The 57,671-nt window shown below is 53.1% G+C and carries 52 protein-coding genes and 1 tRNA gene (2 of these 53 cut by a window edge); 36 read left to right on the top strand and 17 right to left on the bottom strand.

The window, feature by feature from the left end; translation table 11 throughout:
• The 3 genes in view from ureE to ureG are tightly spaced (at most 9 nt apart) and all read left to right on the top strand, a layout consistent with a single transcriptional unit that may run on beyond the window.
• Positions 1 to 38, top strand: partial view of an urease accessory protein UreE gene (gene ureE, locus OGY71_RS05280; RefSeq protein ID WP_020996339.1) — the end only. The gene continues 421 nt to the left of window position 1, outside the view; 38 of the gene's 459 nt are visible here — the last part of the coding sequence; its start codon lies beyond the left edge, outside the window; it ends in the stop codon at positions 36 to 38.
• Positions 38 to 709 (top strand): urease accessory protein UreF, encoded by a 672-nt coding sequence (locus OGY71_RS05275; protein ID WP_003828461.1) that lies wholly within the window; start codon positions 38 to 40, stop codon positions 707 to 709. Before ureE ends, OGY71_RS05275 begins: the two co-directional genes overlap by 1 nt.
• Before the next feature lie 9 nt (positions 710 to 718).
• Positions 719 to 1,336 carry an urease accessory protein UreG gene (gene ureG, locus OGY71_RS05270; RefSeq protein WP_003828463.1) on the top strand — a complete coding sequence of 206 codons (618 nt, stop codon included), beginning with the start codon at positions 719 to 721 and terminating at the stop codon, positions 1,334 to 1,336.
• Positions 1,337 to 1,423: 87 nt separating this feature from the next.
• Here ureG and tsaD read toward each other — a convergent pair whose 3' ends face one another.
• Entirely contained in the window at positions 1,424 to 2,437 is a 1,014-nt protein-coding gene (gene tsaD / locus OGY71_RS05265) for a tRNA (adenosine(37)-N6)-threonylcarbamoyltransferase complex transferase subunit TsaD (RefSeq protein WP_003024694.1), read from the bottom strand.
• Positions 2,438 to 2,673: 236 nt separating this feature from the next.
• Between tsaD and rpsU the strand changes: the two genes are divergently transcribed.
• The 3 genes from rpsU to rpoD all read left to right on the top strand — a co-directional run bounded on the left by rpsU (position 2,674) and on the right by rpoD (position 7,079).
• Positions 2,674 to 2,889, top strand: coding sequence for a 30S ribosomal protein S21 (gene rpsU, locus OGY71_RS05260; RefSeq protein ID WP_001144069.1), 216 nt, complete (start codon positions 2,674 to 2,676; stop codon positions 2,887 to 2,889).
• 237 nt (positions 2,890 to 3,126) lie between these two features.
• Positions 3,127 to 4,872 (top strand): DNA primase, encoded by a 1,746-nt coding sequence (gene dnaG, locus OGY71_RS05255; RefSeq protein ID WP_003828467.1) that lies wholly within the window; start codon positions 3,127 to 3,129, stop codon positions 4,870 to 4,872.
• A 359-nt stretch (positions 4,873 to 5,231) separates the two neighbouring features.
• On the top strand, positions 5,232 to 7,079 hold the full coding sequence (gene rpoD, locus OGY71_RS05250; protein ID WP_063941842.1) for an RNA polymerase sigma factor RpoD: 1,848 nt from the start codon (positions 5,232 to 5,234) through the stop codon (positions 7,077 to 7,079).
• A 45-nt stretch (positions 7,080 to 7,124) separates the two neighbouring features.
• Here rpoD and mug read toward each other — a convergent pair whose 3' ends face one another.
• Entirely contained in the window at positions 7,125 to 7,631 is a 507-nt protein-coding gene (mug, locus tag OGY71_RS05245) for a G/U mismatch-specific DNA glycosylase (RefSeq protein WP_286612937.1), read from the bottom strand.
• 125 nt (positions 7,632 to 7,756) lie between these two features.
• On the opposite strand from mug, the gene OGY71_RS05240 reads away from it, so the two are divergent.
• Positions 7,757 to 7,832, top strand: a tRNA-Ile gene (locus OGY71_RS05240).
• Between the two features lie 270 nt (positions 7,833 to 8,102).
• On the opposite strand, the gene OGY71_RS05235 is transcribed toward OGY71_RS05240, so the two are convergent.
• From OGY71_RS05235 to OGY71_RS05215, 5 genes are all read right to left on the bottom strand, one after another.
• Positions 8,103 to 8,426: a DUF1889 family protein gene (locus OGY71_RS05235; protein ID WP_001573898.1), complete on the bottom strand. Its 324-nt coding sequence runs from the start codon at positions 8,424 to 8,426 to the stop codon at positions 8,103 to 8,105.
• 109 nt (positions 8,427 to 8,535) lie between these two features.
• Positions 8,536 to 10,350, bottom strand: a complete 1,815-nt coding sequence (locus tag OGY71_RS05230) for a diol dehydratase reactivase subunit alpha (RefSeq protein ID WP_003828496.1) — start codon at positions 10,348 to 10,350, stop codon at positions 8,536 to 8,538.
• A gap of 10 nt (positions 10,351 to 10,360) precedes the next feature.
• Positions 10,361 to 10,789 (bottom strand): diol dehydratase small subunit, encoded by a 429-nt coding sequence (locus OGY71_RS05225; RefSeq protein WP_063941803.1) that lies wholly within the window; start codon positions 10,787 to 10,789, stop codon positions 10,361 to 10,363.
• Between the two features lie 2 nt (positions 10,790 to 10,791).
• Entirely contained in the window at positions 10,792 to 11,376 is a 585-nt protein-coding gene (locus OGY71_RS05220) for a propanediol/glycerol family dehydratase medium subunit (RefSeq protein ID WP_003828500.1), read from the bottom strand.
• 11 nt (positions 11,377 to 11,387) lie between these two features.
• Positions 11,388 to 13,055, bottom strand: coding sequence for a propanediol/glycerol family dehydratase large subunit (locus OGY71_RS05215; RefSeq protein WP_003828502.1), 1,668 nt, complete (start codon positions 13,053 to 13,055; stop codon positions 11,388 to 11,390).
• Between the two features lie 392 nt (positions 13,056 to 13,447).
• Between OGY71_RS05215 and OGY71_RS05210 the strand changes: the two genes are divergently transcribed.
• From OGY71_RS05210 to OGY71_RS05195, 4 genes are read left to right on the top strand one after another with little or no spacing between them, the layout of a single operon-like run.
• Positions 13,448 to 13,876 (top strand): GlcG/HbpS family heme-binding protein, encoded by a 429-nt coding sequence (locus OGY71_RS05210; RefSeq protein ID WP_003828504.1) that lies wholly within the window; start codon positions 13,448 to 13,450, stop codon positions 13,874 to 13,876.
• Between the two features lie 22 nt (positions 13,877 to 13,898).
• Positions 13,899 to 15,062 carry a 1,3-propanediol dehydrogenase gene (dhaT, locus tag OGY71_RS05205; RefSeq protein ID WP_003024734.1) on the top strand — a complete coding sequence of 388 codons (1,164 nt, stop codon included), beginning with the start codon at positions 13,899 to 13,901 and terminating at the stop codon, positions 15,060 to 15,062.
• A gap of 16 nt (positions 15,063 to 15,078) precedes the next feature.
• Entirely contained in the window at positions 15,079 to 15,432 is a 354-nt protein-coding gene (locus OGY71_RS05200; protein WP_003828507.1) for a glycerol dehydratase reactivase beta/small subunit family protein, read from the top strand.
• Complete coding sequence (locus OGY71_RS05195; protein ID WP_003828509.1) at positions 15,433 to 15,963, top strand: cob(I)yrinic acid a,c-diamide adenosyltransferase; 531 nt, start codon at positions 15,433 to 15,435, stop codon at positions 15,961 to 15,963.
• Here the strand turns inward: OGY71_RS05195 and dhaR are convergent.
• Together dhaR and OGY71_RS05185 are read right to left on the bottom strand one after the other, a co-directional pair.
• Positions 15,941 to 17,866, bottom strand: a complete 1,926-nt coding sequence (dhaR, locus tag OGY71_RS05190) for a dihydroxyacetone kinase operon transcriptional regulator DhaR (protein ID WP_003828512.1) — start codon at positions 17,864 to 17,866, stop codon at positions 15,941 to 15,943. The two genes, OGY71_RS05195 and dhaR, sit on opposite strands and share 23 nt — an antisense overlap.
• Positions 17,867 to 17,957: 91 nt before the next feature.
• On the bottom strand, positions 17,958 to 19,055 hold the full coding sequence (locus OGY71_RS05185; protein WP_003024745.1) for a glycerol dehydrogenase: 1,098 nt from the start codon (positions 19,053 to 19,055) through the stop codon (positions 17,958 to 17,960).
• Between the two features lie 561 nt (positions 19,056 to 19,616).
• On the opposite strand from OGY71_RS05185, the gene OGY71_RS05180 reads away from it, so the two are divergent.
• Positions 19,617 to 21,275 carry a glycerone kinase gene (locus OGY71_RS05180; RefSeq protein WP_286612935.1) on the top strand — a complete coding sequence of 553 codons (1,659 nt, stop codon included), beginning with the start codon at positions 19,617 to 19,619 and terminating at the stop codon, positions 21,273 to 21,275.
• Positions 21,276 to 21,472: 197 nt separating this feature from the next.
• On the opposite strand, the gene cfa is transcribed toward OGY71_RS05180, so the two are convergent.
• On the bottom strand, positions 21,473 to 22,627 hold the full coding sequence (gene cfa / locus OGY71_RS05175; RefSeq protein WP_032934180.1) for a cyclopropane fatty acyl phospholipid synthase: 1,155 nt from the start codon (positions 22,625 to 22,627) through the stop codon (positions 21,473 to 21,475).
• A gap of 67 nt (positions 22,628 to 22,694) precedes the next feature.
• On the opposite strand from cfa, the gene OGY71_RS05170 reads away from it, so the two are divergent.
• Complete coding sequence (locus tag OGY71_RS05170; RefSeq protein WP_003828520.1) at positions 22,695 to 23,543, top strand: helix-turn-helix domain-containing protein; 849 nt, start codon at positions 22,695 to 22,697, stop codon at positions 23,541 to 23,543.
• On the opposite strand, the gene OGY71_RS05165 is transcribed toward OGY71_RS05170, so the two are convergent.
• The gene (locus tag OGY71_RS05165; protein ID WP_003828523.1) at positions 23,544 to 24,317 is read right to left on the bottom strand and encodes a siderophore-interacting protein; all 774 of its coding nucleotides are present in this window, start codon (positions 24,315 to 24,317) and stop codon (positions 23,544 to 23,546) included. It lies immediately after the preceding gene.
• Between the two features lie 235 nt (positions 24,318 to 24,552).
• On the opposite strand from OGY71_RS05165, the gene OGY71_RS05160 reads away from it, so the two are divergent.
• Positions 24,553 to 25,224 (top strand): PadR family transcriptional regulator, encoded by a 672-nt coding sequence (locus OGY71_RS05160; RefSeq protein ID WP_164084789.1) that lies wholly within the window; start codon positions 24,553 to 24,555, stop codon positions 25,222 to 25,224.
• A 53-nt stretch (positions 25,225 to 25,277) separates the two neighbouring features.
• Here the strand turns inward: OGY71_RS05160 and OGY71_RS05155 are convergent, their stop codons facing one another.
• Positions 25,278 to 26,798, bottom strand: a complete 1,521-nt coding sequence (locus OGY71_RS05155; RefSeq protein WP_003828526.1) for a methyl-accepting chemotaxis protein — start codon at positions 26,796 to 26,798, stop codon at positions 25,278 to 25,280.
• A gap of 430 nt (positions 26,799 to 27,228) precedes the next feature.
• Here OGY71_RS05155 and ygjG point away from each other — a divergent pair, with 430 nt between their 5' ends.
• Entirely contained in the window at positions 27,229 to 28,608 is a 1,380-nt protein-coding gene (ygjG, locus tag OGY71_RS05150; RefSeq protein WP_057067552.1) for a putrescine aminotransferase, read from the top strand.
• Between the two features lie 77 nt (positions 28,609 to 28,685).
• Here the strand turns inward: ygjG and OGY71_RS05145 are convergent, their stop codons facing one another.
• Positions 28,686 to 29,018 carry a tRNA-binding protein gene (locus OGY71_RS05145; RefSeq protein ID WP_003828529.1) on the bottom strand — a complete coding sequence of 111 codons (333 nt, stop codon included), beginning with the start codon at positions 29,016 to 29,018 and terminating at the stop codon, positions 28,686 to 28,688.
• Positions 29,019 to 29,227: 209 nt separating this feature from the next.
• Here OGY71_RS05145 and ebgR point away from each other — a divergent pair, with 209 nt between their 5' ends.
• The 7 genes from ebgR (at position 29,228) to OGY71_RS05110 (ending at position 41,216) form a co-directional block, all read left to right on the top strand.
• The gene (gene ebgR, locus OGY71_RS05140; protein WP_032945068.1) at positions 29,228 to 30,211 is read left to right on the top strand and encodes a transcriptional regulator EbgR; all 984 of its coding nucleotides are present in this window, start codon (positions 29,228 to 29,230) and stop codon (positions 30,209 to 30,211) included.
• 207 nt (positions 30,212 to 30,418) lie between these two features.
• On the top strand, positions 30,419 to 33,511 hold the full coding sequence (ebgA, locus tag OGY71_RS05135) for a beta-galactosidase subunit alpha (protein ID WP_267440825.1): 3,093 nt from the start codon (positions 30,419 to 30,421) through the stop codon (positions 33,509 to 33,511).
• Entirely contained in the window at positions 33,508 to 33,957 is a 450-nt protein-coding gene (locus OGY71_RS05130; RefSeq protein ID WP_003828536.1) for a beta-galactosidase subunit beta, read from the top strand. Before ebgA ends, OGY71_RS05130 begins: the two co-directional genes overlap by 4 nt.
• 65 nt (positions 33,958 to 34,022) lie before the next feature.
• A complete protein-coding gene (locus tag OGY71_RS05125; protein ID WP_003828538.1) occupies positions 34,023 to 35,456 on the top strand; it encodes an amino acid permease in 1,434 nt (477 codons plus the stop codon).
• Positions 35,457 to 35,538: 82 nt separating this feature from the next.
• Positions 35,539 to 36,600 (top strand): protein YgjJ, encoded by a 1,062-nt coding sequence (ygjJ, locus tag OGY71_RS05120; RefSeq protein WP_003828540.1) that lies wholly within the window; start codon positions 35,539 to 35,541, stop codon positions 36,598 to 36,600.
• A gap of 16 nt (positions 36,601 to 36,616) precedes the next feature.
• Positions 36,617 to 38,968, top strand: coding sequence for an alpha-glucosidase (gene ygjK, locus OGY71_RS05115; RefSeq protein ID WP_267440826.1), 2,352 nt, complete (start codon positions 36,617 to 36,619; stop codon positions 38,966 to 38,968).
• A gap of 229 nt (positions 38,969 to 39,197) precedes the next feature.
• Positions 39,198 to 41,216 carry an oxidoreductase gene (locus OGY71_RS05110; protein ID WP_286612931.1) on the top strand — a complete coding sequence of 673 codons (2,019 nt, stop codon included), beginning with the start codon at positions 39,198 to 39,200 and terminating at the stop codon, positions 41,214 to 41,216.
• Between the two features lie 152 nt (positions 41,217 to 41,368).
• Here OGY71_RS05110 and rlmG read toward each other — a convergent pair whose 3' ends face one another.
• Positions 41,369 to 42,505, bottom strand: coding sequence for a 23S rRNA (guanine(1835)-N(2))-methyltransferase RlmG (gene rlmG / locus OGY71_RS05105; protein ID WP_003828544.1), 1,137 nt, complete (start codon positions 42,503 to 42,505; stop codon positions 41,369 to 41,371).
• Between the two features lie 82 nt (positions 42,506 to 42,587).
• Between rlmG and OGY71_RS05100 the strand changes: the two genes are divergently transcribed.
• The 4 genes from OGY71_RS05100 (at position 42,588) to sstT (ending at position 46,886) form a co-directional block, all read left to right on the top strand.
• Entirely contained in the window at positions 42,588 to 43,088 is a 501-nt protein-coding gene (locus OGY71_RS05100) for a M48 metallopeptidase family protein (protein WP_003828546.1), read from the top strand.
• Between the two features lie 72 nt (positions 43,089 to 43,160).
• A complete protein-coding gene (locus OGY71_RS05095) occupies positions 43,161 to 44,159 on the top strand; it encodes a Gfo/Idh/MocA family protein (protein ID WP_126956998.1) in 999 nt (332 codons plus the stop codon).
• A gap of 271 nt (positions 44,160 to 44,430) precedes the next feature.
• A complete protein-coding gene (locus OGY71_RS05090) occupies positions 44,431 to 45,399 on the top strand; it encodes a TerC family protein (RefSeq protein WP_003828551.1) in 969 nt (322 codons plus the stop codon).
• A 242-nt stretch (positions 45,400 to 45,641) separates the two neighbouring features.
• On the top strand, positions 45,642 to 46,886 hold the full coding sequence (gene sstT / locus OGY71_RS05085) for a serine/threonine transporter SstT (RefSeq protein WP_003828553.1): 1,245 nt from the start codon (positions 45,642 to 45,644) through the stop codon (positions 46,884 to 46,886).
• Between the two features lie 16 nt (positions 46,887 to 46,902).
• On the opposite strand, the gene OGY71_RS05080 is transcribed toward sstT, so the two are convergent.
• The 3 genes from OGY71_RS05080 to uxaC form a co-directional block, all read right to left on the bottom strand.
• Positions 46,903 to 47,457 (bottom strand): YgjV family protein, encoded by a 555-nt coding sequence (locus OGY71_RS05080; protein WP_286612929.1) that lies wholly within the window; start codon positions 47,455 to 47,457, stop codon positions 46,903 to 46,905.
• A gap of 138 nt (positions 47,458 to 47,595) precedes the next feature.
• The gene (locus OGY71_RS05075; RefSeq protein WP_003828555.1) at positions 47,596 to 49,083 is read right to left on the bottom strand and encodes a UxaA family hydrolase; all 1,488 of its coding nucleotides are present in this window, start codon (positions 49,081 to 49,083) and stop codon (positions 47,596 to 47,598) included.
• Between the two features lie 15 nt (positions 49,084 to 49,098).
• A complete protein-coding gene (gene uxaC / locus OGY71_RS05070) occupies positions 49,099 to 50,511 on the bottom strand; it encodes a glucuronate isomerase (protein ID WP_003828556.1) in 1,413 nt (470 codons plus the stop codon).
• A gap of 471 nt (positions 50,512 to 50,982) precedes the next feature.
• Here uxaC and OGY71_RS05065 point away from each other — a divergent pair, with 471 nt between their 5' ends.
• From OGY71_RS05065 to yqjG, 10 genes are all read left to right on the top strand, one after another.
• On the top strand, positions 50,983 to 52,284 hold the full coding sequence (locus OGY71_RS05065) for an MFS transporter (protein ID WP_003828557.1): 1,302 nt from the start codon (positions 50,983 to 50,985) through the stop codon (positions 52,282 to 52,284).
• Between the two features lie 134 nt (positions 52,285 to 52,418).
• Complete coding sequence (gene exuR / locus OGY71_RS05060; protein WP_003828559.1) at positions 52,419 to 53,195, top strand: transcriptional regulator ExuR; 777 nt, start codon at positions 52,419 to 52,421, stop codon at positions 53,193 to 53,195.
• A gap of 348 nt (positions 53,196 to 53,543) precedes the next feature.
• Positions 53,544 to 54,206, top strand: coding sequence for a DedA family general envelope maintenance protein YqjA (gene yqjA / locus OGY71_RS05055; protein ID WP_003828561.1), 663 nt, complete (start codon positions 53,544 to 53,546; stop codon positions 54,204 to 54,206).
• Between the two features lie 18 nt (positions 54,207 to 54,224).
• Positions 54,225 to 54,593 carry an EnvZ/OmpR regulon moderator MzrA gene (gene mzrA, locus OGY71_RS05050; protein WP_162623447.1) on the top strand — a complete coding sequence of 123 codons (369 nt, stop codon included), beginning with the start codon at positions 54,225 to 54,227 and terminating at the stop codon, positions 54,591 to 54,593.
• A 148-nt stretch (positions 54,594 to 54,741) separates the two neighbouring features.
• Positions 54,742 to 55,110, top strand: a complete 369-nt coding sequence (locus tag OGY71_RS05045; RefSeq protein WP_032934183.1) for a DUF1090 domain-containing protein — start codon at positions 54,742 to 54,744, stop codon at positions 55,108 to 55,110.
• A 33-nt stretch (positions 55,111 to 55,143) separates the two neighbouring features.
• Entirely contained in the window at positions 55,144 to 55,449 is a 306-nt protein-coding gene (locus OGY71_RS05040) for an ElaB/YgaM/YqjD family protein (protein ID WP_003024832.1), read from the top strand.
• A 2-nt stretch (positions 55,450 to 55,451) separates the two neighbouring features.
• Entirely contained in the window at positions 55,452 to 55,847 is a 396-nt protein-coding gene (locus OGY71_RS05035; protein WP_003828567.1) for a phage holin family protein, read from the top strand.
• On the top strand, positions 55,847 to 56,146 hold the full coding sequence (locus OGY71_RS05030; RefSeq protein ID WP_003828569.1) for a YqjK-like family protein: 300 nt from the start codon (positions 55,847 to 55,849) through the stop codon (positions 56,144 to 56,146). The genes OGY71_RS05035 and OGY71_RS05030 overlap by 1 nt, the downstream gene beginning before the upstream one ends.
• Before the next feature lie 173 nt (positions 56,147 to 56,319).
• On the top strand, positions 56,320 to 56,712 hold the full coding sequence (locus tag OGY71_RS05025) for a DoxX family protein (protein WP_003024847.1): 393 nt from the start codon (positions 56,320 to 56,322) through the stop codon (positions 56,710 to 56,712).
• Positions 56,713 to 56,784: 72 nt separating this feature from the next.
• On the top strand, positions 56,785 to 57,671 hold the 5' portion of the coding sequence (gene yqjG / locus OGY71_RS05020) for a glutathionyl-hydroquinone reductase YqjG (protein ID WP_197385482.1). 100 nt of this gene lie beyond the right edge of the window; 887 of the gene's 987 nt are visible here — the first part of the coding sequence; the start codon lies at positions 56,785 to 56,787; its stop codon lies off the right edge, out of view.

Below are 57,671 nucleotides of genomic sequence, written 5' to 3'. Positions count from 1 at the left end.
GTGAATCACACGGGCATCACCACGGCCATGCGCACTGATGCATAACAGCCAACAGCTACGTCTGATGCAGCTCGCCAGCAGCGCGCTCCCGGTGGGGTCGTTTACCTGGTCCCAGGGTCTGGAGTGGGCGGTGGAAATCGGCTGGGTGAAAAGCGTCGATGACTTCTCTGCCTGGCAAATCCAGCAGATGGAGCAAAACTTTTTTACCGTTGACCTACCGCTGCTGGCGAGACTGTATCGCGCCTGCGAGCTGGACGATCTCGACGCAGCACGCCGCTGGAGCGCTTACCTGCTGGCCTGTCGAGAAACCCGCGAACTGCGGGATGAAGAACGCAGTCGGGGTGCGGCGTTTACGCGGCTGGTCACCGACTGGGAGTCGGATTGCTCGCGAGAATGGCGCACCCTCTTTGTCGACAGCCAACTCTGCGGCATGGCCTGGCTGGGCGTACGCTGGAAAATTCCGCTGACGGAGCTGGCGTTAAGCCTCGGCTACAGCTGGATTGAGAGCGCTGTCATGGCTGGCGTCAAGCTGGTTCCTTTTGGACAACAGGCGGCCCAGCGTTTGATTATTGCGCTCTGCGATCGCTATGCGCAGGGTTTGGCACAGGCGCTGACGTGTCCTGACACCAGCCTCGGCTCCGCAACGCCGTTGGCCGCTATCGCGTCTGCCCGGCATGAAACCCAATATTCCCGATTATTCCGCTCCTGAGGAGAAAAAATGAGTAACTACAAGCATCCCCTGCGCGTGGGCGTTGGCGGCCCGGTTGGCTCGGGCAAAACGGCGCTGCTGGAAGCGCTATGCAAAGCCATGCGCAGCAGCTATCAGTTGGCGGTGGTGACCAACGATATCTACACCAAAGAAGACCAGCGCATTCTCACCGAGGCGGGCGCACTGGAGCCAGAGAGGATCGTCGGCGTGGAAACCGGTGGCTGCCCGCATACCGCCATCCGCGAAGATGCGTCGATGAATCTGGCCGCCGTAGAAGCGCTGAGCGAGAAATTCGGTAATCTGGATCTGATTTTTGTGGAAAGCGGCGGCGATAACCTGAGCGCCACCTTCAGCCCGGAACTCGCGGATCTGACGATCTATGTGATCGATGTTGCTGAAGGCGAGAAGATCCCGCGTAAAGGTGGTCCGGGGATCACCAAATCCGATTTTCTGGTGATCAATAAAACCGATCTGGCCCCTTACGTCGGCGCATCGCTGGAGGTGATGGAGCGCGATACCTTGCGCATGCGCGGCGAGCGTCCATGGACGTTTAGTAATTTAAAATCTGGAGAAGGCCTGGAAAAAATTATCGCGTTTCTGGAAGAGAAAGGAATGTTGCGGATGTAGTGAGAGCTATCGCCGGGCGGCGGATTCGCCTGACCCGGCCTACGGTTTTGTAAGCCCGGTAAACGCAGCGCCACCGGGCAAAAAAACTTATGCTGCCGGTAATTCCGCCAGCGGCCAGCGTGGACGCACGGTCACGCCAAGATCCGCCGTTGCACCCGCTTTAAAGCGCACCATGCCCGCGTAGGCGATCATCGCCCCGTTATCGGTACAAAATTCCGGACGCGCGTAAAACACTTCGCCACGACGTTTTTGCATCATCTCGGCCAGTTTTGCGCGCAGCGTACGGTTCGCACTCACGCCCCCCGCCATCACCAGACGTTTAAAACCGGTTTGATCCAGCGCGCGTTTGCACTTGATCATCAGCGTATCAACTACCGCGTCTTCAAACGCACGGGCGATATCAGCGCGGGTCTGATCGTCATTTTCGTTATTACGAATGGTATTCGCAGCGAAGGTTTTCAGACCGGAGAAGCTGAAATCCAACCCCGGACGGTCAGTCATTGGACGCGGGAAAACAAAACGTTTTTCAACGCCTTGCGAAGCCAGCTTTGACAGCATTGGGCCGCCAGGATAATCCAGCCCCAACAGCTTGGCTGTTTTGTCGAACGCTTCGCCTGCGGCATCATCAATCGATTCGCCCAGCAATTCATACTGACCGATACCGGTGACGCTGATCAACTGAGTGTGACCGCCGGAAACCAGCAGCGCGACGAACGGGAACGCAGGGGGATTATCTTCCAGCATTGGCGCCAGCAGATGCCCTTCCATGTGGTGCACAGGAATTGCCGGTACGCCCCAGGCGAACGCCAGCGAACGTCCTACGGTAGCGCCAACCAGCAGCGCACCAACCAGACCAGGACCTGCGGTATACGCCACCGCATCGATCTCTTTTGCCGTCAGTCCCGCTTCTTTCAGCGCGGCCTGGATCAACGGTACGGTTTTACGTACGTGATCGCGCGAGGCCAGTTCTGGCACTACGCCGCCGTAGTCAGCATGTAATTTCACCTGACTATACAATTGGTTGGCTAAAAGACCTTTTTCATCGTCGTAAATGGCGATGCCGGTTTCATCGCAGGATGTTTCAATACCCAGTACACGCATGACTTGTTTTACCTCGCTTTATTACCGCGCAGTGTAGGACCAATGCGGGTTGATGTAAAACTTTGTTCGCCCCAGGAGTTTCGCTCGTGTATACTCCTTGTCCTTATAAAAGTCCCTTTCAAAATCGCGTCGGTGCTTTACAAAGCAGCAGCAATTGCAGTAAAATTCCGCACCATTTTGAAATAAGCTGGCGTTGATGCCAGCGGCAAACCGAATTTATTAAAGGTGAGAGTTACATGCCGGTAATTAAAGTACGTGAAAACGAGCCGTTCGACGTAGCACTGCGTCGCTTCAAGCGTTCATGCGAAAAAGCAGGTGTTCTGGCGGAAGTTCGTCGTCGTGAGTTCTATGAAAAACCGACTACCGAACGTAAGCGCGCTAAAGCTTCTGCTGTGAAACGTCACGCGAAGAAACTGGCTCGCGAAAACGCACGCCGTACTCGTCTGTACTAATCCATTGAGAGCCAAAGCTCTCAATTCAGACTGAGTTGTAGTTGTAAGGCCGTGCTTCCGGAAGGAATGCGCGGCTTATTTTCGTTTATACACGTCATCATTCAAGCTGCCTCAGTGTTGGCTGCAGTCGCTCACCCCAGTCACGTACTGCTGTACGCTCCTGAGGATTCGCTTCCTTGCCGCCTTGATGCATCCTGAATGATTTTGTGTATATGAGTCATCAAAAAACAGGGGCTTATGGCTGGACGAATTCCTCGCGTTTTTATCAATGACCTGCTGGCAAGAACCGACATCGTCGATCTCATCGACGCGCGGGTAAAGCTGAAAAAGCAGGGCAAAAATTATCACGCGTGCTGTCCGTTCCATAACGAAAAAACCCCCTCTTTCACCGTAAACGGTGAAAAACAGTTTTATCACTGCTTTGGGTGTGGCGCGCATGGCAACGCCGTCGACTTTCTGATGAACTACGACAAGCTCGAGTTTGTGGAAACCGTCGAAGAACTGGCCGCAATGCATAACCTTGAAGTGCCCTATGAAGCAGGCAGTGGCCCCAGTCAGATAGAGCGCCATCAACGGCAAAGCCTTTATCAATTGATGGACGGCCTGAACACTTTTTATCAACAGTCTTTGATGCAGCCCGCCGCTACCCCTGCGCGCCAGTACCTGGAAAAGCGAGGATTAAGTAGCGACGTTATCACCCGTTTTGCTATTGGTTTTGCGCCCCCCGGCTGGGACAACGTCCTGAAACGGTTTGGCGGCAATGCTGAGAATCGCAAATCGCTGGTCGATGCGGGGATGTTGGTCACCAACGATCAGGGACGCAGTTACGATCGCTTCCGCGAACGGGTGATGTTCCCCATCCGCGACAAACGTGGTCGGGTCATTGGTTTTGGTGGACGCGTGCTGGGCGATGCCCTGCCGAAATATCTGAACTCCCCGGAAACCGATATTTTCCATAAAGGTCGCCAGCTGTATGGCCTTTATGAAGCCCAGCAGGATAACGCCGATCCACAGCGCCTGTTAGTGGTAGAAGGCTATATGGATGTGGTGGCGCTGGCGCAATACGGCATTAACTACGCCGTGGCATCCCTTGGGACGTCAACTACCGCCGATCACATCCAACTGTTGTTCCGCGCGACGAACAACGTAATTTGCTGTTACGACGGCGACCGTGCCGGACGTGACGCAGCATGGCGCGCGCTGGAAACCGCACTGCCCTATATGACAGACGGACGCCAGCTACGCTTTATGTTTTTACCTGACGGCGAAGACCCCGATACGCTGGTGCGTAAAGAAGGGAAAGAGGCCTTTGAAGCCCGGATGGAGCAGGCGCTGCCGCTCTCCGCGTTTTTATTTAACAGCCTGCTGCCGCAGGTTGATTTGAGTACCCCGGACGGACGCGCACAGCTCAGTACGCTGGCATTACCGTTGATTACTCAGGTACCAGGCGAAACGTTGCGCATTTACCTGCGACAGGAGTTGGGGAACAAGCTCGGCATTCTGGATGACAGCCAGCTTGAACGTTTAATGCCTAAACTGGCAGAAAATGGGGCTTCCCGCCCTGTTCCACAGCTAAAACGTACGACCATGCGTATACTTATAGGGTTGCTGGTACAGAACCCGGGCCTCGCCCCGCTGGTTCCACCGTTAGGCGCACTGGATAGTAATAAGCTGCCTGGACTTGGCTTATTCAGAGAACTGGTCAACACTTGTCTGGCTCAGCCAGGTCTGACCACCGGGCAACTTTTAGAACACTACCGTGGCACAAATGATGCTGCGACCCTTGAAAAACTGTCGATGTGGGACGATATAGCAGATAAAGATATCGCGGAAAAAACCTTCACCGACTCACTCAACCATATGTTTGATTCGATGCTTGAACTGCGCCAGGAAGAGTTGATAGCTCGTGAGCGCACACACGGTTTAAGCAGCGAAGAACGCCGGGAACTCTGGACACTGAACCAGGAACTGGCCAAGAAATAAGAGAAAGACAAAACAAAGACAAAATCATTCGCGTTGTATCAAGGCAGCAAGTGAACGAACGCCTGGGAGTGTACATAAGTACATGACCAGGATGACAAATCCGCCGGGAGCGGATTTGAACGCTGCTTGCGGCGGCCCCGTAAGGGGCGAGGCTCAGGATGAGCCGAGTAACGAACGCAGCTAACGCAGAGACAACGTGAAAGATGAAGTATTTAACGGCTTAACTGCCGAATATCGATCGGGAAGCCCCCGACAGCCGCACGGAGAGGCAGCGGCAAAATATAAGTATGCCCTCGTTTTGCCGTTGGCGGTTTTACCGCCCAACACCAATCAAACGAATTAAGTGTGGATACCGTCTTATGGAGCAAAACCCGCAGTCACAGCTGAAGCTTCTTGTCCAACGTGGTAAGGAGCAAGGCTATCTGACCTATGCCGAGGTCAATGACCATCTGCCGGAAGATATCGTCGATTCAGATCAAATCGAAGACATCATCCAAATGATCAATGACATGGGTATTCAGGTGATGGAAGAAGCACCTGATGCCGATGATCTGCTGCTTGCTGAAACCTCCAACAGCACCGATGAAGACGCGGAAGAAGCGGCTGCCCAGGTTCTGTCCAGCGTTGAGTCCGAAATCGGTCGTACGACTGACCCGGTCCGCATGTACATGCGTGAAATGGGTACCGTTGAACTGTTAACCCGCGAAGGCGAAATCGACATCGCTAAACGCATCGAAGACGGGATTAACCAGGTTCAATGCTCCGTTGCCGAATACCCGGAAGCTATCACCTACCTGCTTGAGCAGTACGATCGCGTAGAAGCTGAAGAAGCACGTCTTTCCGATCTGATCACTGGCTTTGTCGATCCAAACGCGGAAGAAGACATGGCGCCAACGGCGACCCACGTCGGTTCTGAACTCTCTCAGGAAGAGATGGATGACGATGAAGACGAAGATGAAGAAGATGGCGACGACGACAGCAGCGATGATGACAACAGCATCGACCCTGAGTTAGCGCGTGAAAAATTCGGTGAACTGCGTACTCAGTACGAAATCACTCGCGACACCATCAAAGCGAAAGGCCGCAGCCATGTTGCCGCGCAGGAAGAAATTCAGAAGCTGTCCGAAGTGTTCAAACAGTTCCGCCTGGTGCCGAAGCAGTTCGACTACCTGGTAAACAGCATGCGCGTCATGATGGACCGCGTGCGTACTCAGGAACGTCTGATCATGAAGCTCTGCGTTGAGCAGTGCAAAATGCCGAAGAAAAACTTCATCACCCTGTTCACTGGCAACGAAACCAGCGAAACCTGGTTCAACGCGGCAATCGCGATGAACAAACCGTGGTCTGAAAAACTGCACGACGTTGCAGATGACGTTCACCGCGGCCTGCAGAAACTGCAGCAGATTGAAGAAGAAACCGGCCTGACCATCGAGCAGGTTAAAGATATCAACCGTCGCATGTCCATCGGTGAAGCGAAAGCCCGCCGTGCGAAAAAAGAGATGGTTGAAGCGAACTTACGTCTGGTTATCTCTATCGCTAAAAAATACACCAACCGTGGCTTGCAGTTCCTGGATCTGATTCAGGAAGGTAACATCGGTCTGATGAAAGCGGTTGATAAGTTTGAATACCGTCGTGGTTACAAGTTCTCCACCTATGCAACCTGGTGGATCCGTCAGGCGATCACCCGTTCGATCGCGGATCAGGCGCGTACCATCCGTATCCCGGTACATATGATTGAGACTATCAACAAGCTCAACCGTATCTCCCGTCAGATGCTGCAAGAGATGGGCCGCGAGCCGACGCCAGAAGAACTGGCTGAGCGCATGCTGATGCCGGAAGACAAGATCCGTAAAGTGCTGAAAATCGCTAAAGAACCTATCTCCATGGAAACGCCGATCGGCGACGATGAAGATTCGCATCTGGGTGATTTCATCGAGGATACCACCCTCGAGCTGCCGCTGGACTCTGCGACCACCGAGAGCCTGCGTGCCGCAACGCACGACGTTCTGGCTGGCTTGACCGCCCGTGAAGCGAAAGTTCTGCGTATGCGTTTCGGTATCGATATGAACACCGACCACACGCTGGAAGAAGTGGGTAAACAGTTCGACGTTACCCGCGAACGTATCCGTCAGATCGAAGCGAAGGCGCTGCGTAAACTGCGCCACCCGAGCCGCTCTGAAGTACTGCGTAGCTTCCTGGACGATTAATCTCGCCGCATAAGCATAAACGCCACCGCAAGGTGGCGTTTTTCTTTATAGTCCCCGCCTGACCAGGGCGTCATTCACTTCCCGATACGCCTCTACCAGTTTATCCAGCGTGATCCGGCTTAACCCGCTGGGATTCGGCAATACCCATATTTGCGTCGCGCCAATGGTCAGCGTCTGTTTTCCCCACTGCGCCCCACGCTGGCTAAGCCCCTGCTCAAATGCCTGCTTCCCAAGGATAGCGAGCGCGGCTGGCTGATACTCTTCTATTTTCTCAATGAGCAGACGACCACCGTTACGCATCTCCTGTAGCTTCACTTCATTGGCTTGCACCGTTGGTCTGTCGACAAACTTAGTCACGCCGCAGCGAAAGTCCAACAGATGCTGTGCCTCTTCAGGTTTAAGCTGGCGCTCGGTGAATCCCGCCTGATGGATGACCTTCCAGAAGCGATTGGCGGGATGTGCAAAGGGGAATCCTGTACCTGCGGAAGATAGCCCCGGATTGATGCCGCAAAATATCACCCGCAGCCCCGGTGCCAGTATGTCCTTAACCATAATTACTCCGAACAATACATCAAGGGAACAAGTATAACGGACTGAAAATACATTGTTTATAAAAACAGCATCCGTACGCTTATGTCTGGATTGCAACGCGGAGTTACTTTATAATCCACCGCCACGGCCCCTTAGCTCAGTGGTTAGAGCAGGCGACTCATAATCGCTTGGTCGCTGGTTCAAGTCCAGCAGGGGCCACCAAATATATCAAGGACTTGCGAGAAATCGCAGGTCCTTTTTTTATGGGTATTCCGTAGAAATTGGTATGTAGCAAAAAAGAGTTTGTTCTGGAAAAATCAATACTTGCTTGCATCAATATGTTGAATGAGTACACGGAAGAAAATGGCTGGCGGGGACTAAAGCTATTTACGCGATACACCTGTTCAGAAAACAGCATGTTAATGGCAACCCCATCTGGACGCCGCCATCCTTAGATGGAAACGTCCGTTAGAGTTTAATTCGATAGTCAGCTCACACTAGCTCTTTGAGCTGCTCCTGCATATAGGTTGAAAAATACTCTGGGTTCTTGATAAGGATGCGGTTACCGGAGGCGACTTTCTCTGCCCATCCGGCCACTTTTTTCGTGAACTCGGGATTCCATCCCTCTTGCTCACCCCGTGCCATCACAACTTCCGGACTCGCTGGCACACCTAAGTCATGCAAATACTTTAAGATTCCCTTAGCGGTACTTTCATCCATTGAATGTGGTACTGACGCCGAAGTGTTCATACCACCAATAAAATCCAATGCTTTCTCAATTGCTGTTGGCATGCTCTTATCCTTAAAATTAACCACGTGAGAGACACATTTATACTATGTACCCAACTCCGCCGGGATATCAAAGAGAACATCGCCTTTATTTGACTTACCCCGCAGCTAAACGCTTGCGCGGCTGTTTTCTGCGCTATTTTTTTGCTTCTCCGGCTAAAACCAGTCCTGTTGCCACCGCATTACGCGGCCCTTCGGTACCTCGAATATTGCCCTGCCCGGCGACAACGCCGTAATGCGCCAGCGCATCGGTGATCATCTGCGGGATTTCGAAATCCAGCGAAGAACCGCCTACCAACACCACAAACGTCATATCGCGAATAGAGCCTCCGGGTGACACCTGACGTAACGCGCGCAGGCAGTTGGTCACAAAAACCTTCTCTTTAGCCTGTCGGCGCACAAGACGGATTTTTTCCAGCGAAGTCTGGTTATCTACCGGGATCAGCTCGCCCTCTTTCAAGTACACCACTTTGGCGAATACTGACGGACTGAGCGGTTCGCGGAAAAACTCCACCGCACCGTTCTCATGGCGAATGCTGAACAGGCTCTCCACTTTTGCCAGCGGGTATTTTTTAATTTCCTCCGCCAGAAATGCATCGCTTAAGCCCAGCTCAGTTTGAATCAACAGGCTGACCATATTCCCCGCGCCGGCCAGATGTACCGCTTTCACTACGCCGTCGCTATTGATGACGGCGGCATCGGTAGATCCTGCGCCTAAGTCGAGGATCGCCAGCGGTGCAGCGCATCCGGGCGTAGTTAACGCCCCCGCCACGGCCATGTTGGCCTCCACGCCACCCACCTCAACCAGAGTGTTTAACCGGACGCTCAGCTCACTGGCGATGGCCTGCATCTGTAAACGATCGGCTTTCACCATCGCCGCAATGCCCACGGCGTTCTCCATTGAACACTCTCCGGCGATGCCGCCCTGCACCTTGCGCGGAATAAATGTATCGACCGCCAACAGATCCTGAATATGCACCGTGTTCATGTCATGACCGGTCAGCGAGGCCATCACCTTACGCACCCGCTCCAGCATGCCGCCTGCATGCGTGCCTGCTTCACCACGAATATCACACACGGGCGCGCAGGCGCTCATCGCCTGCATAATAGCCTGCGCGCCTTGCGCTACGTCGGCTTCACCGCCACGCTTTTCACCACGGATAAAGATCTTACCCGCCGGGATCACTCTTGATCGCACATCGCCCTGCGGGGTTTTCAGCACCACGGCGGAACGGTTGCCAATCAGCGCTCTGGCGATGGGGACGATAGTTTGCGTTTCCTCAGGGGTCAGGGCAAAGAAGGTCGCGATACCGTAAGGATTCGACAGTACCCGCACCACCTGTCCCGGGGCCGCCACTTCCACCGCCGCCAGCACGCCTTCCGGTACCTTCTCCAGCAGAGTGACTTCATCAACCACCGGCATTGGCCGACGCAGGCGATTATTCACCAGCACGCCATCATCCTTTTTCAGGATGGCCGCCACCACGTTGACACCGCGATCCAGCGCTTCATTGATAAACCAAACCGCCTCAAGGAAATCCATCTCCTCACCCACCAACGGTATCCAGCCCTGGGCAAATCGATCCTCGCTCAACGCTGCCAACTTCTCCACAGCGATGGTGGTTCCCATACCCACGCCAGCGCCGCCGGGCGTTTGCGGGTTATGGCCAATCATCGTTGATTCGGTAATGATGGTTTCAGTGATGGTTTCCATCGCCACATCGCCAATCACTGGTGCAGCCTCGTTGATGCAGATTTTTGCCACGTCCTGCAGCGACCACGGCGTTTTATCCAGCGCCTGCTGCAGGGACGCGACTACCCCGGCGATATTATCCCGCGTGCCTTTCATCCCGGTCGTGGCGACAATCCCGCTGGCGATAAACCGGCCATCCTGCGCCAACGCCACTTCGGTGGTGGCGTTGCCGATATCAATCCCCGCAATTAACGGCATGCTGCCTCCGTCACTGGCTGCCTTTACGCAGCTTATTTCTCTGCTGGTATACCTCTGCCGATTCGCGGACAAACCCGGCGTTCACCCTGGCATGCCAGGTGTGTTCCAGCTCATCGGCAATGGCCTGCAACTCGGCGAACGAAGAACGAAACGGTCGCAGCGCGTTGTAGATCTCCAGAATGCGGGCATCCGGGATCGCAATCAGCTCTGCCGCACGACGAAAATTGCGCGCCACGGCATGACGTTGCATCTGTTCGGCAATCTGCGCCTGGTACTCCAGCGTTTGCTGAGAAATACGCACATCCTGTGGTCCTACGCGGCCCGCCAGCACATTCTCAAGGGTAATGTCGGTTAGCGGCTTACCGGTAGGCGTCTGGATTTTCTCCGGGCAGCGGGTGGCTAATGGGTAATCCTGCGCGGTCATGTTGTTGTCGTTCATGGTCATTCCCTTACCAGTGCAATATGCAACGTGACAGGCGCAGCATCCTGCACCACGTGTTTGGTTTCTTTGATATGAAACAGCGCGGCCTTGGCCATAAATTTAGGGCGCACCATCTGGTCATTGACCACTGGCACCGGAGAAGGCGACTCTTTACGTGCATATCGCGCGGCGTTTTTACCAATCTGACGATAGGTTTCCAGCGTCAGCAGCGGAGCCTGAGAAAACAGTTCCAGGTTACTTAGCGGCAGCAGATCGCGCTGATGAATCACCGTGGTTCCTTTCGACTGGATACCAATCCCAATGCCTGAGCCGCTGAGATTTGCCGCATCCCATGCCATAAAAGAAACATCCGAGGTGCGCAGGATCCTCACTACCCGCGCATGTAACCCCTCTTCTTCGATGCCTGCAACCAGCTCTTTCAAAATCGCGTTGTGCGGCATATCAATCAAGGTTTTATGCTGATACTTAGCAAAGGCCGGGCCGACGCCAATCACCACCTCATCCACGCGTTCATCCGCGTTAGCCGCCTCGCCTTCGCTCACCTGTAAGGTGAAAACCGGCTTACGTTCAGTTGTGCATTCCACTGTGTACCGCCTTATTCGATCGAGCCGGGCTGAACCACGCCCGCAATATTTTTAATTTCCGCCCAGCGTTCGGCACTGATGCGATAGCCGGTACCAGGTCCCTGATAATCATTGATGTCGTTGACGGCGCTGACGACGTCGAACTGGCGATCCAGAATGGCCGACGTTTGCAGGTAATCACCGGTAACACGCTGTCTCAGCATGTTGAGGATATTGCTGGCGATGTCTTCGAAGCCGCTGCAACTCAACGCGCCGACGATATCCAGCCCGGTGATATTGCGCTTCATCATCTCTTCCACGGCAGCCAAATCCTCAACCACATTACGCGCAGGCATATCTTTGCTGCCGTGAGCATAAGTAGCGGCTTCGACTTCTTCATCGCTAATCAGCGGCAGGCCCAGTTCGCGGAACACCGCCTGAATGGCGCGTGCGGCCTTATTGCGAATGGCGATGGTTTCCTCTTCCGTGACCGGCCGCAGACCGCCGTCAACCATCAGATCGCGTTGCAGAATGTTGTAATCATCGAAATCTTCAGCGTCGAAGTTCGATCCGGCAAACATGTTGTCGTAGTTGGGTACCGCGCTGTAACCGGAGAAAATAAAGTCGGTACCCGGCAGCATCTGCATCAGGGTACGGGCAGTACGGCGAATATCGGAGTGGGAAAAGGTTTGGTCATTGGCGGAGGCCACTTCAAGGTCGAGCATTGAGGCAATCAGGTTTTCCGCCAGCACCGCGCGGATCCCTGACGGCACAGCGCCGGTCATGCCGATACAGCTGACCGCGCCGTTTTGCAGCCCCTGTACGCCCGCGCCTTTAGTGATAAAAATGCAGCGTGACTCCAGATAAAGCATCGATTTACTTTCGGAATAGCCCATCAGCGCCTCCGAGCCGGTGCCGGAGGTGTAGCGCATCTTCAGGCCACGCGACGCATAAGCCGAGGCGAGAAATGCTTTGGACCACGGCGTGTCATCACCGTCGGTAAACACCGATTCTGTGCCATATACCGACACCGTTTCGGCGTAGCTGGTAAGCCCACGCATGCCCAGCTCCAGCTCCGTGGCCTCTTCAACGGAACATTGCGTCAGCACACCGGGGCGACCGCACTGGGAACCCACCAGCAGCGCCAGGGCGTTAAACGGCGCGTAGCGGGCAATCCCGACCGTCGTTTCCTGCTCGGAAAAGCCGCGGATCCCCGCTTCAGCAGCATCGGCGGCAATCTGTACCGGGTTATCTTTCAGGTTAGTTACGTGGCACTGGTTGGAAGGCGTGCGTCTGGCGCGCATTTTTTGCAGCGCCATCATCATCTCCACCACGTTCATTTGCGCCATCACTTCCACCGCTTTCGCCGGGGTAATGGCGGTGGTAATAGCAATAATCTCTTCCCGACTGACGTGGATATCCACCAGCATTCTGGCGATCTCCAGCGCATCGAGCTGCATGGCGCGCTCCGCCTCGGCCACGTTAATCGCATAGTCGGCAATGAAACGGTCGATCATGTCGAACTCGGCGCGGCTCTTACCGTCCAGCTCAATAATACGACCATTTTCCACCTTCACCGACGACGCCGGATCGTAGGGGCTTTCCATGGCAATCAGCCCCTCTTCAGGCCATTCGCCAATCAGCCCATCCTGATTTACAGGCCGCTTCGCAAGCACTTCGAATCGTTTTGATCTTCTCATGATTTATTGACTCAAAAGGTAAAAAATAGGGACGCCGGGCCATATTGCCGGGGACACAACACCCGACATTCGCCTTTCATCAGCAATGGCCGAACTCTAAATGAGCCAAGCAATAAAAAAATAAAATTAATTTCGTTCCAATTTGGCACCTAATAAAAACACATCGTTCCATATTGAAACGCAATTCAGGAATATCCATCGTTAATTGTGACGAGGTTAAATGATCATTATCAATAAACGCAAAACCGGGAAGGTAAATTTGATATTCCTGAAATTTCCGTCCTATTGACTTAATAACGTACGGCGAGAAAATAAGGTAAAGCCAATGATAAAAATAGCTGTTGCGCGATATGTTTCGTGACCTCAGCCCTACAACATTTTCAGGAGAGATTGTGAATAAGAGCCAACAAATTGCCACCATTACGCTGGCGGCTGCAAAAAAAATGGCGCAGGCCGTTGAGGCGAAAGCGCTTGAGATCAACGTTCCGGTGGTCTTTTCCGTGGTGGATCACGGCGGGAATACGCTGCTAATGCAACGCATGGACGATGCGTTTGTCACCAGCTGTGATATCTCTCTTAATAAAGCGTATACCGCCTGCTGCCTGCGCCAGGGCACCCATGAAATTACCGACGCGGTACAACCGGGTGCTTCGCTATATGGTTTGCAGCTTACCAACCAACAGCGCATTGTTATTTTCGGCGGCGGCTTACCTGTCATATTAAACGGTAAATTAATTGGTGCCGTTGGCGTTAGCGGCGGCACCGTCGAACAAGACAGATTATTAGCAGAAACCGCACTGAATTGTTTCTCTGAATTATAATTTAAATCTAAGAAGGTATATTATGAGCTATCGTATGTTTGATTACCTTGTGCCAAATGTGAACTTCTTTGGCCCCAATGCTATTTCCGTTGTCGGCGAACGCTGCAAACTGTTAGGCGGTAAAAAAGCGCTGCTGGTTACTGATAAAGGTCTGCGGGCCATTAAAGACGGTGCTGTAGATAAAACCCTCGCCCATCTACGTGAAGCGGGCATTGACGTGGTGGTTTTTGACGGCGTTGAACCCAACCCAAAAGACACCAACGTGCGTGACGGCCTGGAAGTTTTTCGCAAAGAGCATTGCGATATCATCGTTACCGTTGGCGGCGGTAGCCCGCATGACTGCGGTAAAGGCATCGGTATCGCGGCGACTCACGAAGGTGATCTCTACAGCTATGCCGGGATTGAAACCCTGACCAACCCGCTGCCGCCTATCGTTGCGGTGAATACCACTGCCGGTACCGCCAGCGAAGTCACCCGCCACTGCGTGCTGACCAATACCAAAACTAAAGTGAAGTTTGTGATTGTCAGCTGGCGCAACCTGCCATCGGTCTCCATTAACGATCCGCTGCTGATGCTCGGCAAACCCGCCCCGCTGACCGCCGCAACCGGGATGGATGCCCTGACCCACGCCGTGGAAGCTTATATTTCCAAAGATGCCAACCCGGTCACTGACGCCGCCGCTATTCAGGCTATTCGCCTGATCGCACGCAACTTGCGTCAGGCCGTAGCGCTGGGCAGCAACCTGAAAGCTCGCGAGAACATGGCCTACGCTTCTCTGCTGGCGGGTATGGCTTTCAACAACGCCAACCTCGGCTACGTTCACGCAATGGCGCATCAGCTTGGCGGTCTGTACGACATGCCACACGGCGTGGCGAATGCCGTACTGCTCCCGCACGTGGCGCGCTATAACCTGATCGCTAACCCGGAGAAATTTGCCGATATCGCAGAATTTATGGGCGAAAACACTGACGGACTTTCCACCATGGATGCCGCCGAACTGGCCATTCACGCCATTGCCCGTCTCTCCGCTGACATCGGCATTCCGCAGCATTTGCGCGATCTGGGCGTCAAAGAAGCCGATTTCCCGTACATGGCGGAAATGGCGCTGAAGGACGGCAACGCCTTCTCTAACCCGCGCAAAGGGAACGAGAAAGAAATTGCCGAGATCTTCCGTCAGGCATTCTGATAACGCAGGGGGCGCAATGTCACTTTCATCACCGGGCGTACATCTGTTTTATCACTCACGCTGGCAGGATACTCGCGTGCTTGATGAGCTGTGCTGGGGACTGGAAGAGCAAGGCGTCCCTTGCCGGGCAATCTGTTGCGACGAGCATGACTGCGCGCTGGCATTGAGCAAACTTGCGGCCAAAAGCTCAACGCTACGTGTCGGTCTGGGTCTTAACGCCACGGGTGATATTGCGTTAACCCACGCCCAGTTGCCCGAAGATCGGGCGCTGATCCGTGGGCATATCCGCGCCGGAGCAGCCCAGCTCCGCGTCCTCGGTGCTAATGCCGGCCAACTGGTTAAAGTACTTCCCTTCAGCGAGATAAATTAAATGTACCGCATCTATACCCGAACCGGCGATAAAGGCACGACCGCGCTGTTTGGCGGCAGCCGTATTGACAAAGACGACATCCGCGTTGAGGCCTATGGCACGGTGGATGAACTGATTTCCCAGCTTGGCGTCTGCTATGCCAGCACGCACCAGGCTGAACTACGCCAGGATCTGCACGACATGCAAAAGATGCTGTTTGTGCTGGGTGCGGAACTCGCCAGCGATGAGAAAGGACTCGCTCGCTTACAACAGCGTATTGGCGATGAGGATATTCAGGCGCTGGAGCAGCTTATTGACCGCAATATGGCGCAAAGCGGCCCGCTCAAAGAGTTTGTTATTCCGGGGAAAAATCTGCCATCGGCACAGCTACACGTCGCGCGAACCCTGGCGCGCCGACTGGAGCGGGTCCTTATCGCGATGAGCAGAACGCTGACGTTACGCGATGAACCCAGACGCTATATCAACCGACTGTCAGACGCGCTGTTCTCGATGGCGAGAATTGAAGAAACTAGTCCAGATGCTTGCGCTTAAACTGGCTGGCATCAATGTCGTACTGCTTCATCTTGCGCCACAAGGTAGTGCGACCAATGTTCAGCAGTTGCGACATCTCCTGTACGCGTCCGCTGGTGACGCGAGCAGCATGGATAATCGCCTCTTTTTCGATAGCGGTAAAGGTCAGACTGGCTGGCAGCAGTGAAGACGCCGTCTCCAGACCAGGACGTTCGGCAAACAGATAATCCGGTAGATTGCTCAGCCGAATATGGCCGTTATCACTGCTGATGGCGATGTTTTCGATAATGCTGTTCAGCTCAAAGTCATTGCCCGGCCACGAATAGGCCACCAGCTGCGCCAGCGCATCGTCGTCGATCTTCAGACTGGATGAAAAACGTTTTTTCAGGCTATTCAGCCGCGTATAAATCAGCGAGGGAATACTGTTACGCCGCGCCCGCAGCGGGGGGATCACTATCTCAAAAGAGTGCAGAGCGTAATACAGCTGACGGCTAAAGCGGTTTTGCTCCACCAGATTGGCGAGATCAACCGTGGTGGTGGCGATCACTTTGACATCCACCGGAATCAGCCGACGGGCATCCAGGCGGGTTAATACCCCCTGCTTGATCACCTGTAACAGCGCGGATTGCAGCTCCGGCGCCAGATATTCAATTTTTTCCAGAAACAGCGTGCCGCCGTTCGCCAGTTCAAGACGGCTCAACCGGCCATTTTCATCGTCGGTGGGCGCACTGCCCATAAAATCCTGCCCCAGCACGCTGTTGGCATACAGCTGACAGTTCACGGCGATATACGGCCCGCTGGCGCGCTCGCTTTCATTGTGAATGGCCTGACTCAGCAGCTCCTTACCAACGCCCTCTTCCCCGCACAGTAGGATCGGAAAACTCCCCCTCGCGGCCTGGCGTCCAAAGTGGATCAAGCGGCGGGTTTCCGGATCGTCAGTCGACATCTGCTCAAAGGTATGACTCACCTTGCCGAGCTGGCTGGTCATCAGCTGGCGCATTTGCTCTACCGGATGCAGCAGCAGGATAAAGCTGTTGCCCTGCTCCTCAACAATCGGTTTCAGGGTGATGACGGCATCAACAAACTGATGTTGGCTTTCAAAGGTAACTTCGACGTGATTCAGGCCGCGGGCATGTTTGATCGCCCGGCGCAGCAGCATGGGGAGATTGAGCAGATCGTGAATGTTTTTCCCCTGACTGGCCTGCGCATCGAGATGCAAAAGCAGCGCCGCACGCGCATTGAGGAACTGCAATACGCCCTGTTCGTTCCAGGCCATCACACCATCATCCATACTCTCCAGCAGCCCGTACATCTGGTTCAGATGGCGGTTGGATTCAGCCAGCAGGCTGTCGGTCAGCAAAGAGTTGCCGACTTCTCTGGCAATCGCCAGCGTCAGGGATAAATCAGAAACGCACTCATGCTCTACCAGACAACACAGCGAGATGGAGCCGAACAGTCGACCATGGTTATCGAAGACCGGCGTCGAGCAGAACGACCACGGATGCAGCGCCTGTTTAAAATGCTGATCGCCAGAGGTTTTTGTCGGCTGTCCCGGCATCGTCGCCAGTGACAGGGCACAACTGCCAATGATGCTTTCCGCACAGTAGCTGCCGTCGCGAAACCCAAGCTCCGCCAGCTGTTCCACCGTCTGCGGATCACCGCAACGGCTGAGAATACAGGCTGATTCATCCAGAATCAGCAGCGCGCACGGTCGGCCGTCCATAAACTCCCAGGCATCTTCCAGCGCAGCCTGAGCAATCGTCAGCAGCGCCGTCTTGCGACGACAAATCGACTCAAAGGTCAGCCCCTGTGCCTGATGCGGCGCCTGCCAGGTTTCCCGCTGCATAAACTTGCTGCAACGATGCCATGACTGGGCAATGACTGAAGAGACTTCCTTCCCGATGCTATGCGTGTGCGCCGTCATATCCCTTTCCGCTGTTTAACCATAGACAACCCCTCCGGCAGAGACTGTCAGAGGGGGAAAAGATGCCGGATAAAAACCTACCGACGACTGATTAACGCGCCAGCCACTGCTGTCCCAGCAGGTCTGCCGTCAGAATAGCGGCATGTACGCTTTCAGGCGTTACCGGGAACGGCATATTGTGGATGGTTTCACCTTCTGCACAGGTCGCTTTCGCCACCGCCATGATCTTGCCGTCAACGTCTTCTTTCACACCCATTTCCGCTAACGTTACCGGCAGGCCTACTTTCTGACAGAAATTCAGCACGGTTTCGATCTCTTCCATCGGGCTGTTTTGCAGCACCAGTTGCGCCAGCGTACCAAAGGCGACTTTTTCACCGTGGTACAAATGGTGGCACTCTTCCAGAATCGTAAAGCCGTTGTGGATCGCATGCGCCCCTGCCAGACCGCTGCTTTCAAAACCGATGCCGCTGAGGTAAGTGTTAGCTTCGACAATACGCTCCAGCGCATCGGTCACCACGCCGGCCTGCGCGGCAAAACGTGCCTTCTCGCCTTCCGCCAGCAGGGTATCATAGCACAAGCGCGCCAGGCTCAGCGCCGCCACGGTGGACTGTCCGCCCGCCATGCTGGTCGCTCTGGCGTCATAACAGGCTTTCGCTTCAAACCAGGTCGAGAGCGCATCGCCCATCCCGGCCACCAGCAGACGTACCGGCGCTTTGGCAATGATTGCAGTGTCCATCACCACCATATCCGGGTTTTTCGGGTAGATAAGATACTCTTCAAACTCACCGGCTTCGGTATAGATAACGGACAGCGCGCTGGTTGGCGCATCGGTAGACGCGATAGTCGGGATCACCACCACTGGCAACTTCTGGTAGTAGCCAATCGCTTTGGCGGTATCCAGCGTTTTCCCACCACCAATCCCAACCACGCCGCGGCAACCGTGCTGTTTCAGAATGGCAATCAGGCGATTAATTTCAACATGGCTACATTCACCGTTAAAGCGTTCCGCATGGCAGCTAATGTCGTGGCTGTGCAGGCCGTTGAGTACTTTCTCTCCCGCCAACTTCATCACGAAGTCATCCGCAATCACGAAAAAGCTGTCCGCCAGATTTTTAGCGTATTGACCAAACAAGGTGGAAGCGTCAGGACCCTGGAGATATTTGGCTGGAGATTGAATAACTTTTAGCATTCCTTTCATCCTCAAATAAGTACATGTTTTTACATGGTGAGCCCTGGCGTTAACCTGTTTGGCCTGATGCTGACGGCGAAAACGGGAGGTACCGGAGCGATGCAATAACTGTATGGCGAGGCGTGCACAAAAAAATCTTTCGTCTTTTTGTTCTGATATGAAACAGATAAAAACGACACATGTTTCATATTGGAACGCTTAACCATAAAAAATATAAGGTTTGCGATCCCGATCCTTTCATTTGCCATCAAATCTCCGGCACAGACGAATCTCACTTTCTCTTATACCCACTCACTTGCCAAAATACCGGTAAAAAAAAGCTGACAGTACCGTGTGACCTGCATTCATCGCGAGAGGAAAAAGTCGAGCGAGCTCGCATTGTGGTCGTTCCCCGTTCTTTTCGGTTTCATTTCGGAACAAAAAACAATAACAACGTTCCGTAATGAAACTCATTTTAACGTTGTTTTTTTCCACGCTGACTTCGCCAGAATCTCTCTATCGCCTCCGCACCATGACCATACTTCCGGGGGTTTGTCTTACACTCAACCTCAAGGAGCCGTTATGTCTCAATTCTTTTTTAATCAACGCACCCATCTCGTAAGCGACGTCATCGACGGTACGATTATCGCCAGCCCGTGGAATAACCTGGCGCGTCTGGAAAGCGATCCAGCCATTCGCATCGTGGTCCGTCGTGACCTCAACAAAAATAACGTGGCGGTCATTTCCGGCGGCGGTTCAGGGCACGAACCCGCGCACGTTGGGTTTATCGGTAAAGGCATGCTAACCGCCGCAGTCTGTGGCGACGTGTTCGCTTCCCCGAGCGTAGATGCGGTACTGACCGCCATTCAGGCGGTAACCGGTGAGGCGGGCTGTTTGTTGATCGTGAAAAATTACACCGGTGACCGTCTTAATTTCGGTCTTGCCGCCGAGAAAGCCCGTCGCCTTGGTTACAACGTCGAAATGCTGATTGTCGGCGATGACATCTCCCTGCCGGATAACAAACACCCGCGCGGCATTGCGGGAACCATCCTGGTGCATAAAATCGCGGGCTATTTTGCCGAACGCGGCTACAACCTCGCCACCGTCTTGCGTGAAGCGCAATACGCGGCCAATAACACCTTCAGTCTGGGCGTTGCGCTTTCCAGCTGTCATCTGCCGCAAGAAACCGACGCCGCCCCGCGTCATCATCCGGGCCACGCGGAGCTGGGTATGGGCATTCACGGCGAACCAGGCGCCTCGGTTATCGACACCCAGAACAGTGCGCAGGTGGTGAGCCTGATGGTGGATAAACTGCTGGCTGCCCTGCCTGAAACCGGCCGTCTGGCGGTGATGATTAACAATCTTGGCGGCGTTTCTGTTGCCGAAATGGCCATCATTACCCGCGAACTGGCCAGCAGCCCGCTGCATCCGCGTATCGACTGGCTGATTGGCCCGGCCTCGCTGGTTACCGCGCTGGATATGAAAGGCTTTTCACTGACGGCCATCGTGCTGGAAGAGAGCATCGAAAAAGCGCTGCTCACCGAGGTGGAAACCAGTAACTGGCCGACGCCGGTCCCACCGCGTGAAATCAGCTGTGTATCGTCATCTCAGCGTAGCGCACGCGTGGAATTCCAGCCTTCGGCGAACACCCTGGTGGCCGGGATTGTGGAGCTTGTCACCACAACCCTTTCCGATCTGGAGACCCATCTTAATGCGCTGGATGCCAAAGTCGGCGATGGCGATACCGGTTCAACCTTTGCCGCAGGCGCGCGGGAAATTGCCAGCCTGCTGCATCGTCAGCAGTTGCCGCTGGATAACCTTGCCACGCTGTTCGCGCTGATTGGCGAACGTCTGACCGTGGTGATGGGCGGTTCCAGCGGTGTGCTGATGTCTATTTTCTTTACTGCCGCAGGGCAGAAACTGGAACAGGGAGCTAACGTTGCCGAAGCCCTGAATACGGGACTGGCGCAGATGAAGTTTTACGGCGGCGCAGACGAAGGCGATCGCACCATGATTGATGCGCTGCAACCGGCCCTGACTTCGCTGCTCGCACAACCGAAAAATTTGCAGGCCGCATTCGACGCCGCGCAAGCGGGAGCCGAACGAACCTGTTTGTCGAGTAAAGCCAATGCGGGTCGCGCATCGTATCTCAGCAGCGAAAGCCTGCTCGGAAATATGGACCCCGGCGCGCACGCCGTCGCGATGGTATTTAAAGCGCTGGCAGAGAGTGAATTGAACTAAGCCATAAGTGCCTGATAAGGCACTTGCGCCGCCATCCGGCGAAAATACGCCTGATGCGCTGCGCTTATCAGGCCTACGAGTACAAACCTTTGTAGGCCTGATAAGGCTTTTGCGCCGCCTGATGCGCTTCGCTTATCAGGCCTACGAGTGCAAACCTTTGTAGGCCGGATAAGGCAACGCCGCCATCCGGCAGAACGTTAACGATAAACGCGGATCCCGCCCTCTACGCCGCGGCTAAACAGCACCTGCCAAAGCTCAATATCTCTGGCGCGGAAAGCCCCTGCGCAGGCACATAAATAATAATTAAACATTCTTCTGAAGGTGGCGGAATAACGTGATGACAGCTCCGGCCAGGCCTGATTAAAGCGCTCATGCCAGGCCATCAGCGTTTTATCATAATCGCTGCCGAAGTTATGCCAGTCCTCCATCACAAACCGTGATTCGCTGGCCTCGGCAATATGGGAAATTGCCGGTAAGCAGCCGTTCGGGAAAATGTATTTATTGATCCACGGATCGACGCTCATCCCTTTTTTATTGCTACCAATGGTATGCAGCAGGAACAGTCCGTCCGGTTTTAAACAACGGTCGGCGATGCTGAAATAGGTGTCGTAGTTTTTCGGCCCGACGTGTTCAAACATCCCCACGGACACAATGCGATCGTAGTGTTTATCAAGATCGCGATAATCCTGCAGCAGAATGTTAACGTCCAGCCCTTCACAGCGCTGCTGCGCCATTTTCTGCTGCTCTTTGGAAATGGTAACGCCTTCTACCGCCACGCCATAATGACGCGCCGCATATTCCGCCAGCCCGCCCCAGCCACAACCGATATCGAGTAAACGCATACCCGGTTTAAGCTGCAGCTTCTCGCAGATCATTTTTAATTTGGCATTTTGCGCATCGTCTAATGTGGTCGCGTCTTTCCAGTAACCGCAGGAATATTGCATATGCGGATCAAGCATCAGTGCAAAGAGATCGTTACCAATATCATAATGTTCTTTACCGACGATCCATGCACGACTACGTGACTGCAAATTAAACAGGCGCGCGCTGGCAATGCGTAAAATATCTTTCAGATTACCTGGCATCTGCTGGTCGAGTTTTGCTCTCAGGATTTTACAGAACAGAATATCGAGCCGTTCGCAGTCCCACCAGCCTTCCATATAGCTTTCGCCAAGCCCTAACGAGCCTTGTTGCAATACCCGTTTAAAGAAACCGGTATGATGAAGTTGAATGTCCCAGGCGCGCGAGCCATTAATTCTGATATCCGCTTGCGAAAGCAGCTCTTTTCCCATTCGGGTCCAGTTATCATTTGTTTCATTGACGATGACAGCATCTGAACAAAGCGAGTTCATGGTATTTACCAAAAGTGGGCTAAAAATTATTACGCAAGATTATTATGGAAAAAAGAGTGTATGTATTATGATCCGCGGACAAGATCTATCGAGCAGCGGACACACCATCGGGAGCATTGACGATTCATTTATGGAAACTCTCGCGCAAAAACAGTGGAACTCCTTCCCGGATAACTCCATGACCGAACTGCCGCAGGACGTATTCTTTCGCTCATATGTCCTGGAAGCCAACCACCATGTACCGCAGCATTCACACTCTTTTATGCAGTTTCATTTCGCCCGCAAAGGCAGCATGCGCATTGATGTTGCCGGTAAGTGCTGGATAATCCCGGCGCATTATGGCATTTGGATCCCAAATAATACGGAGCATGCGGTTTGGGCATTAGATGATGTGTATTTAGAAAATCTGGATATTAAACCGGGCTTTCTTGAAGAGAGCATCAATGAATGCAAAGTAGTGGCTATCAGTGATTTCGCCAGAGAGTTTATTCATTACGCCACGAATTCAATTTCAGGCCATTATGATAGTCAGTCAAAAGAGGGCAAGCTGGTTAGTGTGCTGGTCGATATTATTCTGCAACTCCCGGAAGTCGCTTTTGTATTACCCTGGCCGCAGGATCGCGAATTAACCAAAGTCTGCCGAACAATACAAGAATCCCCCGCACTGGAGCATTCTGTTGAATACTGGGCGCAGCATCTGGGTATGTCTGCCCGTACCTTTTCACGCCATTTCAAAAAAGAAACCGGATTGCCTTTCAGCGTCTGGAAGCAAAAAATGCGAATACTTGAATCGGTATTAATGCTGAAGAAAAATAAAAGCGTAACCGCCGTGGCACTCGACGTTGGGTATTCAAGCACCGCGGCATTTAGCTACGCATTCCGCCAGGCGTTTGGCGTTCCGCCCTCTAATTACTGATTAACGGCGTTGATGCCAGTAAGCCGCTGCGCGAACCCGTTGCTGATCGAACGCCTCGGTTTCAAAACGAGCACTCAGGTTTTTGACCACCTTGCCTTCGCCGGTGATCCAGATGAAATAATCGTCTGCGGGCACGCTTAGCCGCGATAAGTGTTCATTCACCGCCTGCTCGTCATGGCCGATAAACCACTGAAGAGTAAATCCGTCGAGATGGGCAAAATAGTCCTGGTACGCCGCATCCTGCACGCTAACCAGCGCCGTAACGTGCGGACGTACCGCCAAACGGCAGAGCGACTCCAGGCGTCGGCGCAACGCGGGCATTCCCGACTCATCACACACGTAAACCTGATACGCATAGTCCTCTGGTACCACCAAAGAACCGCGCGGCCCGCCGATCGTAAGCTTGTCACCCTCGCGGGCATTCATCGCCCATGTACTTGCCACGCCACCGTCATGAATATAAAAATCCAGCGCCAGCTCATGGCGCGCTTCGTCATACAACGGCGTGTAGTCACGGGATAACGGGCGTACGCCGTCAGCCCAGACAATGCCTTCATCGGTGACGACAGGCGGTACAAAGTGGCTGCCCGGTTCAGGGAAAAAGACCTTGGTATGGTCGTCAAAGCCGCGTGAGCTAAAACCGTCCAGAGCGTCACCGCCCAGTACAATGCGCTGAAAGCCCGCGCTAATGCGTTCTACGCGCAGGACGGTAAGTTCCCGAAAGCGAAGTTCATTGCGAACGCGCTGCGGGTAGCGTGAGGTGTTTGTTGTCATTTTTTCGCCTTCGTGAAAATAATCAGATATATCTAAACTCATTTTCAAATGATAATGATTGCTAATCAAAAATATTGCAAGCACTTTTTGATATAGTTGAGTTATGAATACCCCGCTATCACATTCACATAAAAACACTTAATAATCATCATATTAAACAAAAATTAATTTATAGACTTGCAAGCTGATAATTTTTAGATATAAATTAGATATATCTAAATAACATCAGGAGACGATGATGCAAAACCATCATGAAGGTTGCTGTAAGCACACAGAACACCAACACGAAGGCTGCTGCAAGGGTGAAGGACATCACCATGAAGGCCGCCACAACGAGCACCATGCAGGTTGCTGCAAAGGTGAAGAACATCGCCATGAAGAAGGCTGTAACAAAGATCATCACCACGAGCACGGCTGCGGGCATCGTCGCGGTGGCGGTCGTCGTCAGCGGTTCTTCGGCCACGGCGAATTACGCCTGGTGATTCTGGATATCTTGACCCGCGACGCCAGCCACGGCTATGAGCTGATTAAAGCGATTGAAACCCTGACCCAGGGTAATTACACCCCAAGCCCGGGCGTTATCTATCCAACACTGGATTTCTTGCAGGATCAGGCACTGATCACCGTCAGCGACGAGGAAGGTGGGCGTAAACAGATTGCGATCACGACCCAGGGCCAGCAGTGGCTGGATGAAAACCGTGAGCATCTGGAACATATCCACGAACGGATTAAAGCCCGCTGCGTGGGTTTTGAATTACGCAAAAATCCACAGATGAAACGCGCGCTGGAAAACTTCAAAGCCGTGCTGGATCTACGCGTCAATCATGGTGATACCAGCGATGCGCAGATCAAAAAAATCATCGGTATTATCGATCGCGCTGCGCTGGATATTACTCAGCTGGATTAATCTGCACAGCAGGCGGAACCCGTATGCCCGACGTTCCGCCTGTATTTTTAGTATTAATGCAGCACCGTAACCGCATCTTCCAGACGACCAGCGCGATGTTTCACCATCGCGGAAATCTGCGCACTCTCTTCAACCAGTTCGGCGTTTTTCTGCGTAATGTTACTCAGCTCATTCACCGCGCGGGTCAGGCTGGAAAGACCATCCGATTGTTCCAGCGTGGAGTGGCTGATTTGGGCGATCAGCTGAGTGACGTTTTGCACCTGCTCCACAATATCGTCCATCGTGCGCCCTGCGGCGTGAACCTGGTCAGATCCGGACTGCACCTTGTCAGCGCTGGCATCAATCAGCTTGCGGATATCATTGGCCGCACTGGCGCTGCGGCTAGCAAGATGACGCACTTCTCCCGCCACCACGGCGAACCCTTTCCCCTGCTCGCCCGCCCGCGCGGCTTCAACAGCGGCGTTCAAAGCCAGAATGTTAGTCTGGAAGGCAATATCGTTAATCAGCGTCGTAATAGTGCCGATCCGCTGGGTGCTGTTGGCGATATCGTCCATGGTTTTGATGACGGTATCCATTGCCTCACCGCCGTGCGTTGCCGCGCTGCTGGCGGCAATAGAGAGCTTATCGGCCGCGGCGGCGGTCTCTGAGTTTTGTTTCACCGATGCCGCCATCTGATTCATGGTGGTCACCGTTTCCTGCACGTTCTCGACAGTCTGCTGCGTATGCTTGTTTAAATCGTCGCTGCCTTTCGCCAGCGTTTCGCTGTCGCTGCGCACGCAACTCACCTGGCTGGAGACGTCGTGAATGAGCCAGCGACACATTAATCCTAGTTGGCCCACTGCTCGTAGCATCAGGCCCAGTTCATCACTACGGTTAAGATGCGACACGCTGTTCCGCTCACCGGTCGCCACTTTCAGAGCCTGACGGGTGACATTCTCAATAGGACGCACAATTTGCCATTCGAAAATAGCCGTTCCCAGCACCATCACCAACGCGCTCATCAGCAGTAACGGCCATTCGGCGCCCATCTGCTGCAATGTGGCCGCTAGCAGGACAAACATGAATGCCATCACGCTGCGTACCCGCCAGCGAATCGGCATCGCCGGCAGTTTACCCAGCCAGCCTTTGCGTACCACCAGCCCTTTATGAATACGCCGGTTGCAACGCCCTTCGTTCAGCGCTTTATATAAAGGCTCTACTGCCGCAATTTCCTCGTCAGTTGCCCGGGTACGAATCGACATATACCCGGTCACGCGTCCTTCCCGCACCATCGGCACCGCATTGGCCCTCACCCAGTAGTGATCGCCATTCTTACGCCGGTTTTTCACAATCCCGCTCCATGGCTCGCCCTGCTTCAGGGTGTACCACATATCCGCAAACGCCGCTTTTGGCATGTCCGGATGACGAACCTGATTGTGCGGCTTATCGAGCAATTCATTCAGCTGATAGCCACTGACCTGGACAAATGTATCGTTCGCATGGGTGATATAGCTTTGTAAATCGGTGGTAGACATGAGGGTGATATCATCATCCAGCGGTGTATTTTGCTGACTAACGTAGGGATGAGAAGACATGATTGCGTCCTGTGCAGGTTATCTGGTTGTTAACTCTTTCGGCTTATGTTATTTCGGCGATAATTTTTTTATCTTTAGTTGTTAAATTTGATTTAGATCGCAATTTGCGATTAAACCTCAAAATCTGTACGCATTCTAATCCATTGATTTAAAATACTTTCATCTAGTAACTATTCAACGTCACTTCTACCAGCGCACCGTCACAGTGCAAATCTTGCCCATTTTTAGCGCAAATTTACGTTTATTCGACCTGTTTTCAGGCTCCTTACTTGGGCAAAATGCCAGCAAATGTTAAATCACGGCATTAAATGTTGCGCAAATGAGATATTTCCTGGTGTTTATCCCGATTTTTGCTAAGCGCGCCGGAATGGCGCAATCCCTGCAATACTTAAATCAGTATCATGTGATACGCGAGCTCCGGGAGCATATTTTGAACAGGTTACCTTCCAGCGCATCGGCCCTGGCCTGCAGCGCACACGCACTGAATCTCATCGAAAAGCGCACGCTTGATCATGAGGAAATGAAATCATTGAACAAAGAGGTGATTGAGTACTTCAAGGAGCATGTCAATCCGGGGTTCTTAGAGTATCGAAAATCTGTAACTGCAGGCGGGGATTACGGAGCCGTAGAGTGGCAAGCGGGAAGCCTGAATACGCTTGTCGACACCCAGGGGCAAGAGTTCGTCGATTGCCTGGGTGGTTTTGGAATTTTCAACGTGGGGCACCGTAATCCAGTCGTGGTTTCCGCCGTACAGAATCAACTCGCGAAACAACCTCTGCACAGCCAGGAGTTACTTGACCCTCTGCGGGCCATGCTGGCAAAAACTCTCGCCGCACTGGCGCCCGGTAAACTGAAATACAGTTTTTTCTGTAACAGCGGGACCGAGTCGGTTGAAGCCGCCCTGAAGCTGGCGAAAGCGTATCAATCGCCGCGCGGTAAATTTACGTTTATTGCCACCAGCGGCGCATTCCACGGTAAATCACTGGGCGCGCTGTCCGCCACAGCTAAATCCACCTTCCGTAAACCCTTTATGCCGCTGCTGCCGGGCTTCCGTCATGTGCCGTTTGGCGATATTAACGCGATGCGCACCATGCTCAGCGAGTGTAAAAAGACCGGTGACGATGTCGCAGCCGTGATCCTCGAACCCATCCAGGGTGAAGGCGGGGTGATCTTGCCTCCACAAGGCTATTTGACCGCCGTTCGTAAACTTTGCGATGAGTTTGGCGCGCTGATGATCCTTGACGAAGTGCAAACCGGCATGGGGCGTACCGGCAAAATGTTCGCCTGCGAACACGAAAACGTGCAGCCCGACATTATGTGTCTGGCCAAAGCGTTGGGCGGCGGTGTGATGCCCATTGGCGCGACCATTGCCACCGAAGAGGTGTTCTCCGTCCTGTTCGACAATCCTTTCCTGCATACCACCACCTTTGGCGGCAACCCGCTCGCTTGTGCAGCTGCGCTGGCCACCATTAACGTCCTGCTGGAGCAAAATTTACCGGCTCAGGCGGAGCAGAAAGGCGATATGTTGCTGGATGGTTTCCGCCAGCTTGCGCGGGAATACCCGGACCTGGTGCATGATGTACGCGGTAAGGGCATGCTGATGGCGATTGAGTTTGTCGATAATGAAATCGGCTACAACTTTGCCAGTGAGATGTTCCGCCAGCGGGTGCTGGTTGCCGGCACGCTTAACAATGCAAAGACGATCCGCATCGAACCGCCGTTGACGTTAACGATCGAGCAATGCGATCTGGTATTGCGATCGACGCGCAAAGCCCTGGCAGCATTACGGGTGAGCGTGGAGCAAATGTAACAACCTTACCCGGCCTATAAAAGACTATCTTTTGTAGGCCGGATAAGGCGTAGCCGCCATCCGGCAATTAGCCTGACTTAAACAATCCGCACACCAGCAGGCATAAGGCGTTCTGGCGTCAACAGTACGCTTTCACTGCCATCGTCGGTTTCCGCGCACAGCAGCATGCACTCTGATGTCTCACCGCGCATTTTGGCCTTTTGCAGATTACACAGCACCACCACCGTTTTGCCCATCAGCTCCTCTTCTCTGTAGTAAGGCACCAGGCTGGTTACGGTTTGCAGCGTACGCTCTCCCACATCTACCTGTACGATATACAGCTTATCGGCATTGTCATGGCGCTTTACCTGTGCGATTTTTCCAACACGTATTTCCATTCGGGCAAAATCAGCAAATGCGACGGTATCCATTATTTTCTCCTTTGGTAAAGTTTTACTAAATATTAGCAAAATATTTTCCGAGCATTGTTCTCAAAAGCGGGAAAATGATGTACTCATCACACTCTGAAAGCCCAGTTTTACCCCGAGCATGTCAATTAATCATGCTTTTTTTACTGAAAACAGATGAATAGATAAGCACTTCATTTACAATGCGCAGGTAACTCAGGGAAAAGGCAAACATGGCAACACTTAAAGACATCGCAATCGAAGCTGGCGTGTCCCTGGCGACAGTGTCCCGGGTTTTAAACGATGACCCCACGCTGAATGTAAAAGAAGAGACTAAGCATCGCATTCTGGAGATCGCGGAAAAGCTGGAGTACAAAACCAGCAGCGCCCGAAAGAACCAGACCAGCGCGCTCGGCCCCCAGCATATTCTGGCGCTCTACAGCTATCAGCAAGATTTGGAAATCAACGATCCTTACTACCTCGCGATCCGCCATGGGATTGAAACCCAGTGTGAGAAACTCGGGATCGAACTGACCAACTGCTATGAGCACAGTGGTCTGCCGGAGAGCAAACACATTACCGGCATTCTTATTGTCGGCAAGCCTTCTCCCGCTCTGCGCGAGGCGGCAACAGCACTTACCGACAATATCTGCTTTATCGATTTCCATGAATCCGGCAGCGAATATGACGCCGTCGATATCGATCTGGCCCGCATCAGCAAAGAGAGCATCGACTTCTTCATTGCCCAGGGCGTCACCCGCATTGGCTTCATCGGTGGCGAAGACCAGCCAGGCAAGGCCGATATCCGCGAAGCCGCGTTTGTCGAATACGGTCGTCTGCAGCAGGTCGTTTCTGAACAGGACATCTATCGCGGCGGTTTCTCCAGTTCATCAGGCTATGAACTGGCTAAAGAAATGCTGGCGAAACCCGACTATCCCAGCGCCCTGTTTGTGGCTTCAGACTCGATTGCCATTGGCGTTCTGCGCGCCATCCACGAGCGCGGTCTGAATATTCCGCAGGATATTTCGCTGATTAGCGTTAATGATATCCCAACGGCGCGTTTCACCTTTCCTCCGCTTTCCACCGTTCGCATCCATTCGGAAATGATGGGCAGTCAGGGCGTCAACCTGCTGTTCGAAAAAGCCCGTGACGGGCGTGCGCTCCCCCTGCTGGTTTTTGTTCCCAGCAAGCTGAAACTGCGCGGCACCACCCGCTGAAATCCCCCGTTAACCCGCCCGGTTTCTTCTGATGCCGGGCGCGCATTGTCATGCATTCTTTTCCGCGTCCGAATTATTTTCGTGATCCAGTTAAAGTAAATCACTTCACTTGCTATATTTTAGTAAAAGTTTTACTAAAATCACCATCAATTACACTTACCCACCATTACAATGAATGGTTCCGATTTTTCTCCACCGGGAGGCCTTATGAATCGCTGGGAAAACATTCAGCTCACCCACGAAAATCGACTGGCGCCACGCGCATATTTTTTCTCTTACGACTCCGTTGCGCAGGCTCGCTCGTTTGCCCGCGAAACCAGCAGCCTCTTTCAGCTGCTAAGCGGTCAGTGGAATTTTCAGTTCTTTGAGCATCCGCTGCAGGTGCCGGAAGCCTTTACGTCGCAGTTTATGAGTGACTGGGGCAGCATCACCGTCCCCGGCATGTGGCAGATGGAAGGACACGGCAAGCTGCAGTATACCGACGAAGGTTTTCCTTTCCCGATTGATGTCCCCTACGTTCCGACCAATAACCCCACCGGGGCCTATCAGCGTATTTTCACCCTCAGCGAAGGCTGGCAGGGCAAACAGACACTGATTAAGTTTGATGGCGTAGAAACCTACTTCGAAGTTTACGTGAATGGTCAATACGTTGGCTTCAGCAAAGGCAGCCGCCTGACGGCCGAATTTGATATCAGCGCGGTGGTGAAGACCGGTGATAACCTGCTGTGCGTTCGCGTAATGCAATGGGCTGATTCCACCTACGTTGAAGACCAGGATATGTGGTGGTCGGCGGGAATTTTCCGCGACGTCTATCTGGTCGGCAAACAGGCGACCCACATTCAGGATTTTACCGTTCGCACCGAGTTCGATGATGACTATCGCGACGCCACCCTCTCCTGCGACATTGCGCTGGAAAACCTGGCCTCCACGCCAGCGATAGCGTCGCTCGAATACACCTTGTTTGACGGTGAGAAGGCGCTGCATAGCGGTGTGATTAACACTCTGAAGGTGGATAAACAAACGCAGACCGCTTTTCATTTCAAGGTTAGCGCGCCGCAGCAGTGGTCGGCGGAATCGCCGTATCTCTACCACCTGGTGATGACGCTGAAAGATGCCAGCGGCAACATCCTTGAGGTCGTGCCACAGCGCGTTGGATTCCGCGATATTAAAGTTCGCGACGGTCTGTTTTACATCAATAACCGCTACGTGATGCTGCATGGCGTTAACCGCCACGATAACGATCATCTTAAGGGCCGTGCTGTCGGTATGGATCGCGTTGAAAAAGATCTGCTGTTAATGAAGCAGCACAACATCAACTCCGTACGCACCGCCCATTACCCGAACGATCCGCGCTTCTATGAATTGTGCGATATCTACGGCCTGTTCGTGATGGCCGAAACAGACGTTGAATCTCACGGCTTCGCCAATATCGGCGATATCAGTCGGATCACCGACGATCCGCTATGGGAAAATGTCTACGTTGAGCGCATCGTGCGCCACGTCCATGCGCAGAAAAACCACCCTTCGATCATCATCTGGTCGCTCGGTAACGAATCCGGATACGGCTGTAACATCCGCGCCATGTATCACGCTGCGAAAGCGCTGGATGACACGCGTCTGATCCATTACGAAGAAGATCGTGACGCCGAAGTGGTGGATATCATCTCCACCATGTACACCCGCGTGCCGCTGATGAATGAGTTTGGTGAATATCCGCATCCTAAGCCGCGCATCATCTGCGAGTATGCGCACGCCATGGGCAACGGTCCCGGCGGGCTAACGGAATATCAGAACGTCTTCTATCAGCATGATTGCATCCAGGGGCACTATGTATGGGAGTGGTGCGATCACGGGATTCAGGCTAAAGATGACGACGGCAACGTCTGGTACAAATATGGCGGCGACTACGGCGACTATCCGAACAACTACAACTTCTGCCTTGATGGCCTGATTTATTCCGATCAAACCCCAGGACCGGGACTGAAAGAGTACAAGCAGGTAATTGCGCCGGTGAAAGTGCGCGCACAGGATCTGGCCCGCGGCGAGCTACGGGTAGAAAACAAACTCTGGTTCACCACGCTTGACGACTACACCTTGCATATTGAGGTTCGCGCCGAAGGAGATACGCTCTCTGTTCAGCAGATAAAACTGCGCGACGTTCCTCCCAACAGCGACGCGCTGCTGCAATGCGCACTGCCGGAGCTGGATGCGCGCGAAGCGTTCCTTAACGTCACCGTGACGAAAGATTCCCGAACGTCATACAGCGAAGCCGGGCATCACATCGCGACTTATCAGTTCCCGCTGAAGGCCAGAACGGCGGCTGCCGTAACGTTTAGCCTGCAAAACGCCAACCCTCTGACGCTGGAAGACAGCCGCCAGAGCTGCACCGTTCGCGGTTATAACTTCCATCTGACCTTCTCAAAGCTGACAGGTAAACCGATCGCCTGGAACGTCAATGGCGAAGAGCTGATTACCCGCGAGCCGAAGATTAATTTCTTCAAACCGACCATTGATAACCACAAACAAGAGTTCGAAGGCCTCTGGCAGCCGAATCATTTACAGATTATGCAGGAGCATCTGCGCGAGTTTACCCTTGAGCAAACCGATGATGCGCTGCTGATAACCAGCCAGACCATTATCGCCCCGCCGGTATTCGATTTCGGTATGCGCTGCACTTATCGCTGGCGCATTGCCGCGGACGGTCAGCTGAATGTGGAACTTTCTGGCCAGCCTTACGGCGAGTACCGGGACATTATTCCGTGCATCGGTTTCACGATGGGCATCAACGGTGATTTGGGCCAGGTGGCGTATTACGGACGTGGCCCCGGTGAAAACTATGCCGATAGCCAGCAGGCCAACATCATCGACATCTGGCGCAGCAGCGTGGATGAGATGTTCGAAAATTATCCGTTCCCGCAAAACAACGGCAATCGTCAGGACGTGCGCTGGGCAACGCTAACCAACCGCCACGGCAACGGCCTGCTGGTGGTCCCGCAGCGCCCTGTCAACCTGAGCGCCTGGCGCTATACGCAGGAAAATATCTTTGCCGCACAGCACTGCAACGCGCTGCAACGTAGCGATGACATCACCCTGAATCTGGACCACCAGTTGCTGGGCTTAGGTTCCAACTCGTGGGGAAGTGAAGTACTCGATTCCTGGCGCGTCTGGTTTACGTCATTCAGCTACGGCTTCACGTTGTTGCCGGTTTCCGGCAGCGAATCTGGCGCTCAAACCACCGCCAACCGCGCCTTTGGCACCGGGTTCTTTTCCACGAATATGCACAGCGAGAATACAAAATGAGGATCATCGACAACTTAGAGCAGTTCCAGCAACGCTATGCTTCAGGTCGGAAATGGCAACGCTGCGTCGAGGCTATTGAAAATATTGACAATATTCAGCCAGGCGTCGCCCACTCTATCGGTGATTCCCTGAGCTACCGCGTGGAGACAGACTCCGCGACCGATGCGCTGTTTACCGGTCATCGTCGTTATTTTGAGATCCATTACTACCTGCAAGGGCAGCAAAAAATAGAGTATGCCGCCAAAGAGGATCTCCAGGTGGTTGAATATTATCGCGATGAAACCGATCGCGAATATCTGAAAGGTTGTGGAAAAACCGTCGAAGTGCACGAAGGACAAATGGTTATTTGTGACAATCATGAAGCCTATCGTTTTATTTGTAATAACGCAGTGAAAAAAGTCGTACTCAAAGTCACCATCGAAGATGGTTATTTTCATAATAAATAAAAACACAGGCGGCGCCGACGTTGCGCCGCCAGTACCCTATAATAATCAGGAATCGGAGATGTGCTATGTCTGATACCAAACGTAATACCATCGGCAAGTTCGGCTTACTTTCACTCACCTTTGCCGCGGTTTATAGTTTTAATAACGTAATCAACAATAATATTGAGCTTGGTCTGGCATCCGCACCGATGTTTTTCCTCGCGACGATTTTCTACTTTATTCCGTTTTGCTTAATCATCGCTGAATTTGTTTCGCTGAATAAAAACTCCGAAGCCGGTGTCTACGCATGGGTAAAAAGTTCGCTGGGTGGGCGTTGGGCATTTATTACTGCCTACACCTACTGGTTCGTTAACCTGTTCTTTTTTACCTCGCTTTTGCCCCGCGTTATTGCCTACGCCTCATATGCTTTTTTAGGCTACGAATACATTCTGACGCCGTTCGCAACCACCGTGTTAAGTATGGTGCTGTTTGCCTTCTCCACCTGGGTTTCGACCAATGGTGCAAAAATGTTAGGGCCGATTACCTCGGTCACCTCCACGTTGATGCTGCTGCTGACGCTGTCCTATATTTTACTGGCAGGTACGGCGCTGGTTGGCGGCGTACAGCCTGCTGACCCTATCACCGTAGACGCAATGATCCCGAATTTTAACTGGGCCTTCCTCGGTATCACCACCTGGATTTTTATGGCGGCAGGCGGCGCGGAGTCGGTGGCGGTGTACGTCAACGACGTCAAGGGCGGCTCCAAATCGTTCGTGAAGGTCATTATCATTGCCGGAATTTTTATCGGCGTGCTCTATTCCATCTCCTCGGTGTTGATTAACGTATTCGTCAGCAGCAAAGAGCTGAAGTTTACCGGTGGTTCGGTGCAGGTATTCCACGGCCTGGCGGCATATTTCGGCCTGCCGGAGCTGGTCGTTAACCGCTTTGTCGGCCTGGTCTCCTTTACCGCGATGTTCGGCTCCCTGCTGATGTGGACCGCAACGCCGGTGAAGATCTTCTTCTCTGAAATTCCGGCGGGTATTTTCGGTAAAAAAACCGTCGAACTGAATGAAAACGGCGTCCCGGCCCGTGCAGCATGGATCCAGTTCCTGATCGTTATCCCGCTGATGATTATCCCGACGCTCGGCTCCAATACCGTGCAGGATTTAATGAACACCATCATCAACATGACCGCCGCAGCCTCGATGCTGCCGCCGCTGTTTATTATGCTGGCTTACCTGAATCTGCGTGCAAAACTGGACCACTTACCGCGCGACTTCCGTATGGGTTCGCAGAAAACCGGCATTGTTGTGGTGTCGATGCTGATCGTTCTTTTCACCATCGGATTTATTGCCTCTACCTTCCCAACCGGCGGCAATATCATGACCATTATTTTCTATAACGTCGGTGGGATTGTTATTTTCCTCGGTTTTGCCTGGTGGAAATACAGTAAATATATCAAAGGGCTAACCAAAGAAGAAAAAGCTATTGAGGCGGCCCCTGCTTCAGATATCAATTAATGACTAAAACATAATAACAATAAACAATATTCGCCAAGGCTATAACAATAAAAATTAAATTTTATTTGCTTAGGATCGAAGCATGAAAAACATTAGCCATTGTTGCAGGGCAATTATTGCCCTGCCCTTTTTCTGCGTCTCCTCTCTGGGTGCAGAAGAAGTTCGCCCTGCAGAACACGACGACACGAAAACGCCAGAAATATCTTCCCCCTCATTTCGCTTTTATGGCGAATTGGGCATGGGGGGATATATGGATTTAGAAGGACAAGACAAACATAAATACAGTGATGGTACCTATATAGAAGGTGGCCTGGAGATAAAACACGGCTCTTGGTTTGGTCTGATCTACGGCGAGGGCTGGACCGTGCAGGCCGACCATCAGGGCAATGCCTGGGTTCCTGACCATAGCTGGGGCGGATTCGAGGGCGGGCTCAACCGCTTTTACGGCGGTTATCGTACCAATGACGGAACGGAGCTGATGCTCAGCCTGCGCCAGGACTCTTCGCTGGATGACCTGCAATGGTGGGGGGATTTCACTCCAGACCTGGGCTACGTCATTCCCAACACTCGCGACATCATGACTGCCATTAAGGTGCAAAACCTGACCGGTCCTTTGCGCTACAGCGTGACAGCAACGCCCGCCGGACACCACGACGAGAGCAAAGCCTGGCTGCACTTTGGTAAATACGATCGCTACGACGATAAATATACCTATCCGGCCATGATGAACGGCTATATCCAGTACGACCTGACTGAAGGCGTAACCTGGATGAACGGCCTGGAGATAACAGATGGTACCGGACAGCTGTTCCTGACCGGCATCCTTTCGCCCAACTTCGCCGCCCGCGCCTGGCACCACACGGGCCGCGCCGACGGGCTGGATGTGTCCGGCACCGAAACCGGCTATATGGTCAGCGCAATGTATGAAGCGCTAAAAGGCGTTTACCTCTCCACTGCTTATAGCTACGCCAAACACCGACCGGATAGCTATGAGGACGAAACCACTTCCTTTATGCAGTTCGGTATCTGGTATGAATACGGCGGCGGCCGTTTCGCTACTGCCTTCGACAGTCGGTTCTATATGCAGAATGCATCCGGCGACCCGAGCGACCAAATCTTCCTGATGCAATATTTCTATTGGTAACAAGGACCGGAATACCATGAACATGAAACCTATTCTTACGCCGCTGGCCTGTACCCTGCTGATGAACTTCTCCGCACATGCCGCCAGTGCTAACGACTTTAAAAACATCATTAATCGCACCGGTGCGCCGGGCTACATGCATGACTACGATCACGACGACCACCAACGCTTTAATCCATTTTTCGATCTTGGCGCCTGGCACGGTCATTTGCTCCCGGACGGCCCTGCAACGATGGGCGGCTTTCCAGGCGTGGCGTTGCTGACCGAAGAATACATCAATTTTATGGCCAATAATTTTGACCGTCTGACGGTGTACCAGCACGGTAAAAAGGTCGATTTCGCGCTTGAGGCCTACGGCATTCCCGGCGCGCTGGTGCAAAAGCTGTCATCTAAGCATGTGCAAATAGAGATGACGCTGCGTTTTGCCAGCCCGCGCACCTCGCTGCTGGAAACCAAAATCACCAGCAACACGCCGCTGGATCTGGTGTGGGACGGCGAGCTGCTGGAGAAACTGGAAGCCAAAGAGGGAAAAGCGCTGTCGGATAAAACCATTGATAGCGAATTCCCTGGCTATCAGCGCAAAATCACCGCCACGCACGACGGTCTGAAAGTCACCTTCGGTAAAGTGCGCTCAACCTGGGATCTGCTCACCTCCGGTGAGTCGGAGTATCAGGTGCATAAATCTGTCGCTATGAAAACCACGGTTAACGGTCATCACTTTACGGGGAAGGCCCATATCAGCGGTTCGACAACCATTTACACCACCTATTCTCATCTGCTTACCGCCGAGGATGTGGCGAAAGAGCAGCCGCAGATCCGCGATATTCTGGCGCGCCCGGCCTGGTATCTTGCTGCATCACAAAAGCGCTGGGCGGATTATCTGCAAAAAGGCTTAACCAATCCGGATGCCACAACGGAACAAACCCGGGTCGCGGTAAAAGCTATTGAAACGCTAAACGGCAACTGGCGCTCGCCAGGCGGTGCGGTAAAACACAATACCGTGACGCCATCGGTCACCGGCCGCTGGTTCTCCGGCAACCAAACCTGGCCGTGGGACACCTGGAAGCAGGCCTTCGCTATGGCGCACTTTAACCCGGAGATTGCCAAAGAGAATATTCGCGCCGTCTTTTCATGGCAGGTTAAACCCGGTGATCCGGTACGCCCGCAGGATGCCGGATTCATCCCCGACCTGATTGCCTGGAATCTCAGCCCAGAACGCGGCGGCGACGGCGGTAACTGGAACGAGCGCAACACCAAACCCAGCCTGGCGGCCTGGTCGGTGATGGAGGTCTACTACGTCACCAAAGACAAGGCCTGGCTCGAAGAGATGTATCCAAAGCTGGTTGCGTATCACGACTGGTGGCTGCGTAACCGCGATCATAACGGCAACGGCGTGCCGGAATACGGCGCTACCCGCGATAAAGCCCACAATACCGACCGCGGCGAAATGTTGTTTACGGTGAAAAAAGGCGACAAGGAAGAAACGCTCTCCGGGCTTAACAACTACGCCACCGTGATCGATAAGGGCCAGTATGACAGCCTGGAGATCCCAGCGCAGGTTGCCGCCTCGTGGGAGTCCGGTCGTGACGATGCGGCTGTATTCGGTTTTATCGATAAAGATCAACTGGATAAATACGTCGCGGGCGGTGGAAAACGCAGCGACTGGGTGGTGAAATTTGCCGAAAATCGCAGTAAAGACGGTAATTTGCTGGGTTACTCGCTGTTGCAGGAGTCAGTTGATCAGGCCAGCTACATGTACAGCGACAACCATTATCTGGCGCAGATGGCGACCCTGCTCGGCAAACACGAAGAGGCGCAGCGCTATCGCCAACTGGCGCAAAACCTCGCAGATTACATCAACACCTGCATGTTCGACCCGGAAACAAAATTCTTTTACGACGTTCGTATTGAGGAGCAACCGCTGGCAAACGGCTGCGCGGGTAAACCGATCGTCGAACGTGGCAAAGGGCCGGAAGGCTGGTCGCCGCTGTTTAACGGTGCAGCAACGCAGCCCCATGCGGACGCGGTGGTTAAGGTGATGCTCGACCCCAAAGAGTTCAACACCTTTGTCCCGCTTGGCACGGCGGCGCTGACCAACCCGGCTTTCGGCGCGGATATCTACTGGCGCGGGCGCGTCTGGGTGGATCAGTTCTGGTTCGGGCTAAAAGGGATGGAGCGTTACGGCTATCGCGATGACGCGTTAAAACTGGCGGATACCTTCTTCAGCCACGCCAAAGGCCTCACCGCCGACGGTCCGATTCAGGAAAACTATAACCCGCTGACTGGCGCACAGCAGGGCGCACCGAATTTCTCCTGGAGCGCGGCGCATCTCTATATGCTGTATAACGATTTTCTTAAAAAACAGTAATCTGTGACATAACGCCGGATGGCGCTTCGCTTATCCGGCCTACAAAGACACATTTTCACCGGCCGGATTAGGTGCTTGCACTGCCATCCGGCATATTCGTCCTCTGGCTCCACTCCTTTTTTGAATCCCATCACAATCACGGCATTCCTCTTTTCCCTTTTACGCGGCGACGGCTAAATTATTAACTCATCCGACCACATAACAATAATTTTACATACTGGACACCTTTATGAGCTATCCGTCGCTATTCGCTCCGCTCGATTTAGGCTTCACCACGCTTAAAAACCGCGTGCTGATGGGTTCAATGCATACCGGACTGGAGGAATATCCCGATGGTGCAGAACGGCTGGCCGCGTTCTACGCCGAGCGCGCCCGTCACGGCGTAGCGTTAATTGTGAGCGGAGGTATTGCGCCTGCGCTTTCCGGCGTGGGAATGGAAGGCGGTGCGATGCTGAACGACACCAGCCAGCTTGCTCACCATCGCGTCATTACCGATGCTGTGCATGATGAAGGCGGCAAAATCGCCCTGCAAATCCTGCACACCGGGCGTTACAGCTACCAGCCGCATCTGGTGGCGCCTTCTGCCATTCAAGCACCCATTAACCGCTTTACGCCACATGAATTAACGCACGATGAAGTGCTGCAGTTGATTGAAGATTTTGCCCACTGCGCACAGCTGGCGCGGGAAGCGGGCTACGATGGCGTGGAAGTGATGGGGTCGGAAGGGTATCTGATCAACGAATTCCTGACGCTGCGTACCAACCAGCGCGATGACCAATGGGGCGGTGAGTATGCCAACCGCATGCGTTTTGCCGTTGAGGTGGTGCGAGCGGTACGCCAGCGTGCCGGGAATGACTTTATTATTATCTTCCGCCTGTCGATGCTCGATCTGGTGGAAAACGGTGGAACCTTCGACGAAACCGTCCAGCTGGCGCAGGCTATAGAAGCCGCGGGAGCCACCATTATTAACACCGGTATTGGCTGGCATGAGGCGCGTATTCCCACTATCGCTACCCCAGTACCGCGCGGTGCGTTTAGTTGGGTGACGCGTAAGCTGAAAGGGCATGTGACAATCCCACTGGTCACCACCAACCGCATTAACGATCCCCAGGTCGCCGATGACATTCTGGCCCGTGGCGATGCCGATATGGTGTCGATGGCCCGTCCGTTCCTCGCTGATGCCGAACTGCTGTCAAAAGCGCAAAACGGACGAACGGATGAGATCAACACCTGTATCGGCTGTAACCAGGCCTGTCTGGATCAGATCTTCGTCGGCAAAGTCACCTCTTGCCTGGTCAATCCGCGCGCCTGCCATGAAACTAAAATGCCGATTGTTGCGGCAGCTGTGCAAAAGAACCTGGCGGTTGTCGGTGCGGGTCCTGCGGGCCTCGCCTTCGCCATTAATGCCGCAGCGCGCGGGCATCACGTGACGCTGTTTGACGCACATGGCGAGATTGGCGGGCAGTTTAATATCGCCAAACAGATCCCCGGCAAAGAAGAATTCTATGAAACCCTGCGCTACTACCGTCGGATGATCGACGTGACTGGCGTGACCCTGAAGCTGAATCACTTTGTCAGCGCACACGATCTGCACACCTTCGACGAAGTGATCCTCGCCAGTGGGATCGAGCCTCGTATGCCACCGATCGAGGGGATCGATCATCCAAAAGTACTGAGCTATCTCGACGTTCTGCGCGATAAAACGCCAGTGGGTAAACGCGTGGCGATCGTGGGCAGCGGCGGGATCGGTTTTGATACCGCAATGTATCTGAGTCAGCCCGGCGAACCCACCAGCCAAAACATAGCGGAGTTCTGCGTGGAATGGGGGATCGACACCAGCCTGCAACAGCCAGGCGGCTTACGCCCGGAAGGTCCGCACTTATCCCGCAGCCCGCGCCAGATAGTGATGCTGCAGCGAAAAGCCAGCAAACCGGGACAAGGTTTAGGTAAAACGACGGGCTGGATCCATCGCGCCACCCTGCTCTCACGCGGCGTAAAAATGATCCCGGCAGTCAGCTATCAGAAGATTGATGATAATGGGTTACACGTTGTGTTGAACGGTGAACAGGTGATCTTTAACGTGGATAACGTGGTGATTTGTGCCGGACAAGAGCCGCGCCGTGAACTGGTCGATCCGCTGCACGCGGCAGGTAAAACGGTGCATCTGATCGGCGGCTGCGATGTGGCGATGGAACTGGATGCCCGACGCGCTATTGCGCAGGGCACCCGACTGGCGCTGGAAATATAACGTCATGTTTTTCGTGTGCCGGATAAGGCGTTAGCCGCCATCCGGCACTCTGCACCGATTTGCCTGATGGCGCTCTGCTTATCAGGCCTACAGAATCAGGCAGATTTATACTGTAGGCCGGATAAGGCGTTAGCCGCATCCGGCACCCGCTATTACCGACGACGACCGGTTTTAACCGCCTTCAGCACCACGAATTTATTATTGGTGGCGATGGTTTCGCAGTTGCCGAAAATCTTCTTCAGCTTGTGGAAGTAGTCGAGGTGACGGTTAGCCACAATGTACAGCTCGCCGTTGATTTTCAGGCAGCGGCGGGCGTGGTGGAACATTTCCCAGGCAATGTTATCCGTCAGCGCATGCTTCTGATGGAACGGTGGGTTGCACAGCACGGCGTTAAAGCGGAAAGGTTCGACGCCAGACAGCGCGTTGTTAATCATAAACTCGCAGCGATCCAGCGCTTCAGGCATGTTGCTTTCCACGTTCAAACGGCTTGAAGCCACCGCCATCGGCGATTCATCAACAAATACCACGCTGGCTTCCGGGTTCTTCGCCAGCAGCGTCATACCGATAACACCGTTACCGCAGCCGAGATCAACAATCTCCCCTTCGAGGTTTTCCGGCAGATGCTCGATAAAAAAGCGCGCGCCGATATCCAGTCCGGTACGGGAGAAGACGTTGGCGTGGTTATGGATAGTCCAGTCGGTGCCTTCCAGCTTCCAGCTGAGCGTCTGCGAGGCAGCGGCCAGCTCCGGTTTGCTGAACGTACAGTTGATCAATCGGGCTTTTTTCCACGCCAGCGTAGTGGTGGTTGGACCCAGCACTTTTTCAAACAGTTCCAGCGTCGAGGTATGTACATCACGCGCTTTTGCCCCGGCGATGATGCGCGTTTCTGGCGTTACCACTTCGCGCAGCGCACGCAGTTGCTGCTCCAGCAGCGCCATGGTTTTTGGCAGCTTAATCAGCACCACGCCCGGCGCCTGCGGATAGTCAGCGGTACTGTCGAGGAACTTGACGCTCGACTCGGCAATGTCGTTGTGACGCAGGTTCTCGCGTGTGGCAAGCTCGCTGAGATAGGAATCGCCGATGCTGTACGGCGTATGTTCCGCCAGCGCACAGCCCAGCGCGCCGAAGGTATCATTCAGGATCAGCACCGGGCCGCTAATCTCGGTATCGTCCAGCTGTTGCAGCAGATATTCATCTGCAGCTTCCCACGCCAGCAGCGGGTTAACGTCATCCGTTTCCGGGAAACGTTTAAGTGACAGCGAACGGAAACCGTTGTCTATGTGGCTCATCGGCCCTCCTGAATGGTAAAATTTCGGCGTATCCCTGAAAAGGGTGCGTGAGTATACACTTTTATGATTTGCGTGGACATGAATGAACCAACTAACTTACCTCCAGGGCTACCCGGAACATTTGCTTTCTCAAGTGAGAACGCTGATTGCTGAGCAGCGTCTGGGCGCTGTGCTGGAGAAGCGCTATCCGGGTACGCATGACTTCGCGACCGACAAAGCGCTCTGGCAATATACCCAGGATCTGAAAAATCAGTTTCTGCGTAACGCCCCGCCGCTAAATAAAGTCATGTATGACAGCAAGATCCACGTTCTGAATAATGCGTTGGGGCTGCATACCGCCGTCTCTCGCGTGCAGGGCGGTAAGCTCAAAGCCAAAGCGGAGATCCGCGTCGCCACCGTGTTTCGCAGCGCCCCAGAACCCTTTTTACGCATGATCGTCGTTCATGAACTGGCGCATCTGAAGGAAAAAGAGCACGACAAAGCGTTTTACCAGCTGTGCTGTCATATGGAGCCTCAGTATCATCAACTGGAGTTCGATACCCGCCTGTGGTTAACGCAACAATCGTTAAAGCAAACTGCGTAGTCGCGCACTGGCTTTGTCTTCAGGGCATGCTAAATTGACGAAAGAATCCCATTTCGCAGCCTGAAGGCCTTTATGATACGTTTCGCAGTAATTGGCACAAACTGGATCACCCGCCAGTTTGTCGATGCCGCCCATGAAACCGGCAAATATAAGTTAACCGCAGTCTATTCTCGTAGCCTTGAGCAGGCGCAGACCTTCGCCAACGATTACCCAGTCGAACATCTGTTTACCTCGCTGGAAGCGATGGCGCAAAGCGAGGCGATCGACGCCGTCTACATCGCCAGTCCAAACTCTTTGCATTTCCCGCAGACTGAGCTGTTTTTGCGGCACAAAAAGCATGTTATTTGCGAAAAGCCGCTGGCCTCCAACCTGGCGCAAGCTGAAGCCGCTATCACCTGCGCGCGTCAAAATCAGGTCGTGCTATTTGAAGCGTTTAAAACCGCCTACCTGCCTAACTTCCTGCTGTTACAGCAATCGCTCCCAAAAGTTGGAAAAATCAGGAAAGCGTTTATCAATTACTGCCAGTACTCCTCGCGCTATCAGCGCTATCTGGACGGTGAAAACCCGAACACGTTTAATCCGGCGTTCTCCAATGGCTCGATTATGGATATCGGTTTTTACTGCCTGGCCTCAGCGGTTGCGCTGTGGGGCGAACCGCAGAGCGTTCAGGCCAGCGCCAGCCTGCTAGAAAGCGGCGTGGATGCCCACGGCGTGGTGGTGCTGAATTACGGTGATTTCAGCGTTACGCTCCAGCACTCAAAAGTAAGCGACTCGGTATTAGCCAGTGAAATTCAGGGCGAGTCGGGATCGCTGGTCATCGAGCATATCTCCGAATGCCAAAAGGTGTGCTTCGTGCCACGCGGGGGAAAAACGCAGGATCTGACGACGCCTCAACACATCAATACTATGCTGTATGAGGCAGAGGCTTTTGCCCATTTGGTTGAATCCGGCGAAGTGGATCACCCGGCACTGGCCGTCAGCCGTATCACCGCCAAACTGCAAACGGAGATTCGCCGCCAGACCGGCGTGTTTTTCCCGGCAGACGAAGCGGAAACATCGCTGACTGCGTAAAGGTGTGTAAAACGAATGTTGCAGGCCATTGACTGAATGCATGGCCTGTAATATTTTGTAACCCGCAAAGGGGAGTAACTTCGTTGTCGGTTGATCGTCATTACGATGTGTGAAAAACCACATCCGGTCGCCGGGCGATAACAAAGGAATACGCCACCGTATTCCTTTGTTGTTGTAAGTGAGACCTTGCCGAATGGCAAGGTCTATGCATAAAAAGCAGCGGCTAATGCCATTCGGCGTTGGCCGTTTTTTTTATGCATGGGGAAATACAATGAATACTGTCGGCACACCGTTGTTATGGGGTGGCTTCGCTGTCGTAGTGGTAATTATGCTGGCCATCGACCTGCTGTTGCAGGGTCGTCGTGGCGCACATACGATGTCAATGAAGCAGGCTGCGGCCTGGTCAATCGTCTGGGTAACGCTGTCGTTACTGTTTAACGCCGCCTTCTGGTGGTACCTGGCAGAAACCCAGGGGCGCGCCGTTGCCGACCCACAGGCGCTGGCGTTCCTTACCGGCTATTTGATCGAAAAATCGCTGGCGGTAGATAACGTCTTTGTCTGGTTGATGCTGTTCAGCTACTTCTCCGTACCGCCTGCGTTGCAGCGTCGGGTACTGGTGTATGGCGTGCTGGGTGCGATTGTGCTGCGTACGATCATGATCTTCGCGGGCAGTTGGCTTATCACCCAGTTTGAGTGGCTGTTGTACGTGTTCGGCGCGTTCCTGTTGTTTACCGGCGTGAAGATGGCGCTGGCGAAAGAAGATGCCTCCGGTATTGGCGACAGACCGTTAGTACGCTGGCTACGCGGTCATTTGCGCATGACCGATACCATCGAAGATGAAAAATTCTTCGTGCGTAAAAACGGCCTGCTGTTTGTTACGCCGCTGATGCTGGTGTTGATTCTGGTTGAGCTGAGCGATGTGATTTTTGCCGTCGACAGTATTCCGGCTATCTTTGCCGTGACCACCGACCCGTTCATCGTGCTGACCTCGAACCTGTTTGCTATTTTGGGTCTGCGTGCGATGTACTTCCTGCTGGCGGGCGTGGCGGAGCGTTTCTCCATGCTGAAGTACGGCTTGTCGGTCATTCTGGTGTTTATCGGTATTAAGATGCTGATCGTCGATTTCTACCATATCCCGATCGCTATCTCGTTAGGCGTGGTATTTGGCATTCTGTTTGTGACGCTGATTGTTAACGCGTGGGTCAACCACCAGCACGATAAAAAACAGCAAATACAGTAAGTTTCATCTGCTAGCTGAAAAGCCCGACAGCACACTGCGTGCGTCGGGCTTTTTGTTTATCATGTCAAAATAATGTTAAGTTAAAGTTATAAAATATGATCTCAACGCGGAATCCAGGATATTTCGCTTCCAGAACCCCGTTCTTTCCTTATACTCAGCCATGCAAACATTTGCCCCATCCAGAAAGATGCGTCAACAGAACGCACAAAGGTAAGGCAACAACACAATGAAAGGATCACGACATGACTACGCAACGTTCATCGGGGCTACTCTCGCGTTTGGCGCAAGGGAGCCTGGTTAAACAAATTTTGATCGGTTTGGTACTGGGGATTTTACTGGCACTGGTGTCAAAACCTGCGGCTGAAGCCGCTGGTTTGCTGGGTACGCTGTTCGTCGGCGCATTAAAAGCCGTCGCGCCAATTCTGGTTCTGATGCTGGTGATGGCTTCTATCGCCAACCACCAGCACGGGCAAAAAACCAATATCCGCCCTATTCTGTTCCTCTACCTGCTCGGAACATTTTCAGCGGCATTAACCGCCGTTGTCTTCAGCTTTGCTTTCCCATCAACACTGCATCTTTCCAGCAGCGCGGGGGATATCGTACCGCCGTCCGGGATTGTTGAAGTGATGCGCAGCCTGCTGATGAGCATGGTTTCTAACCCAGTTGATGCCCTGCTTAACGCTAACTATATCGGTATTCTGGTATGGGCCGTTGGTCTGGGCTTTGCACTGCGCCACGGTAATGAAACGACCAAAAATCTGGTCAATGATATGTCCAACGCCGTCACCTTTATGGTGAAACTGGTGATTCGTTTCGCGCCAATCGGTATCTTTGGTCTGGTCTCCTCCACGCTGGCAACCACCGGTTTCGCAACGCTTTGGGGCTACGCCCAACTGCTGACCGTACTGGTAGGCTGTATGCTGCTGGTGGCATTTGTGGTCAACCCGCTGCTGGTCTTCTGGAAAATTCGCCGTAACCCATACCCGCTGGTGCTGGCCTGTCTGCGTGAAAGTGGTGTGTATGCCTTCTTTACCCGCAGTTCGGCGGCAAATATTCCGGTGAACATGGCACTGTGTGAGAAGCTGAATCTGGATCGTGATACCTATTCGGTGTCTATTCCGCTGGGAGCCACCATCAATATGGCGGGCGCGGCGATCACCATTACCGTACTGACGCTGGCGGCGGTGAATACGCTGGGTATTCCGGTCGATTTACCGACAGCGCTGTTACTCAGCGTGGTGGCTTCGCTGTGTGCCTGTGGTGCATCGGGCGTGGCGGGCGGTTCTCTGCTGCTGATCCCGCTGGCATGTAATATGTTCGGTATCCCGAATGACATCGCCATGCAGGTTGTTGCCGTTGGCTTTATCATCGGCGTATTGCAGGACTCATGTGAAACGGCGTTGAACTCTTCTACAGACGTCCTGTTTACCGCTGCAGCCTGCCAGGCAGAAGACGAGCGTCTGGCAAATAACGCCCTGCGCGGCTAATCGCTGTTCCCCTCCGTCATCGGGCGGAGGGGTTCTCTTCTTGTGCGCTTTTTTCAATTTTGAACGGATCAATTCCGCGTTTTTGCATCCGCCGGAAACGAATAATGTTCAGGCCGTTCATTACCAGAAAACTCCCTTCGATCATCGTCCCACCAATCGACCCTAGCCAGAAATTATGGATAACCCAACAGGCGGTTGCGCACCACATGACGCAGCGCACGGTTAACCCTTTGCAGCGAAACAGCGCCCAGGTGCTGGCCAGCGTGCCAATTATTGGCAATAGCTCCATCGCATGCTGTAATTTCGCCAGCCCGAGAACCAGGGTGAGGACAATAAAAACGGTCATTACCCACAGTTTGCGGGTATGCATTGAGACAAGTGTGCGGATGGTGTTGAGTTCTGCGCTCATTCCCGCAGGCCAGGCACCCATCAGGAAAAAATGCACGCCGATGGTGGCGCTATAGACAGCGAGTTGCAGCCGGAACCGGCGCTCATCGCGATTGAAAAAGGTGGTAATACCGATCAGAAAGGCGATGACACCTACGACCTGGGCCAGCCAATACGCGGTCATGCAAGCAACCCCAATTCTATCTCGTAGGCCGGATAAGGCGAGTTCGCCACCATCCGGCAACGGTTTGTGCCTGATGGCGCTGCGCTTATCAGGCCTACGGTTTGCGCAGACCTGCATGCAGGTACCATCAGGTATTTACTACAACGTTACGCCGCTTTTAAATATCGCTAACTCTCTAAAATCATTCCGCTCGTTGCAGGTTTGCTTGCCGTTGGCGAACTCGACGATGGTATCGACAAATTCTTCCAGCAACTGAGGCATCGCTTTACCATGGATCAACTGTCCAGCGTCAAAATCGATCCAGTGCTTTTTCTTCGCCGCCAGCTCGCTGTTGGTGGCAATTTTCACCGTCGGCACAAAACCACCGTAAGGTGTACCGCGACCGGTACTGAACAGCACCATATGACAGCCCGCGCCCGCCAGGGCACTGGTCGCCACCGCATCGTTACCCGGTGCGCTCAGCAGGTTCAGACCATGCGTCTTCAGGCGTTCGCCGTAGCGCAGTACGTCCACCACCTGGCTGGAGCCTGCTTTTTGCGTGCAGCCGAGAGATTTATCTTCCAGCGTGGTGATACCGCCCGCTTTGTTGCCCGGCGATGGGTTCTCGTAGATCGGCTGGTCGTGAGCAATGAAGTACTGCTTGAAGTCATTGACCATGGTGACCAGCTTGCCAAACGTTTCTTCATCGCGGCAGTGGTCCATCAGCAGCTGCTCGGCGCCGAACATTTCCGGTACTTCGGTCAGTACGGTGGTGCCGCCGTTAGCAATCACGTAGTCAGAAAAACGCCCCAGCATCGGGTTGGCGGTAATACCGGACAGGCCGTCAGAGCCGCCGCATTCCAGACCAAACTTCAGCTCGCCCAGCTTACCCGGTTCACGCTTATCGTTACGCATCACGTTGTACAACTGGTGAAGATGTTCAATCCCCGCTTCCACTTCGTCTTCCTGATGTTGGCAGACCATGAAGTGAACGCGCTCAGGATCGTACTCGCCTAAAGTTTCGCGGAAGGCATCAACCTGGTTGTTTTCACAACCAAGGCCAACCACCAGCACCGCACCCGCATTCGGGTGACGCACCATGTTTTGCAGCATGGTGCGGGTGTTAATGTGGTCGTCGCCGAGCTGTGAACAGCCGTAGGTGTGGCTGAAGAGATGCACGCCGTCGATTCCTTCGGCGTCGTTAGTCTCTTTCAGAAAACGGTTCTGCATCTGGCGCGCCATGGCGTTAACACAGCCTACCGTCGGTAGGATCCACAGTTCGTTGCGCACGCCAACATCGCCGTTGGCACGACGGTAGATCTGCACATCGCGATCCGCCGGTTGTGCAACTTCCGCCTGAAAATCAGGGTGGTAGCTATACGTGTCCAGGTCGCTCAGATTGGTGCGCGTGTTGTGAGCATGAATATGCTCACCCGCCGCAACGTCCACCAGCGTATGGCCAATTGGCAAACCGTATTTAATGACGTTTTCGCCTTTCGCAATATCACGTAAAGCGAATTTATGGCCACGAGAGACCGCCTGACGCAGGATTACCGCCTGCCCATCAACGGTGACTTCGGTTCCTTCAGCCAAATCAGCGAGCGCTACCGCGACGTTATCCAGCGCATGGATCTTGATGTATTGCATACCTTCACCCGGGCCTTAGTTCAGTTCAATGGCGAAGTAATCACGCGCATTGTTAAAGCAAATATTTCTGACCATTTCACCCAGCAACTGGATATCTGCCGGTGCTTCACCTGCAGCAACCCAACGGCCAATCATCTGGCACAGAATGCGACGGAAGTATTCATGGCGCGTGTATGACAAGAAGCTACGGCTATCGGTCAGCATGCCGACGAAACGGCTCAGCAGGCCGAGCTGGGCCAGCTGCGTCATCTGACGTTCCATCCCGTCTTTCTGATCGTTGAACCACCAGCCGGAACCGAACTGCATCTTGCCCGGCATACCTTCGCCCTGGAAGTTGCCGATCATGGTGCCCAGCACTTCGTTATCACGCGGGTTCAGGCAGTAGAGAATGGTTTTCGGCAGCAGGTTCTGTTCGTTCTGCTTGCTCAGCAGTTTGGACAGTTCTTCAGCCATCGGACGGTCATTGATGGAGTCGAAGCCAACATCCGCGCCCAACAGTTTGAACTGACGCAGGTTGTTATTACGCAGCGCACCGATGTGGTACTGCTGTACCCATTCGCGACGAGCATATTCCGCACCAAGGAACACCAGCACGGCGGTTTTAAACTGGGCAACTTCATGCTCACTCAGGGTTTCACCCGCCAGGCGACGCGCCAGAATGCTATCCAGTTCAGATTCGTTAGATTCGGCAAACAGCACCACGTCCAGCGCGTGGTCAGAAACCTTACAGCCGTGAGCCGCGAAGTGATCCAGACGTTTGGTCAGTGCAGCTTGCAGATCGCTGAAGCGGCGGATATCCGTGTCAGACACTTCACCGAGCTTCGCCATGTAGTCATTAAAGGTCGCCAGCTCAATGTTAAAGGCTTTATCCGGACGCCAGCTCGGCAGCACTTTCACATCAAAGGTACCGTCTTTAGCAACGGCCGCATGATGCTCCAGAGAGTCGATCGGGTCATCGGTAGTGCCGACCATTTTCACATTCATCTGCTGCATGATGCCGCGCGCGGAGAATTTATCCTGCGCCAGCAGCTCGTTGCATTGGTTCCAGATTTCATCAGCAGTCGCAGGAGAAAGCAGCTTACCTGTAATACCAAACGGGCGACGTAATTCGAGGTGGGTCCAGTGGTACAGCGGGTTACCGATAGTGTGCGGAACCGTAGCGGCCCATGCGTCAAACTTCTCGCGATCGGACGCATCGCCGGTACACAAGCGCTCAGCGACGCCATTGGTACGCATCGCACGCCATTTGTAGTGATCACCCTTCAGCCAGATGTCATACAGGTTACTAAAACGGTAGTTTTCAGCGATTTGTTGCGGTGGTAAATGGCAGTGGTAATCGAAGATCGGCTGGTCTTTGGCGTAATCATGGTACAGACGGCGGGCAAATTCGGTGTCCAGCAGGAAATCTTCAGTCATAAACGGGGTCATTATCGTCTTCCTCTCAACGAGTGCGTCAGATTGCTTATGTTTTGATGTTGACAAAGTTATCACACCAATTTCCATACACTGAAGATATTTTCGTGAGTTAGATCAACAAATGGTGACAAAAAAATTACTCTCAAAGAGGTAAATCACGCGTCAAGCCGCGCCAGTGCTGGCTTTGCTGAATCGAAATAATGACCACACGAAGATTCACACTTTTGTGATGGCACTCACCTTTTAAAGCTGTATGACAAGTTATCTTTTGGCCGTCGCGATACATAAGCCGACGGAATGCAAATTACCGATGTATAACCATCGGATTGACCGGTACGGAAACCGAATTAGCACAATTATTGACATGGCAAAGTTCGGGGAGTACCGGCTTTTTTTCGGTCCCCCCTCGTAAAAGAACATCCTCCGCCCTGAACTGGAAGATGACCGCTCGTTCGCGGACATAACAAAACGATGAGGTTTTACATGCGTAAAATTAAAGGGTTACGTTGGTACATGATTGCACTGGTGACGCTTGGCACCGTGCTGGGTTACCTGACACGTAACACTGTGGCGGCAGCTGCGCCAACTCTGATGGAAGAGTTACACATCTCCACTCAACAGTATTCCTATATCATCGCAGCGTATTCTGCTGCTTACACCGTAATGCAACCCGTTGCCGGCTACGTGCTTGATGTGCTCGGCACAAAAGTTGGTTACGCGATGTTCGCCGTTCTGTGGGCCGTCTTCTGTGGCGCGACCGCACTGGCTGGCAGTTGGGGTGGACTGGCACTGGCGCGTGGCGCAGTAGGTGCCGCTGAAGCCGCAATGATCCCTGCGGGTCTGAAAGCCAGTTCTGAGTGGTTCCCGGCAAAAGAACGTTCAATTGCCGTGGGGTACTTTAACGTCGGCTCTTCAATCGGTGCGATGATTGCTCCGCCGCTGGTCGTCTGGGCAATCGTCATGCACAGCTGGCAGATGGCATTCATTATTTCCGGTGCGTTGAGCTTCATCTGGGCGATGTGCTGGCTTGTGTTCTACAAACACCCGCGCGACCAGAAAAAACTGTCTGATGAAGAACGTGATTACATTCTGAATGGTCAGGAATCACAGCATAAAAACGCGACCTCGAAAAAAATGTCGCTCGGTCAGATCCTGCGTAACCGCCAGTTCTGGGGCATCGCGCTGCCGCGTTTCCTGGCTGAGCCGGCCTGGGGTACCTTCAACGCCTGGATCCCGCTGTTCATGTTTAAAGTCTACGGCTTTAACCTGAAAGAGATTGCGATGTTTGCATGGATGCCGATGCTGTTTGCTGACCTGGGCTGTATCGTTGGGGGCTACTTACCGCCTCTGTTCCAGCGCTGGTTCGGCGTTAACCTGATCGTTTCACGTAAAATGGTCGTTACCATGGGCGCATTGCTGATGATTGGCCCAGGGATGATTGGTCTGTTCACCAGCCCGTACATTGCTATCGCCCTGCTGTGCGTCGGCGGCTTTGCTCACCAGGCGCTATCCGGTGCGCTGATTACGCTTTCTTCTGACGTATTTGGTCGTAATGAAGTGGCAACGGCAAACGGCCTGACCGGTATGTCCGCCTGGCTTGCAAGTACGCTGTTTGCACTGGTTGTTGGCGCACTGGCTGACACTATCGGCTTTAGCCCGCTGTTCGCCGTACTGGCGGTATTCGACCTGCTCGGCGCACTCGTTATCTGGACGGTCTTGCAAAACAAATCGGCCAGCGAAGTCGATTCGGGCTCACAGACAGGCGATCCCGCTCCGCAAAATTAACCCGCTGTTGTTCATCAAGGGTATATAATGCGAAGCCGCCAGTTATCTGGCGGCTTTTTTATCGCCGCGAGTGGAGCAGTAATCGCAAAAGTGGTATAACAAATATAGTCTGCCGTATCATGCCTGGAGCGCATATGGAAATCACCGAACCACGACGTTTGTACCAACAACTTGCTGCTGATCTGAAAGAACGCATTGAGCAGGGCGTCTATCTGGTGGGTGACAAACTCCCCGCCGAGCGCTTTATCGCCGATGAAAAAAATGTCAGCCGTACCGTGGTTCGTGAAGCAATTATCATGCTTGAGGTTGAGGGCTACGTTGAGGTGCGCAAAGGATCGGGGATCCACGTCATTTCCAACCAACCCAGACATTATGTTGCGCCAGATGAAAACCTGGAATTTGCCAGCTACGGTCCTTTCGAGCTGCTCCAGGCGCGTCAGCTCATTGAGAGTAACATTGCCGAGTTTGCCGCCACCCAGGTGACCAAACAGGACATCATGAAGCTGATGGAGATTCAGGAGAAATCACGTAACGAAAAAAGCTTTCGTGACTCCGAGTGGGATCTCCAGTTCCATGTGCAGGTCGCCCTGGCAACGCAGAACTCGGCTCTGGCCGCGATTGTTGAAAAAATGTGGACTCAGCGTATTCACAACCCCTACTGGAAGAAATTGCACGACCACATCGACCTGCGCACGGTTGATAACTGGTGTGATGACCATGACCAGATCCTTCGGGCGCTGATTCGCAAAGATCCTCATGCCGCCAAACTGGCGATGTGGCAGCATCTAGAGAACACGAAGCAGATGCTGTTTAACGAAACCAGCGATGATTTTGAGTTCAATGCGGACCGTTATCTATTTACCGAAAATCCGGTCGTTCACCTCGATACAGCTGCTAACAGCGCAAAATAAACAATCTTATCAATGCAGGCGCGACCACGCGCCTGTTTCTGACACTTGGTAAGCGTTAGGTATAAAGTGTCAGCCTGTGTAAATCCTCTCGCCTCCCTCCATTGCGATAAGCAAAATCACAGTTCAACAACCGTAATTTCTATAACGGACTACGTTGACCTTTGTTACAATTAGATGCTGTTTGAATTTTTGTGTTTAAGAGCTTGCTAACTTCACAACTTTACAGGGAATAGTTCAGGCCGTGAGTTTGTAACAGACCACAAGTCATGTAAAAAATATTAATAAAATCGTGGTGTTACAAAATCCAGAAAACCGGCATGACGACAACCGATTCTCCAGGAATATTGAATGGAACTACTGACTCAATTACTAAATGCTTTATGGGCTCAGGATTTTGAAACGCTGGCCAATCCTTCCATGATTGGCATGCTCTATTTTGTACTCTTTACGATTTTGTTTCTGGAAAACGGACTGCTGCCAGCAGCCTTTTTACCTGGCGACAGCTTGCTGGTACTGGTCGGCGTACTTATTGCCAAAGGCGCAATGGGTTTTCCGCAAACGGTACTGCTGCTCACCACCGCAGCCAGCCTTGGTTGCTGGCTCAGCTATATACAAGGTCGATGGTTGGGTAATACCCGCACCGTGCAAAACTGGTTATCTCATCTTCCTGCACATTATCATCAGCGTGCGCATCATCTGTTCCATAAGCATGGCTTGTCTGCGCTGCTGGTCGGCCGCTTTATCGCGTTTGTCAGAACATTACTGCCGACCATCGCAGGATTGTCCGGCCTGAACAATGCGCGCTTTCAGTTCTTCAACTGGATGAGCGGACTGCTTTGGGTCCTTATTCTCACATCGCTGGGCTATCTGCTGGGCAAAACACCGGTGTTTCTCAAATATGAAGATCAGCTGATGTCTTGCCTGATGCTGCTTCCTGTGGTGTTACTGGTGTTTGGTCTGGCAGGTTCACTGGTTGTTCTTTGGAAAAAGAAATACGGGAACCGAGGGTAAATTATGCTGAAATCATGCATAACGCTCCGACGACTTGCCTGGTCCACCACTTTTATGTTGTTCATCGGCGCGTTGCTCCTGACCTGGTCGGTCATTCGCCAGCAGGAGTCAACGCTTGCCATTCGTGCCGTAAACCAGGGAGCCAGCATGCCTGATGGCTTCTCTATCTGGCATCACCTGGATGCCAACGGCATTCGTTTTAAAAGCATCACTCCGCAAAATGACGCCCTGCTGATTACCTTTGATTCCAGTGCACAGAGCGCAGCGGCAAAGGTCGTACTGGATCGAACGTTACCGCACGGTTTCGTTATCGCTCAGCAGGATGATAATAATCAGGCGGTTCAGTGGTTATCCCGCTTACGTGAGACCCCACACCGTTTTGGTTAATTTCCAGGAATCTGAATTAGATCACTCACTTTGGTGATTTCACCGTTTAGCGCCTATGATTAATAAACTGGGTTTATGACCCAACGTTTTATTATTCTGGAGCATCGACCCTAAACGACGAGGTCGAATCACAATGGAAGGTTCAAGAATGAAATACCGCATCGCTTTGGCAATTAGCCTTTTCGCTCTCAGTGCCGGCAGCTACGCCACCACCCTCTGTCAGGAAAAAGAACAAGACATTCAGCGGGAGATTAGCTATGCCGAAAAACACAACAATCAGAGCCGTATCAATGGGCTGAACAAAGCGCTGAGCGAAGTCAGAGCAAACTGTACTGACAGCAAACTGCGCGCCAACCATCAGAAAAAGATCGCCGAGCAGAAAAATGAGATTGCCGAGCGTCAACGTGACTTAGCCGAAGCTAAGCAAAAAGGCGATGCGGAGAAGGTAGCAAAGCGTGAACACAAGCTTGCTGAAGCTCAGCAAGAGCTAAAAGAACTCGAGACCCGCGATTACTAAGTACGGTAACTAGCCACTCAACTGGAGAAAACTATGTCGAAAGATAATGCTACGGAAAACCTGCGCGCTGAGCTGAAATCTCTTGCGGATACGCTTGAAGAAGTACTTAGCTCCTCTGGCGATAAGTCGAAGGAAGAGATGAGTAAAATTCGCAGCAAAGCCGAACATGCGCTGCGCGAGAGCCGCCATCGTCTGAGTGAAACCAGCGATGTAATTGCCAAACAGACCCGTGAGGCCGCGGCTAAAGCCGATAACTACGTGCGCGAAAACCCATGGACAGGCGTCGGCATTGGCGCTGCAGTCGGTGTGGTGCTTGGTGTACTGCTGTCGCGCCGTTAACAATGGCTGATTCTCAACACGCACAAGGTCCAGGCAAAGGCGTACTGGGTATTGGACAGCGGATCCTGACGATTCTCGTTGAGATCGTAGAAACACGGCTGCGGCTGGCCGTCGTTGAGCTGGAAGAGGAAAAAGCCAATCTCATCCAGATCCTGCTGATGCTTGGGCTGACTATGCTGTTCGCGGCGTTTGGCCTGATGAGCCTGATGGTGCTTATCATCTGGGCCATTGACCCTCAATACCGCCTGAACGCCATGATTGCCACCACCGTTGTGCTGTTGCTGTTAGCGCTGATTGGCGGGATATGGACGCTGCGTAAAGCACGTAAAACAACGCTGCTACGCCATACACGCCAGGAACTCGCTAATGACAGGCAAGCCCTGGAGGATGATGCATAATGAGCAGCAAAGTCGAACGTCAAAAGCGTAAGGCGCAACTGCTTGGACAGATCCAGCAGCAACGGCTGGATCTGTCTGCGACTCGCCGCGACTGGCTGGAAGCCACCGAGGTCTACGATCGTGGCTGGAAGACGCTACTGAACCTGCGTGGCTGGGTGTTGGTCGGGAGCAGTATTATGGCGGTTCGCACCATCCGCAACCCGAATCTGCTGGTACGCTGGGCTAAGCGCGGCTTTAGCGTCTGGAGTATCTGGCGTCTGGTGAAATCGACCATCAGACAGCAGCAACTGCGCGGCTAATCCTTTACTTACCCCCAACCTCAAAATTTTTGAAAAATACTGACAGTTTTCCTTGCTAACAATTCTCATTAAGCACGTTTATGATTCTCTCCATCGACAGCAACGACGTGCTCTGCAGCGTCGATGCACAAAAAAACACAATAAGCCGCCTGAGTGGTTTCCTGGAGAGTATGATGAAGAAATTAGAAGATGTTGGTGTACTGGTAGCGCGCATTCTGATGCCAATCCTGTTTATTACCGCAGGTTGGGGAAAAATCACCGGATATGCGGGTACCCAACAGTACATGGAAGCCATGGGCGTCCCAGGATTTATGCTGCCGCTGGTGATTCTGCTTGAGTTTGGTGGCGGTCTGGCAATTCTGTTCGGTTTCCTGACCCGTACAACTGCGCTGTTCACCGCAGGCTTCACATTGCTGACGGCGTTCCTCTTCCACAGCAACTTTGCGGAAGGTGTGAACTCTCTGATGTTCATGAAAAACCTGACCATCGCAGGTGGTTTCCTGTTGCTGGCTATCACCGGTCCAGGCGCATTTAGTATTGACCGCGTACTGAATAAAAAGTGGTAATCAAACTATACTGAACACATCAAAAAGCGAGGAGATATCTCCTCGCTTTTGCTATCTGAGGAGGCGAAAATCATGGGACAACTGATTGACGGCGTCTGGCATGACACCTGGTACGATACCAAATCAACCGGTGGAAAATTTCAACGTTCTGCATCGGCTTTCCGTAACTGGCTCACCGCGGATGGCGCGCCTGGCCCGACCGGTGAAGGTGGCTTTGCTGCCGAAAAAGACCGCTATCATCTGTACGTTTCTCTGGCCTGTCCATGGGCGCATCGCACGCTGATTTTGCGCAAACTCAAAGGGCTGGAACCGTTTATTTCCGTTTCTGTTGTGCATCCGCTGATGCTGGAAAACGGCTGGACCTTTGACGACAACTTCCCGGCGGCAATCGGCGATACCCTGTATCAGCACGAATTTCTTTATCAGCTCTATTTACACGCCGATCCGCACTACAGCGGTCGGGTGACCGTTCCGGTACTGTGGGACAAAAAGAACCACACTATTGTCAGCAACGAATCTGCAGAAATCATCCGCATGTTTAACACCGCGTTTGATGCGCTGGGCGCGAAAGCCGGAGATTACTATCCCCCTGCCCTGCAAAGCAAAATCGACGAGCTGAACGGCTGGATTTATGACAACGTTAATAACGGTGTGTATAAAGCCGGATTTGCTACCAGTCAGGAAGCCTACGACGACGCCGTGGATAACGTCTTTCAATCTCTGGCACGACTGGAGCAGATCCTTGGGCAACATCGTTACCTGACCGGCGACCAGTTAACCGAGGCCGACATTCGCCTGTGGACCACGCTGGTACGCTTTGATCCCGTGTATGTCACCCACTTCAAGTGCGACAAACACCGGATTAGCGACTATCTGAACCTGTACGGTTTCCTGCGTGATATCTACCAGATGCCGGGTATTGCGGAAACCGTCAATTTCGATCATATCCGCAATCACTA

This window comes from Citrobacter sp. Cpo109, assembly GCF_030332565.1.
Taxonomy (GTDB): Bacteria; Pseudomonadota; Gammaproteobacteria; order Enterobacterales; family Enterobacteriaceae; genus Citrobacter; species Citrobacter portucalensis.
This window is presented reverse-complemented; position numbering and strand designations above follow the sequence as displayed.

Coding starts and splice junctions, on each gene's coding strand:
- OGY71_RS05035 (WP_003828567.1), top strand. CDS start 55,452: ATGGCTGATTCTCAACACGCACAAGGTCCAGGCAAAGGCGTACTGGGT.
- cfa (WP_032934180.1), bottom strand. CDS start 22,627: ATGAACTCGCTTTGTTCAGATGCTGTCATCGTCAATGAAACAAATGAT.
- exuR (WP_003828559.1), top strand. CDS start 52,419: ATGGAAATCACCGAACCACGACGTTTGTACCAACAACTTGCTGCTGAT.
- sstT (WP_003828553.1), top strand. CDS start 45,642: ATGACTACGCAACGTTCATCGGGGCTACTCTCGCGTTTGGCGCAAGGG.
- OGY71_RS05130 (WP_003828536.1), top strand. CDS start 33,508: ATGAGGATCATCGACAACTTAGAGCAGTTCCAGCAACGCTATGCTTCA.
- OGY71_RS05095 (WP_126956998.1), top strand. CDS start 43,161: ATGATACGTTTCGCAGTAATTGGCACAAACTGGATCACCCGCCAGTTT.
- OGY71_RS05090 (WP_003828551.1), top strand. CDS start 44,431: ATGAATACTGTCGGCACACCGTTGTTATGGGGTGGCTTCGCTGTCGTA.
- rpoD (WP_063941842.1), top strand. CDS start 5,232: ATGGAGCAAAACCCGCAGTCACAGCTGAAGCTTCTTGTCCAACGTGGT.
- OGY71_RS05040 (WP_003024832.1), top strand. CDS start 55,144: ATGTCGAAAGATAATGCTACGGAAAACCTGCGCGCTGAGCTGAAATCT.
- tsaD (WP_003024694.1), bottom strand. CDS start 2,437: ATGCGTGTACTGGGTATTGAAACATCCTGCGATGAAACCGGCATCGCC.
- ebgR (WP_032945068.1), top strand. CDS start 29,228: ATGGCAACACTTAAAGACATCGCAATCGAAGCTGGCGTGTCCCTGGCG.
- OGY71_RS05030 (WP_003828569.1), top strand. CDS start 55,847: ATGAGCAGCAAAGTCGAACGTCAAAAGCGTAAGGCGCAACTGCTTGGA.
- OGY71_RS05110 (WP_286612931.1), top strand. CDS start 39,198: ATGAGCTATCCGTCGCTATTCGCTCCGCTCGATTTAGGCTTCACCACG.
- OGY71_RS05170 (WP_003828520.1), top strand. CDS start 22,695: ATGATCCGCGGACAAGATCTATCGAGCAGCGGACACACCATCGGGAGC.
- OGY71_RS05065 (WP_003828557.1), top strand. CDS start 50,983: ATGCGTAAAATTAAAGGGTTACGTTGGTACATGATTGCACTGGTGACG.
- dhaT (WP_003024734.1), top strand. CDS start 13,899: ATGAGCTATCGTATGTTTGATTACCTTGTGCCAAATGTGAACTTCTTT.
- OGY71_RS05100 (WP_003828546.1), top strand. CDS start 42,588: ATGAACCAACTAACTTACCTCCAGGGCTACCCGGAACATTTGCTTTCT.
- OGY71_RS05180 (WP_286612935.1), top strand. CDS start 19,617: ATGTCTCAATTCTTTTTTAATCAACGCACCCATCTCGTAAGCGACGTC.
- OGY71_RS05160 (WP_164084789.1), top strand. CDS start 24,553: ATGATGCAAAACCATCATGAAGGTTGCTGTAAGCACACAGAACACCAA.
- OGY71_RS05155 (WP_003828526.1), bottom strand. CDS start 26,798: ATGTCTTCTCATCCCTACGTTAGTCAGCAAAATACACCGCTGGATGAT.
- ureG (WP_003828463.1), top strand. CDS start 719: ATGAGTAACTACAAGCATCCCCTGCGCGTGGGCGTTGGCGGCCCGGTT.
- OGY71_RS05125 (WP_003828538.1), top strand. CDS start 34,023: ATGTCTGATACCAAACGTAATACCATCGGCAAGTTCGGCTTACTTTCA.
- OGY71_RS05165 (WP_003828523.1), bottom strand. CDS start 24,317: ATGACAACAAACACCTCACGCTACCCGCAGCGCGTTCGCAATGAACTT.
- OGY71_RS05225 (WP_063941803.1), bottom strand. CDS start 10,789: ATGAACGACAACAACATGACCGCGCAGGATTACCCATTAGCCACCCGC.
- ygjJ (WP_003828540.1), top strand. CDS start 35,539: ATGAAAAACATTAGCCATTGTTGCAGGGCAATTATTGCCCTGCCCTTT.
- OGY71_RS05215 (WP_003828502.1), bottom strand. CDS start 13,055: ATGAGAAGATCAAAACGATTCGAAGTGCTTGCGAAGCGGCCTGTAAAT.
- yqjA (WP_003828561.1), top strand. CDS start 53,544: ATGGAACTACTGACTCAATTACTAAATGCTTTATGGGCTCAGGATTTT.
- rpsU (WP_001144069.1), top strand. CDS start 2,674: ATGCCGGTAATTAAAGTACGTGAAAACGAGCCGTTCGACGTAGCACTG.
- uxaC (WP_003828556.1), bottom strand. CDS start 50,511: ATGACCCCGTTTATGACTGAAGATTTCCTGCTGGACACCGAATTTGCC.
- OGY71_RS05200 (WP_003828507.1), top strand. CDS start 15,079: ATGTCACTTTCATCACCGGGCGTACATCTGTTTTATCACTCACGCTGG.
- ygjK (WP_267440826.1), top strand. CDS start 36,617: ATGAACATGAAACCTATTCTTACGCCGCTGGCCTGTACCCTGCTGATG.
- OGY71_RS05025 (WP_003024847.1), top strand. CDS start 56,320: ATGAAGAAATTAGAAGATGTTGGTGTACTGGTAGCGCGCATTCTGATG.
- OGY71_RS05185 (WP_003024745.1), bottom strand. CDS start 19,055: ATGCTAAAAGTTATTCAATCTCCAGCCAAATATCTCCAGGGTCCTGAC.
- OGY71_RS05275 (WP_003828461.1), top strand. CDS start 38: ATGCATAACAGCCAACAGCTACGTCTGATGCAGCTCGCCAGCAGCGCG.
- mug (WP_286612937.1), bottom strand. CDS start 7,631: ATGGTTAAGGACATACTGGCACCGGGGCTGCGGGTGATATTTTGCGGC.
- OGY71_RS05145 (WP_003828529.1), bottom strand. CDS start 29,018: ATGGATACCGTCGCATTTGCTGATTTTGCCCGAATGGAAATACGTGTT.
- ebgA (WP_267440825.1), top strand. CDS start 30,419: ATGAATCGCTGGGAAAACATTCAGCTCACCCACGAAAATCGACTGGCG.
- rlmG (WP_003828544.1), bottom strand. CDS start 42,505: ATGAGCCACATAGACAACGGTTTCCGTTCGCTGTCACTTAAACGTTTC.
- OGY71_RS05195 (WP_003828509.1), top strand. CDS start 15,433: ATGTACCGCATCTATACCCGAACCGGCGATAAAGGCACGACCGCGCTG.
- OGY71_RS05045 (WP_032934183.1), top strand. CDS start 54,742: ATGAAATACCGCATCGCTTTGGCAATTAGCCTTTTCGCTCTCAGTGCC.
- OGY71_RS05075 (WP_003828555.1), bottom strand. CDS start 49,083: ATGCAATACATCAAGATCCATGCGCTGGATAACGTCGCGGTAGCGCTC.
- OGY71_RS05230 (WP_003828496.1), bottom strand. CDS start 10,350: ATGCCGTTAATTGCGGGGATTGATATCGGCAACGCCACCACCGAAGTG.
- dhaR (WP_003828512.1), bottom strand. CDS start 17,866: ATGACGGCGCACACGCATAGCATCGGGAAGGAAGTCTCTTCAGTCATT.
- dnaG (WP_003828467.1), top strand. CDS start 3,127: ATGGCTGGACGAATTCCTCGCGTTTTTATCAATGACCTGCTGGCAAGA.
- OGY71_RS05080 (WP_286612929.1), bottom strand. CDS start 47,457: ATGACCGCGTATTGGCTGGCCCAGGTCGTAGGTGTCATCGCCTTTCTG.